Annotated in this window: 55 protein-coding genes, 1 rRNA gene and 1 pseudogene (1 of these 57 running past the window's edge); 46 read left to right on the forward strand and 11 right to left on the reverse strand. The window is 58.3% G+C overall.

All coding sequences use genetic code 11. The annotated features are described in order from the left end of the window. Positions 1-110: ribosomal RNA gene (gene rrf / locus H522_RS0113305) — 5S ribosomal RNA — on the forward strand; the annotation flags it as partial. Between the two features lie 78 nt (positions 111-188). Here the strand turns inward: rrf and bioB are convergent. Beyond that, a complete protein-coding gene (bioB, locus tag H522_RS0113310; protein WP_035453977.1) occupies positions 189-1,169 on the reverse strand; it encodes a biotin synthase BioB in 981 nt (326 codons plus the stop codon). Positions 1,170-1,331: 162 nt separating this feature from the next. Here bioB and H522_RS20655 point away from each other — a divergent pair, with 162 nt between their 5' ends. The 3 genes from H522_RS20655 to H522_RS0113325 all read left to right on the forward strand — a co-directional run bounded on the left by H522_RS20655 (position 1,332) and on the right by H522_RS0113325 (position 4,987). Further along, positions 1,332-2,330 (forward strand): hypothetical protein, encoded by a 999-nt coding sequence (locus H522_RS20655; protein WP_051344264.1) that lies wholly within the window; start codon positions 1,332-1,334, stop codon positions 2,328-2,330. 105 nt (positions 2,331-2,435) lie between these two features. Further along, positions 2,436-3,587: an o-succinylbenzoate synthase gene (menC, locus tag H522_RS19410; RefSeq protein WP_035453966.1), complete on the forward strand. Its 1,152-nt coding sequence runs from the start codon at positions 2,436-2,438 to the stop codon at positions 3,585-3,587. Between the two features lie 317 nt (positions 3,588-3,904). Then, on the forward strand, positions 3,905-4,987 hold the full coding sequence (locus H522_RS0113325) for a class II aldolase/adducin family protein (protein WP_026962706.1): 1,083 nt from the start codon (positions 3,905-3,907) through the stop codon (positions 4,985-4,987). A gap of 122 nt (positions 4,988-5,109) precedes the next feature. Here H522_RS0113325 and H522_RS19415 read toward each other — a convergent pair whose 3' ends face one another. After that, on the reverse strand, positions 5,110-5,979 hold the full coding sequence (locus H522_RS19415) for an SDR family NAD(P)-dependent oxidoreductase (RefSeq protein WP_051344265.1): 870 nt from the start codon (positions 5,977-5,979) through the stop codon (positions 5,110-5,112). A gap of 158 nt (positions 5,980-6,137) precedes the next feature. Here H522_RS19415 and H522_RS19420 point away from each other — a divergent pair, with 158 nt between their 5' ends. Then, the gene (locus H522_RS19420) at positions 6,138-6,836 is read left to right on the forward strand and encodes a lysophospholipid acyltransferase family protein (RefSeq protein ID WP_051344266.1); all 699 of its coding nucleotides are present in this window, start codon (positions 6,138-6,140) and stop codon (positions 6,834-6,836) included. A 5-nt stretch (positions 6,837-6,841) separates the two neighbouring features. Here H522_RS19420 and H522_RS0113340 read toward each other — a convergent pair whose 3' ends face one another. Both H522_RS0113340 and H522_RS0113345 read right to left on the reverse strand, forming a co-directional pair. Then, entirely contained in the window at positions 6,842-7,747 is a 906-nt protein-coding gene (locus H522_RS0113340; RefSeq protein WP_026962707.1) for a diacylglycerol/lipid kinase family protein, read from the reverse strand. Between the two features lie 58 nt (positions 7,748-7,805). Continuing rightward, positions 7,806-8,954, reverse strand: a complete 1,149-nt coding sequence (locus tag H522_RS0113345) for a glycosyltransferase family 4 protein (RefSeq protein ID WP_026962708.1) — start codon at positions 8,952-8,954, stop codon at positions 7,806-7,808. A 206-nt stretch (positions 8,955-9,160) separates the two neighbouring features. Between H522_RS0113345 and H522_RS0113350 the strand changes: the two genes are divergently transcribed. The 12 genes from H522_RS0113350 (at position 9,161) to H522_RS19435 (ending at position 20,239) form a co-directional block, all read left to right on the forward strand. After that, the gene (locus tag H522_RS0113350) at positions 9,161-9,616 is read left to right on the forward strand and encodes an NfeD family protein (RefSeq protein ID WP_162143512.1); all 456 of its coding nucleotides are present in this window, start codon (positions 9,161-9,163) and stop codon (positions 9,614-9,616) included. A 37-nt stretch (positions 9,617-9,653) separates the two neighbouring features. Further along, a complete protein-coding gene (locus tag H522_RS19425) occupies positions 9,654-10,601 on the forward strand; it encodes an SPFH domain-containing protein (RefSeq protein ID WP_035453969.1) in 948 nt (315 codons plus the stop codon). Between the two features lie 164 nt (positions 10,602-10,765). Further along, a complete protein-coding gene (locus H522_RS19430) occupies positions 10,766-11,413 on the forward strand; it encodes a sensor histidine kinase (protein WP_162143513.1) in 648 nt (215 codons plus the stop codon). A gap of 69 nt (positions 11,414-11,482) precedes the next feature. Further along, positions 11,483-12,226, forward strand: a complete 744-nt coding sequence (locus H522_RS0113365) for a LuxR C-terminal-related transcriptional regulator (RefSeq protein WP_026962710.1) — start codon at positions 11,483-11,485, stop codon at positions 12,224-12,226. Positions 12,227-12,401: 175 nt separating this feature from the next. Then, the gene (gene ftsE, locus H522_RS0113370; protein WP_026962711.1) at positions 12,402-13,088 is read left to right on the forward strand and encodes a cell division ATP-binding protein FtsE; all 687 of its coding nucleotides are present in this window, start codon (positions 12,402-12,404) and stop codon (positions 13,086-13,088) included. Further along, the gene (gene ftsX / locus H522_RS0113375; protein ID WP_026962712.1) at positions 13,078-13,974 is read left to right on the forward strand and encodes a permease-like cell division protein FtsX; all 897 of its coding nucleotides are present in this window, start codon (positions 13,078-13,080) and stop codon (positions 13,972-13,974) included. Before ftsE ends, ftsX begins: the two co-directional genes overlap by 11 nt. A gap of 143 nt (positions 13,975-14,117) precedes the next feature. Beyond that, on the forward strand, positions 14,118-15,455 hold the full coding sequence (locus tag H522_RS0113380) for a PDZ domain-containing protein (protein ID WP_026962713.1): 1,338 nt from the start codon (positions 14,118-14,120) through the stop codon (positions 15,453-15,455). Between the two features lie 103 nt (positions 15,456-15,558). Continuing rightward, positions 15,559-16,365, forward strand: a complete 807-nt coding sequence (locus H522_RS0113385) for a flagellar motor protein (protein WP_026962714.1) — start codon at positions 15,559-15,561, stop codon at positions 16,363-16,365. Then, positions 16,343-17,119, forward strand: coding sequence for a flagellar motor protein MotB (locus H522_RS0113390; RefSeq protein WP_026962715.1), 777 nt, complete (start codon positions 16,343-16,345; stop codon positions 17,117-17,119). Before H522_RS0113385 ends, H522_RS0113390 begins: the two co-directional genes overlap by 23 nt. A gap of 84 nt (positions 17,120-17,203) precedes the next feature. After that, on the forward strand, positions 17,204-17,860 hold the full coding sequence (locus H522_RS0113395; protein WP_026962716.1) for an NUDIX hydrolase: 657 nt from the start codon (positions 17,204-17,206) through the stop codon (positions 17,858-17,860). Between the two features lie 383 nt (positions 17,861-18,243). Further along, positions 18,244-19,227, forward strand: a complete 984-nt coding sequence (locus tag H522_RS0113400) for an NAD(P)H-quinone oxidoreductase (protein WP_026962717.1) — start codon at positions 18,244-18,246, stop codon at positions 19,225-19,227. A gap of 19 nt (positions 19,228-19,246) precedes the next feature. Then, entirely contained in the window at positions 19,247-20,239 is a 993-nt protein-coding gene (locus H522_RS19435) for a DMT family transporter (RefSeq protein WP_081412140.1), read from the forward strand. Positions 20,240-20,324: 85 nt separating this feature from the next. Here H522_RS19435 and H522_RS0113410 read toward each other — a convergent pair whose 3' ends face one another. After that, entirely contained in the window at positions 20,325-22,160 is a 1,836-nt protein-coding gene (locus tag H522_RS0113410) for an ATP-binding cassette domain-containing protein (RefSeq protein WP_026962718.1), read from the reverse strand. Then, on the reverse strand, positions 22,130-23,131 hold the full coding sequence (locus H522_RS19440; RefSeq protein WP_051344268.1) for an ATP-binding cassette domain-containing protein: 1,002 nt from the start codon (positions 23,129-23,131) through the stop codon (positions 22,130-22,132). The genes H522_RS0113410 and H522_RS19440 overlap by 31 nt, the downstream gene beginning before the upstream one ends. Before the next feature lie 92 nt (positions 23,132-23,223). On the opposite strand from H522_RS19440, the gene H522_RS0113420 reads away from it, so the two are divergent. The 3 genes from H522_RS0113420 to H522_RS19445 all read left to right on the forward strand — a co-directional run bounded on the left by H522_RS0113420 (position 23,224) and on the right by H522_RS19445 (position 26,020). Beyond that, the gene (locus tag H522_RS0113420) at positions 23,224-23,853 is read left to right on the forward strand and encodes a biotin transporter BioY (protein ID WP_026962719.1); all 630 of its coding nucleotides are present in this window, start codon (positions 23,224-23,226) and stop codon (positions 23,851-23,853) included. A gap of 56 nt (positions 23,854-23,909) precedes the next feature. After that, positions 23,910-24,158, forward strand: a complete 249-nt coding sequence (locus H522_RS0113425) for a YkuS family protein (protein WP_026962720.1) — start codon at positions 23,910-23,912, stop codon at positions 24,156-24,158. A gap of 242 nt (positions 24,159-24,400) precedes the next feature. Next, the gene (locus H522_RS19445; RefSeq protein ID WP_051344269.1) at positions 24,401-26,020 is read left to right on the forward strand and encodes an APC family permease; all 1,620 of its coding nucleotides are present in this window, start codon (positions 24,401-24,403) and stop codon (positions 26,018-26,020) included. Between the two features lie 285 nt (positions 26,021-26,305). Here H522_RS19445 and H522_RS0113435 read toward each other — a convergent pair whose 3' ends face one another. Continuing rightward, positions 26,306-28,009: a purine-cytosine permease family protein gene (locus tag H522_RS0113435; protein ID WP_051344270.1), complete on the reverse strand. Its 1,704-nt coding sequence runs from the start codon at positions 28,007-28,009 to the stop codon at positions 26,306-26,308. 401 nt (positions 28,010-28,410) lie between these two features. Between H522_RS0113435 and H522_RS0113440 the strand changes: the two genes are divergently transcribed. The 23 genes from H522_RS0113440 (at position 28,411) to H522_RS20660 (ending at position 51,919) form a co-directional block, all read left to right on the forward strand. Continuing rightward, on the forward strand, positions 28,411-28,713 hold the full coding sequence (locus H522_RS0113440; protein WP_026962722.1) for an urease subunit gamma: 303 nt from the start codon (positions 28,411-28,413) through the stop codon (positions 28,711-28,713). A gap of 69 nt (positions 28,714-28,782) precedes the next feature. Continuing rightward, a complete protein-coding gene (locus H522_RS0113445; protein WP_026962723.1) occupies positions 28,783-29,106 on the forward strand; it encodes an urease subunit beta in 324 nt (107 codons plus the stop codon). Next, a complete protein-coding gene (gene ureC, locus H522_RS0113450) occupies positions 29,103-30,818 on the forward strand; it encodes an urease subunit alpha (RefSeq protein WP_026962724.1) in 1,716 nt (571 codons plus the stop codon). The genes H522_RS0113445 and ureC overlap by 4 nt, the downstream gene beginning before the upstream one ends. A 54-nt stretch (positions 30,819-30,872) precedes the next feature. Then, positions 30,873-31,349 carry an urease accessory protein UreE gene (locus H522_RS0113455; RefSeq protein ID WP_026962725.1) on the forward strand — a complete coding sequence of 159 codons (477 nt, stop codon included), beginning with the start codon at positions 30,873-30,875 and terminating at the stop codon, positions 31,347-31,349. Positions 31,350-31,360: 11 nt separating this feature from the next. Beyond that, positions 31,361-32,137: an urease accessory protein UreF gene (locus H522_RS21175; RefSeq protein ID WP_211230687.1), complete on the forward strand. Its 777-nt coding sequence runs from the start codon at positions 31,361-31,363 to the stop codon at positions 32,135-32,137. After that, a complete protein-coding gene (gene ureG / locus H522_RS0113465) occupies positions 32,068-32,676 on the forward strand; it encodes an urease accessory protein UreG (protein ID WP_026962726.1) in 609 nt (202 codons plus the stop codon). Before H522_RS21175 ends, ureG begins: the two co-directional genes overlap by 70 nt. After that, entirely contained in the window at positions 32,648-33,502 is an 855-nt protein-coding gene (locus H522_RS19455) for an urease accessory protein UreD (protein ID WP_051344271.1), read from the forward strand. Before ureG ends, H522_RS19455 begins: the two co-directional genes overlap by 29 nt. Before the next feature lie 28 nt (positions 33,503-33,530). Then, positions 33,531-34,562 (forward strand): HoxN/HupN/NixA family nickel/cobalt transporter, encoded by a 1,032-nt coding sequence (locus H522_RS19460; RefSeq protein WP_051344272.1) that lies wholly within the window; start codon positions 33,531-33,533, stop codon positions 34,560-34,562. Positions 34,563-34,760: 198 nt separating this feature from the next. After that, a complete protein-coding gene (locus H522_RS0113480; protein WP_026962727.1) occupies positions 34,761-35,213 on the forward strand; it encodes a VOC family protein in 453 nt (150 codons plus the stop codon). A 505-nt stretch (positions 35,214-35,718) separates the two neighbouring features. Next, positions 35,719-37,014 (forward strand): ABC transporter substrate-binding protein, encoded by a 1,296-nt coding sequence (locus H522_RS0113485; RefSeq protein WP_026962728.1) that lies wholly within the window; start codon positions 35,719-35,721, stop codon positions 37,012-37,014. 122 nt (positions 37,015-37,136) lie between these two features. Continuing rightward, positions 37,137-38,066 carry a carbohydrate ABC transporter permease gene (locus tag H522_RS0113490; protein ID WP_026962729.1) on the forward strand — a complete coding sequence of 310 codons (930 nt, stop codon included), beginning with the start codon at positions 37,137-37,139 and terminating at the stop codon, positions 38,064-38,066. 2 nt (positions 38,067-38,068) lie between these two features. Further along, entirely contained in the window at positions 38,069-38,905 is an 837-nt protein-coding gene (locus tag H522_RS0113495) for a carbohydrate ABC transporter permease (RefSeq protein WP_026962730.1), read from the forward strand. A gap of 36 nt (positions 38,906-38,941) precedes the next feature. Beyond that, the gene (locus H522_RS0113500; protein WP_026962731.1) at positions 38,942-40,699 is read left to right on the forward strand and encodes a sensor histidine kinase; all 1,758 of its coding nucleotides are present in this window, start codon (positions 38,942-38,944) and stop codon (positions 40,697-40,699) included. After that, on the forward strand, positions 40,677-42,347 hold the full coding sequence (locus H522_RS0113505) for a response regulator transcription factor (protein ID WP_026962732.1): 1,671 nt from the start codon (positions 40,677-40,679) through the stop codon (positions 42,345-42,347). The genes H522_RS0113500 and H522_RS0113505 overlap by 23 nt, the downstream gene beginning before the upstream one ends. After that, the gene (locus tag H522_RS19465) at positions 42,268-43,443 is read left to right on the forward strand and encodes a glycoside hydrolase family 88/105 protein (RefSeq protein WP_162143514.1); all 1,176 of its coding nucleotides are present in this window, start codon (positions 42,268-42,270) and stop codon (positions 43,441-43,443) included. The genes H522_RS0113505 and H522_RS19465 overlap by 80 nt, the downstream gene beginning before the upstream one ends. Next, positions 43,412-44,701 carry a Gfo/Idh/MocA family protein gene (locus tag H522_RS0113515; protein ID WP_026962733.1) on the forward strand — a complete coding sequence of 430 codons (1,290 nt, stop codon included), beginning with the start codon at positions 43,412-43,414 and terminating at the stop codon, positions 44,699-44,701. The genes H522_RS19465 and H522_RS0113515 overlap by 32 nt, the downstream gene beginning before the upstream one ends. 77 nt (positions 44,702-44,778) lie before the next feature. Continuing rightward, the gene (kduI, locus tag H522_RS0113520; protein ID WP_026962734.1) at positions 44,779-45,609 is read left to right on the forward strand and encodes a 5-dehydro-4-deoxy-D-glucuronate isomerase; all 831 of its coding nucleotides are present in this window, start codon (positions 44,779-44,781) and stop codon (positions 45,607-45,609) included. Positions 45,610-45,626: 17 nt separating this feature from the next. Then, a complete protein-coding gene (gene kduD / locus H522_RS0113525) occupies positions 45,627-46,391 on the forward strand; it encodes a 2-dehydro-3-deoxy-D-gluconate 5-dehydrogenase KduD (RefSeq protein WP_026962735.1) in 765 nt (254 codons plus the stop codon). A gap of 72 nt (positions 46,392-46,463) precedes the next feature. Beyond that, positions 46,464-47,864 carry a pectate lyase family protein gene (locus tag H522_RS0113530; protein ID WP_245578119.1) on the forward strand — a complete coding sequence of 467 codons (1,401 nt, stop codon included), beginning with the start codon at positions 46,464-46,466 and terminating at the stop codon, positions 47,862-47,864. 107 nt (positions 47,865-47,971) lie between these two features. Further along, entirely contained in the window at positions 47,972-49,084 is a 1,113-nt protein-coding gene (locus tag H522_RS19470; RefSeq protein ID WP_051344273.1) for a pectinesterase family protein, read from the forward strand. Between the two features lie 60 nt (positions 49,085-49,144). After that, positions 49,145-50,419, forward strand: coding sequence for an ABC transporter substrate-binding protein (locus H522_RS0113540; protein ID WP_162143515.1), 1,275 nt, complete (start codon positions 49,145-49,147; stop codon positions 50,417-50,419). A 250-nt stretch (positions 50,420-50,669) separates the two neighbouring features. Next, positions 50,670-51,428 carry an alpha/beta hydrolase family protein gene (locus H522_RS0113545; protein WP_026962738.1) on the forward strand — a complete coding sequence of 253 codons (759 nt, stop codon included), beginning with the start codon at positions 50,670-50,672 and terminating at the stop codon, positions 51,426-51,428. 11 nt (positions 51,429-51,439) lie between these two features. After that, positions 51,440-51,919 (forward strand): NUDIX hydrolase, encoded by a 480-nt coding sequence (locus tag H522_RS20660; protein WP_051344274.1) that lies wholly within the window; start codon positions 51,440-51,442, stop codon positions 51,917-51,919. A gap of 3 nt (positions 51,920-51,922) precedes the next feature. Here H522_RS20660 and H522_RS0113555 read toward each other — a convergent pair whose 3' ends face one another. Genes H522_RS0113555 through H522_RS21590 form a run of 3 tightly spaced genes read right to left on the reverse strand, consistent with a single transcriptional unit; the run spans position 51,923 to position 53,100 of the window. Further along, positions 51,923-52,417: a MogA/MoaB family molybdenum cofactor biosynthesis protein gene (locus H522_RS0113555; RefSeq protein ID WP_026962739.1), complete on the reverse strand. Its 495-nt coding sequence runs from the start codon at positions 52,415-52,417 to the stop codon at positions 51,923-51,925. Further along, the gene (locus tag H522_RS0113560) at positions 52,377-52,832 is read right to left on the reverse strand and encodes an ROK family protein (RefSeq protein ID WP_155836439.1); all 456 of its coding nucleotides are present in this window, start codon (positions 52,830-52,832) and stop codon (positions 52,377-52,379) included. The genes H522_RS0113555 and H522_RS0113560 overlap by 41 nt, the downstream gene beginning before the upstream one ends. A 13-nt stretch (positions 52,833-52,845) precedes the next feature. Next, positions 52,846-53,100: a hypothetical protein gene (locus tag H522_RS21590; RefSeq protein WP_026962741.1), complete on the reverse strand. Its 255-nt coding sequence runs from the start codon at positions 53,098-53,100 to the stop codon at positions 52,846-52,848. Positions 53,101-53,130: 30 nt separating this feature from the next. Between H522_RS21590 and H522_RS19480 the strand changes: the two are divergent. Then, positions 53,131-53,450: pseudogene (locus tag H522_RS19480) on the forward strand (carbohydrate ABC transporter permease); the annotation flags it as partial. Here the strand turns inward: H522_RS19480 and H522_RS0113575 are convergent. Then, a complete protein-coding gene (locus H522_RS0113575) occupies positions 53,424-54,782 on the reverse strand; it encodes a tetratricopeptide repeat protein (protein WP_026962743.1) in 1,359 nt (452 codons plus the stop codon). The pseudogene H522_RS19480 and the gene H522_RS0113575 overlap by 27 nt on opposite strands. A 404-nt stretch (positions 54,783-55,186) precedes the next feature. Here H522_RS0113575 and H522_RS0113585 point away from each other — a divergent pair, with 404 nt between their 5' ends. Both H522_RS0113585 and H522_RS19485 read left to right on the forward strand, forming a co-directional pair. Next, positions 55,187-56,926 carry a phospho-sugar mutase gene (locus H522_RS0113585; RefSeq protein ID WP_026962744.1) on the forward strand — a complete coding sequence of 580 codons (1,740 nt, stop codon included), beginning with the start codon at positions 55,187-55,189 and terminating at the stop codon, positions 56,924-56,926. A 177-nt stretch (positions 56,927-57,103) separates the two neighbouring features. Further along, positions 57,104-57,671, forward strand: the 5' end (the start) of a protein-coding gene (locus tag H522_RS19485) for a S53 family peptidase (protein ID WP_051344276.1). It continues 1,328 nt past the right edge of the window; the window shows 568 of its 1,896 coding nt (coding positions 1-568); its start codon is at positions 57,104-57,106; its stop codon lies off the right edge, out of view.

Raw genomic sequence — 57,671 nt, forward strand, 5'->3', positions numbered from 1 at the left:
ACGATGGCGGAGGGGACCCACGCGTACCCATACCGAACACGACCGTTAAGCCCTCCAGCGCCGATGATACTTGGAGCGGGAGCTCCTGGGAAAGTAGGACGTTGCCAGGCGAGGGAAGGACACCGAAAGAAAGCACCCTGAGGTGAGCAGGACTCATCTCAGGGTGTTTTTTTGGTGATGCTGCGGGGCTATTCGGCAGGCTCAATCTCGAAGCCGAAATCCTCAATCATCCTCCAATCGGCCTCGGCCGCCTGTCCTGGTGTGGTGAGGTAATCCCCGACAAAGATGGAGTTGGCCGCGTAGAGGGCGAGCGGCTGCACGCTGCGCAGATGATGTTCACGCCCGCCCGCGACGCGAATTTCCTTTGTAGGATTGACAAACCGCATCATCGCCAAGATTTTCAGACACTCCATCGGCGTCAGGTCACAGTATCCCTCAAGTGGAGTTCCATCAATCGGATTGAGAAAGTTGCACGGAATGGAATCCACGTTAAGATCCCGTAAGGCGAAGGCAATGTCGACGCGCTCCTCCGGGCTTTCCCCCATACCAAAAATGGCACCGGAGCAGGGAGAGAGACCTGCGGCCTGAACATGCTGAAGCGTCTTCACTCTGTCCTCGTAGCCGTGCGTTGAGCAGATATTTTGGTAGTGGTTGGCGCTGGTGTTAAGATTGTGGTTGTACCGATGGACACCGGCCGCGGCCAATTTCTGGGCTTGTTCCGGGGTGACAAGGCCGAGGCAGCAGCAGATGCGCAGCGGGGTCGTGTTGCGAATTTCACGGACAGCTGCGGCCACCTCTTCCACTTCCCGATTGGACGGACGCCGGCCCGACATGACAATGCAGTATGTAGAAGCTCTACGGGCAAGTGCTTCTTGCGCGCCCTCGATGAGCTGCTGGCGTGTCAACAGCGGGTACTTCTCAATCGGGGCCTGGGATATCACCGATTGCGAGCAGTACGCACAATCCTCCGGACACAGGCCCGATTTCGCGTTTACAATCATGTTTAACTTCACGGTGTTGCCATAGTAGTGTCGGCGCAGTTGGTACGCGCCATCGAGCAGGGATAATACCTCGCTGTCCTCCAACTGCAGCATGGCAAGGGCTTCTTCCCGGGTGACCTCATCTCCTGCCAGCACTCGGTTGGCCAACTCCCGCCATGCGTTGCTCATGTCTACCACGATTTGCCCTCCTTGTCGCACAAATATGTAAACATTTATACATCGTAGAGTTTACAATACTTCTGCAGGTTTGGCGACACCGTCCTCGAAAACCACCTGGTTGACCCCGCCTTCCTGCTACAATAGGGGCGAGAGCCAGAAAGGGGGCGTACGATGCCGAACCCGAATCGGATGGATGTGACAATTGAGCGCGTGTTCGATCTCGCCGGCTGCGAGGCATGTCAGCGGATCGCTAGCAGCGTATGGGGAGCGCATGTCGCCTGTTCGACGCCACAAATGTTGGTGCACGCCAAGTACGGGGGCGTGGTCTTGCTGGCCAAGGTCCACCAGGACCCCGTGGGGTTTTTGTTCAGTTTTCCGACCGTCTACCGTGAGCGTCTTGTGCTATGGTCCCACGAAACCGCCGTGTTATCGGAATGGCGGCACGCGGGTATCGGTGCCCATTTGAAACGGACGCAGTACCAGCTGGCCCGGGAGCTGGGTTACCCGGCCATCGCCTGGACGTACGATCCGCTGGTCGCCCGCAACGCCCACTTTAACCTCAATAAGCTCGGCGCTCGCATCGAGGAATACCTTGTCAACGCCTACGGGGTCGATCCGTCCGACCGCATCAACCAAGGCCTGGAGACGGATCGATTCATCGCCGTCTGGGAAATCACCCCGGCGCCACCAACCCGTCCATTGCCAGCCTTGGAATCTCCCGCCGACCCAAGGGTACAAACACGGGAAGCCAATCCTTCCTGCCTACACGAACGTGCGGTGTCTGCGCCAACATCGTTTCGCGAGCCGATCTCCGCCCGTCTTCTTTCGACGGCGGACGAGACGGGGCAACCGGTGCTGGACGAAACACTGCTCCAAAGGCTCGCGTCTGCAGATGAGCCCACTTTCCGTGCGGATCGAGCGCAAGTGCATCGCCCGGCTGCAATTCAAACGCAGATTCCATCCGATTTCAGCCAGTGCATCGCCTCCCACCCGGAGGCAGCGAACGCGTGGCGGCACGCCTTCCGTCAAGCCGCCCAGGCACTGTTCCTTGCCGGTTACCGGCCGCAGGCGTTTCGGTCCGGCGCAAAACCCTACTACACTTGGGCCCTTGTCTGCGATACGCCAAAAGTCGCTGCTGTAATCGGCGAGGAAATCGACAGCCGCCCGTAGTCTTACCGGGATGCATCCTGGGTAGATGCGTCGTAATCTAGCCCGAATTGAGAGATGACGGGCCGAGGGTGTACAAAAAGCCAGTTTGAAAGCAGAGGGGTTCCAATGAAGGTAAAATCAATTCACCTGCGGCGCTTGCAGCTGCCGATGCAGGAGCCGTTCGAGACCTCGTTCGGCGTGGAAGAGGATAAAGACGTCATCCTCGTTCAACTGGAAACCGAGAGCGGATGCATGGGCTACGCGGAGTGCGTGGCGATGTCCGCGCCCTTGTATTCGGAGGAGACGACTGGCACCGCGTGGCATATCCTGACCGATTTCCTGGTTCCGTTTCTATTCCAAACCCCCGCGCTCACGGACCTTACCCGTGTCGAGGACCTGCTTCAGGTTCGCCACCACTTTGCTCGCTTCAAACGCAACCAAATGGCCAAGGCCGCCCTGGAGATGGCCTTGTGGGACGCGTTTGCGGCCGAGACCAACACGCCTCTCGCGGATCTCCTCGGCGGGGATAAGGTGGCGATCCCGGTCGGCATCAGCGTAGGCATTCAGTCCAGCACAACCGCCCTGCTGAAAAAGGTCGAAGGCTATCTGAAACAAGGCTTTCAACGGATTAAGGTGAAGATTAAACCGGGATATGACCTGGAGCCGCTCACCGCCTTGCGTCAGGCGTTCGGCGACATCCCGTTGATGGCGGATGCCAATAGCGCCTACACCCTGGCTGACGTCGACACGTTTCGCCGCCTGGACAGCCTCGGCCTGATGATGATTGAGCAGCCGCTGGCGCACGACGACCTGTTCGATCACGCCACCCTCCAACAGCAGTTAGCCACGCCCATTTGTCTGGATGAGAGCATTCACCACGCGGAGGACGCCCAGAAGGCCATCGAACACGGTGCCTGCCGCATCATCAATTTGAAACTGGGGCGCGTTGGCGGGTTTGGCGAAGCCTTGGCGATTCACGAGGTCTGCCAGGCCCACGGGGTTCCGCTTTGGTGCGGCGGCATGCTGGAAACCGGCATCGGCCGTTTGCACAACATTGCCATCACCGCGCTGCCCGGTTTCACCCTGCCCGGGGACACCGCGCCCAGCGCCCGCTACTTTGCCGAAGACCTTATCGATCCGCCCGTTGTCTTCACCCGCCCCGGCTTCTTGGCGGTTGAGCCGCTCTGTGGAGTTGGGGCGCGGGTGCGGGCGGATCGTTTGGAGAAATGGACCGTAGAGGAGGCGCACCTGACTCGCAAGGACGTTGTGGGACTCTGAACTCGTCCCCCGCTTTGCACATATTTCCTGTTTCCCTCGGACACACTGATCCTGTTCTATGGATAGCCGGTGTGGTGTGCCGGAAATGGGGGGATGGGCGTGAAGCGAGACCTTGTCGATGCGTTGTTGTGCTTCTTCATTGGTGACGAAATCGACATAAATCCATCGCCATCGCGCAGGTACTTTGAAGTCACCCCCAGACGTCCGGCACCCTGGGACTTGCCGTCAGAGAGACCAATTCGTCCACAGTCGCTCTGGCCGGATGACGGCGATTTCTGACGGGCTTGTCCCACGCCGGCAGTCGGAGGTGCACAGGCATGCGTTTTGCGATGATCGGGGAACGTCTCAGCCCACGCCAGCAGTGGTTGGCGGACGGGTTAGACAGAGAATTGCAGCGAAGGGGGCACGATGCCGCCGAGGCCGGGGAAGAGCAGCTGCACCTAGTGTTGAATTTTGCCGACTCGGACCACCCGCGTCCGTACCGGCGCAAGGCTCAGGCTACCTATGTGGTGACAATCGCGCAAGTGGATGAACGGCCGCTGAGCATCTTGCGGGCGGGCTATCCGATTCTGGTTCGGTCTCTGTCGAATCTGCTGATTCTGTTGGTCAACGCGAAAGATGATTTCGACACCTATTTTGTTACCTTGGAGCAAGGGTTTTACCGCGTCCCGCATACGGGGGACGATGACGACTACTTCGCCCGCGTCTATCAGCGCTTGGAACCGTTAGCCACCTCAAACCTGATTATCAACAATGACTTTCATCCGGATTTGCCGGAAGAGCTTTGGGAAGGGGACGACATTACCCGGCAGGTCAGCCGCGCCGCCAAGCAAATCGAAGCGATGGATTTGTGGCCGGCACCGTTCCCGATACAGGAAATCCTGCCGCCAGAGGATTTGCGCCATGTCAAGCGCCTCTACGGCATCGGTGGCCTATCTTATGGCAACCTGAGCGCGCGCAAGGATGGCCGCCGTTTCTGGATGAGCGCGAGTGGTGTCAACAAGGCGAACCTGAAGACGATTGGGGAAGACATCCTCTTGGTCAAGCAGTTTGATGACCGGCGCAAAGCCATGCAGCTGAGCGTGCCCCCACATGTGACGCCACGCCGGGTGTCGGTGGACGCGATTGAACACTGGATGATTTACACCGAACACCCGAATGTCGGGGCGATTGTCCACATTCATGCCTGGATTGACGGCATCCCCTCGACCCAAATCAACTATCCCTGCGGCACGGTGGAGCTGGCGCGGGCGGTCGCGGACGAGGTGCGTCGCGCAAAAGACCCATCAAGAGCCATTATTGGCCTCAAGAATCACGGGATGACCATCACCGGCCCCGATTTGGACGATATATTCGAGCGCATTGACGGGAAGGTGATTCCACAGGTACCGATGGCCTGATAGAGGGGCGCCGCGCGTGGGCCGGCGGTCGTAGGCTCGTAAAATGGAGCGGCCTCCGCGTGAGATGCGGCTTTCCTCGGCAGCCGGGCACTTTGGCCCTTGAGCATGCGTCGCGGACAGATTTAAGTTCCTATGGGGCCGGATTCGCGGGTCTCACCCGGCTCGTGCGATCGCGTAGTTTCTGCCAGGACCAGGCTATCCCACCCGCGAATCGTCAAGCGATAATACGACTCCATCAGCCGCGGGAAGGCGTATGCCAATCGCGCGGCCACGCCAAGGCGACGTGGGATGGTCGTTTCCTCACGCCGCCGCCTTATGGCGCGCACCACCTCCCGCGCCGCCGCCTCCGCACCGAGCACCGGCACCCCCGGCGGCAGGCGGTACATGCCCCCGTGAATGTACTTCTCAATCAGCGGCGTAAGCACCGGCCCTGGGGAAAGGATGCCGACGTGGATGCCCTCTGGCCGCAGCTCTTGCCGCAGGGACAAGGCAAACCCGCGTAGTGCGTGCTTGCTGGCCGCGTAGGCCGTAAAGAACGCGGGCGTGCACTGAACGGACACCGAGGATACGTAGTAGATGGACTTCCCCGTGCCGTTGCGAATCAGCGGCAGCAAGGCTTGCGTCATCCGCACCGCCCCCCAGTAGTTCACGTCCATCGCCTGCTTCGCTTCTTCAATGTCAAGGTGTTCCGCCGGAGCCAAGGCAAACACGGCGGCCCCGTAGACGAAGATGTCCACTTTGCCATAAGTCTCGCGCAGCCATTGGGCCAGTTCCTTCACATCGGCCGCGCGGGCGCAGTCTGCCGCATACACGGCCGGTTGGCGGCCTGACTGACGGCAAATCTCCGCCGCCGCCTCATCCAGTCCCGCCTTTCCTCGCGCTACCAGCACCACCTGGGCACCGGACTGGGCGAGCTGGCGGGCCGCGGCCCGGCCAATGCCTCCAGACCCCCCCACCATCACAACCACTGGTGCATCGTGATCACGGCGCATCTACCGTCTCTCCTTTATCCTCTTTGTTCCTCAGTATAGCCGAGCCGCACGCCTGTAAATCACCAGCTCGCGGGTTTCCATGACAACCCGGAATGAGCCTCAGAGCCCTAGGACACGCTAGCGGATGGTGACCGTGAAAGGAGAAGGAGATATATCGCATGAATCAGTGGCTTATCCCTCGGATTGCCGCATTGGTTCGTCTGTATTACCAGGTCTTTTACCGCGTACGGGTGATGGGTCATCCCTTTCCCGACTTGTCGCAGGGTCCTGTTATCGTTGCGGGGAATCACGTCTCGATGAACGATCCGGTCCTCTTAAGCGCCTTTCTCAGTCCCTCTATCCGCTTTATGGCGAAAGAGGAGCTATTCCGGGTACCGGGGCTGTGCTGGTTGATACGCAAAATGGGCGCATTCCCGGTGGTCCGGCGGGGCATTGGTATCGGCGCTATCCGCAAGGGGCTCGCGATTCTTCGCGCGGGTGGTATGGTCGGCATCTTCCCAGAGGGCACCCGTAACCACGGCGGCCCGCTGTTGCCCGCCAAACCGGGCGTGGGGTTTCTCGCGGTTCGCACCGGCGCGGTGATTGTACCGGTGGCTATCACACTCCGGCCACGTCGCATCTTTCGCCGCAACGAAATTCGCGTTGGTCAACCGATTGTCGTGACGTCCCAATGGAAATCCGATTACCGGGCCTTGGCCCGACACGTTCTGGCCACGGTTGATGAGATGCTGCAGGTGCCGTATTCCACGACGGCCGGCAGCCGCCAGGGGGAAACGTCCGCCGAGTCCCCGTCGCCCTCCGATGCAGCCGTTTCGGTCAATTCCGGGCCTGTGTCGCCGGAAGCCGAGTTGGAGTGAGTCGCCTAGTGGGTGATGGACGCTGGAGCGGTCAGGGGCGTGATAAAGCGGATGGGGCGGTCAGCCAGGCGGATCGACAAGCTTTGCGTCGCCAGCGGTTCTCCGTCCACGTGGGCGAACGTAGCGGCCGGAAATTCCACATCAATCGCATGGCCGCGCAGCGCGGTTACTACGTCCGTGCGGCGAATGTGATTACCGCTGTAGACGAGTGGAAACAAACGCAGAAACTTCATCTTGTTCAATTTGGAGACGACACAGACGTTGAGTACACCGTCGTTGAACTTCGCGTTGGGAAAGAGCTTCATTCCGCCGGCGTAATAGGGGCAGTTACCGACGGCCAGCATCCAGACGTCTGAAAGGTGCAAGTGTTCCCCGTCAATGTGCAAATTGACCTCCATCGGGGCAAATGTGGCAAGAATGCGGAAGGCGCTGTACGCGTAGCCGACGGGGCCGAGGTGCTTGAGGCCGCTGTGGCGGTTGATATAATCGGCGACAATCGCATCAAAGCCCATGCCGGCCGCGATAAGGAAGCGCCGATTGTTCAAGATTGCCACGTCGACTTCCACTTCGCTGGGGTGGTTCAGCATTTGTACAACGCGCCGAGTGGTTTTTGGCAAGCCGAGGGCACGGGCCAGGTCATTGCCGGTTCCGCAGGGAATGATACCAATTCGAACGTCGTTGGTAATTCCATTGATAACCTCATTGACCGTGCCGTCCCCACCCACTACGACAATGCGTTCGTACTCCTGGCTGGCTTCGCGGGCGCAGGCCTCCGACTGGCCGGATGCTTGGGTAAAGACAACGTCAAACGGAAACTGTGCCCGTTCGCGTAATATGTGGGCCATCACGCGCCAGTGCCGAGCGCCGCGGCCGCGCCCAGCCGCAGGATTGACTAGGAACAATGTCTTCATCGCACATCCTCTTTGTCTGACGTTTGCTTGTGATGCGGATGGCATTCCAATTCGCCTTTCAGCCGACCGGATCCTGCATATGAAACAGCCGATAGTAGTGATCGATGAGCTGCTGTGTGGGACCGCTCCAGTCCAGTCGGGAGACGAGTTCCTGTGCCCGCTGTCGCACCGCCTGTCGGCGGTGTTCGTTGGCAAACAAATCGGTGAGCGCGGACAGAATGGAGTTCGTATCGAGCGGATTGAACAGCCACCCAGCCCGCCCGTGTTCCAGGACTTCGCGGGTTGCCGGACTCTCGGCCGCCATGACCGGGAGCCCGCTAGCCATCGCCTCGTACAGGACGAGCCCCAACGTCTCGGTGGTGGATGGGAAAATGAACCCATCCGCCGAGGCGTACGCTTGGGCGAGTTCGTCCCCGAACAGGTAGCCGGTAAAGGTGGTGTTCGTCCCGGCGAATACCTCTTCCAACGCCTTTCTGTGCGGGCCATCCCCGACCACCGCCAGGTGGATGTCAGGCATCTTGTCGAGACACGGACGCAGCCGCTCGACGCCTTTCTCCAAAGCCAAACGCCCCACGTAAAGCAGAATGCGGGCGTTGGCCAGCGTCTGTTCATCCGCATCGGGTTGACCGAGCAGGCGCCGGCGCATCTCGACAGACCGGTGGTTCGGTGAGAAACGGTGTAAGTCAACACCCCGGTTCCACAGGGCGAGGTTGCGAAACCCGCGGGCCCGCAGTTCCGCCATGGTCGCCTCGGACGGACAGAGGTTAATCGCTGCCCGGTTATGAATGGTCCGGAAACACCACCACAGCGCTGGTTCCAGCCAGTTCAACCGGTAGTAGCGAGCATAGGCCGGGATATGCGTATGGTACGACGCAATCAACGGTACGCGCAGGCGGCGCGAATAATAGATGGCAGCGAAGCTGAGGAAGCCCGGGTTGACCGCGTGAATCAAGTCGGGTTGAAAGTCGCGCAAGACGCGGCCCACCCGGGGGAAGGGGCGGGCAAACCGTTTCTCGGGATAGAGATAGAAGCGAAACGAAGGGACGCCTACGATGCGCGCTGAGGCGTACTGCGGCGGCGCCCCTTCCGGCGCGAACAACAGGATCTCGTGGTCTTGGTGGGCCAGCTGGTCGAGCGTCGCGCACAAGCGCGTGACGACTCCGTCCGTACCCGGTAAAAACGTTTCCGAAAAGACTGCGATCCGCATGCAAATTCCCCCACCCATCACCGTTCAAATGGATATTCTCCCCGATTGGGAAAACGCCTATACCCATGCAGACTGTGCCTGGTGCAGAGCCTGCTGAAGACCTTGTCGGCGGACGGATCCTAGGTGGCTGGAAAAAATATAGTGCATACGCGCCAGAGGTCTGGTATAGATGAGGATAAGGCGAATCAGGAAAGTGGGTGAGGGTGTTGGCCTGGTGGATTTGGCTCATCGTCGCGTTTGGCATTGGCATAATTGAGTTGGCGACGGTGACGTTTGTCCTGTTGTGGATGGCGATTGCGGCCTTGGTCACGGCGGTCCTGAGCCTGGCGATAACCGGGGTGTGGGCGCAGTTTTTCATTTTCGCCATCATCAGTGTTGGGTTGTATTTTGCCACGCGGCCCCTGGCCCAGCGGTGGCGGAACAAGCGGCGTTATCCGGCATCGCGCATGGAAGGCATGGTCGGGGAGCGGGCCCTGGTGGTGAAAGGCGCCCAACCAGGGAGGCTGGCGACCGTCCGGGTGAACGGCGAACTCTGGAGCGCCCAAAGTACGGTTTCTCTCGAGCCTGGACACTGGGTGGTGATTGTCCGGGCGGAATCCAGTGTCCTGTTTGTCCAGCCCATGGACGCGCCGGATATGTCCCGGACGTCAGGCACTCCCTGAAGGTGGCGCTACTCGACATCGAAAGGAAGTGGAGCTCATGGTAGGTACCATTGTCGTATTAGTCCTCGTGGTCCTCGTCATCCTCTTGATTTTACGCGGGATTCGCATTATCCCCCAGCAGCGCTTGGCGATTGTCGAACGGCTCGGGAAGTATCACGCCACTTTGCAACCCGGCGTGAACCTGATTATCCCGTTCATTGATCGGGTTGTGCGAGTGATTGACCTGCGCACGCAGCAGGTGGTCGTACCGCCGCAAATGGTCATCACGAAAGACAATGTACAGATTCAGATTGATACGGTTTTCTTTTACACCATCATCGACGCGCGTACGGCCACCTACAACATCGCCAACGTGGTGCAGGCCATCCAAAACATCACCGCAGCGAACATCCGCCAGGTAGTCGGTCACATGGAATTGGACGAGACCCTCGCCGGGCGTGACAAGATCAGCATGGCGCTTCGCTCAGCGCTGGACGAAGTCACTGAGTCGTGGGGTGTGCGCATTGATCGGGTAGAGGTGGTGGACATCAAACCGCCCGCCGAGATTCAGGACGCCATGGAGAAACAGATGAAGGCGGAGCGAGAAAAGCGAGCAAACATTCTCCAGGCGGAAGGGGAACGTCAGGCCGCCATTCTCAAGGCCGAAGGCGAAAAGCAAAGCGCCATTCTGCGTGCCGAGGGGCTCCGCGAGTCGCGAATTCGCGAGGCGGAAGGTGTGCGTGAAGCGCAGCGCTTGGAGGCGGAAGGTAGGGCCCAGGCGATTCGCCTCGTGGCGGAGGCGGAGCGCAACCGCATCGAGATGCTACGGCAAGCGCAGTTGGATGCGAACGTGCTCACCTATCAATCGTTCGAAGCCCTGCAGGGAATCGCGAACGGATCGGCCACCACGTTGTTTATTCCCTCTGAGGCGGTGGGCGTGTTAGGGGCGCTTGGTGCCCTCAAGACGACGGCCACGAAAGGGGACGCCGCCAAGAACGCCGAGTAAAAATGCGTGTCCGATAGGATGTCCTTGTGGGGGGGGTTAGCTATCAATCCGAAGATTTGTCAAGTTGGTTGAGAGATTTTTTAGCGATTGTTTTTCAGTTATGATAGGAGAGACGGAATGACCGAATGGGAACCATTCAATCGACCAGGGTCAGGGGTGTGCCAGTGGAGAACTTCGGTTCCGAACGAATGATAGAACTGCTTGAGGAAGAGCGCAAGCGGATGGCCCGAGACATCCACGACGGACCGGCTCAGAGCTTGACCAACGTGACCATGCGCCTCGAGGTCACCAAGCGGATGATTGAAAGCGGGCGCGTGTCCGATTCGGTCCAGGAGATTGAACGCTTGCAGACCATTCTCCGTACCGCCATCAACGATGTGCGGCGACTCATCTTTGACCTGCGTCCGACCTTTTTGGAGCACGGGGTATCGGATGCGATTCGGCTCTATGCGGAGCGTTTCACGCAAATGTGCGGGTTGCCGGTCACGGTGGTCAATCAATGGGGAGAACCGGAATTTACGCGTGGCGCCGCGGTCGCCATGTTTCGGGTTGTCCAGGAGGCGTTGAACAACATCCATAAGCACGCCAAGGCCGACCAGGTGGAAATCCGTCTCCTTCACCAGGACGGCCTGTATCGCGCATTGGTCCAAGATAACGGCAGGGGTTTTGCCACCGATGTCAACTCGCCTACCTCCTATGGGCTGCAGGGCATGCGCGAGCGCATGGAATTGGTCGGCGGTCGGGTGACCGTCCAGTCTGAACCTGGCAAAGGGACGCTCGTCGTCTGTGAGGTGCCAGCCCATCATGCCTAACCTCTGGCAGACGGGACTGGCTGCCCAGTGACTATTTTGACGTCTCGCGATGGCCCTAAGGAGGCTGCTATGAACCACCTGTTCTACGACCTGACGCTATCACACGCGCGTTCAGGGCCATCTCAACCTTCTTCGCCCGCGCAGAACCTCCGGGCTCGGCTGCATACCCTCATGGTGCACCCGCTGTTCGAGGTGGCCGTGCGGGCCTTATTTCAAGACCGGTGCGATATCGAATTTGGATTGTCTCTGTCACGTTGGGAGGACCTCGCGGAGGCGTTTGCGAAGCCGGGTGACGACTTGATGGACGTCCTAATCACCGACATTGCCCTGGACGCCCGCTTGGGCCCGCGCTGTTTCGACGAACTCCGAGAGTTACGACCACAGCTGGCGGTGATTCACCTGCTCCCGGAGACCGAAGACGCTTCCGTCATTGTCCAGGCATTCCGTTTGGGGGCGAACGCCTATCTATTTCAGACTACTTCGACCGATTTGCTGGAGCGGGCGGTCAACACGGTCTTGGAGGGCCGGTCCTACATTCAGAACCACTTGATTCCCTTAGTCTTGGCAGAAATTCGGAGGCCGAAGCACGCGGTGTACAGCGTCGAGGTGGACGTCCATGTGACGGATCGTGAACAGATGCTGCTGCAATTGGCCACCGACGGACTGAATAACCGCGCTATCGCCGAAGTCTTTGGTGTCACCGAAAAGACGGTCCGGGGTATGTGGTCAACGCTGATCCGCAAATTGGGTGTCCATGACCGCACACAGGCGGTGCTCTGGGCGATTCGCTCGGGATTTACCCGTCTCCATTAATCTCTTTTACAACAATTCCTGACAGGATTTTGCCGCACGGTGTCGAATTGATTAAGGCGCGACGGGTAAACCCAGAGCCGTTTTGGGGGAGTGCGTCGAAGTCAGTCGCAGACCGGCGGCCAAACCACGAATCGTGTCAGATGATTGGACCCTTCTCTGAGGAGCGATGCCTCAAATGATTGAAATGCAAGACGTATGGAAGCAATATCCGAATGGGACGATGGCGCTCAGCGGGATCACCATAAATATCAAGAAGGGCGAGTTTGTCTATGTGGTCGGCCCCAGCGGGGCCGGCAAGTCGACGTTTGTCAAACTGATGTATCGGGAAGAGCGCCCGACGAAGGGGCAAATCTTTGTCAACGGGTTTAACATCGAGCGGCTGCGCAACCGCAAGATTCCGCTTTTGCGGCGTCATATCGGCGTGGTGTTTCAGGACTTCAAGCTATTGCCGAAACTGACCGTTTACGAGAACGTCGCCTTTGCGCTTGAAGTGATTGGGGCGCCGCAACGGCACATCCGGCGGCGGGTGCCGGAAGCCTTGGAGTGGGTCGGCTTGGGCGACAAAGCGGATATGCTGCCGGATCAACTGTCTGGCGGTGAACAGCAACGTGTTGCGGTTGCGCGGGCGCTCGTCAACAACCCCAGTGTCATCATCGCGGATGAGCCTACGGGCAATCTCGATCCGGACACTTCCTGGGGGATTATGAAGCTGTTCCAGCGCATCAACGACCGTGGTACGACTGTGGTCATGGCGACGCACAACCGGGATATCGTCAACACCATGCGCAAACGCGTCATTGCCATTGAGGGCGGGCGCATTGCCAGAGACGAGCAAAAGGGACTGTACGAATATGGGGATTAGTACGATTGGGCGGCATATCCGTGAGGGAAGCAAGAGTCTCATCCGCAACGGCTGGATGTCGTTTGCATCCATCAGCGCAGTCGCGGTGACATTGTTAATCCTGGGTGCGACCTTGGGTTTGGCTATGAACGCGCAGCAGATGTCGAACTACGTGACCGGGCAACTGGAGATTTCGGTGTTCTTGAAACCGCAGGTTTCAGATAGTCAAGGAGTGGTCACGGCTAATCAGGTTAAGGACATCCACGGTGTGGAATCGGTGCAGGTGGTCACCCACGAAGAGGGATTCAAACAGCTGCAGGACTCCTTGGGCCAGCAGTACAAAGATGTGCTGAACGGACTGCCGAAGAACCAGACGATTCCGGTGAAGTTGGTTGTCAAGGCTCAGGATCCCCGGCAAACCGTTGCCATCAGCAACAAGATTCAGGACTTGCCGAATGTAGATACGGTCGTGGACGGGAAGTCCTACGTGGACAAGTTTTACCGCTTCATGGATACGGTGCGCAACATTGGCTTAATCTTTGTGGTCGCGCTCATCCTGATGGCGATGTTCCTCATCTCCAACACGATTAAAATTGCGATTTTCAACCGTCGGCGCGAGATTGAGATTATGAAACTCGTGGGCGCCACCAATTGGTTCATCCGCTGGCCGTTCCTCATCGAGGGAATGCTGATTGGCGCAGTGGGGGCTGTAATTCCGTTCGCGGTCATTTGGGTGGTCTACCGTTCCATGTTTGAACGCATGAATGGAAGCTTTATCGCCCTGACCTTCCCGCTCTTGCCGCCCGGTCAAATGCTCGGCAAGCTGGCGGTCGTGATGTTTGGCATCGGACTCCTGATTGGCCTGTGGGGTGGCATCATGTCCATCCGTAAATTCCTGCGCGTCTAGAGGTGGTTCGGATACAGATGTGGATAAGGTTCACGGGCTAACCTTTTGGGCACTTCGGCAGGAGCGATGGGCCTTCGGAGCGAATGAAGATATATAGTTCCCAAAGGGAATCAACCTCCTAGGATAAAAAGGGAGTCATTGCATTGGGCGCCTACGATTGGTGGCAAATTGGCACTGCACTTTGGCATGGGGGGCGTATGCTGCTCGTCAATCCCATGCTCTATGTGGGTACGGCTTTGATGTTTGCCGAGTCTTACCGAATCAGTCGCCAGGAGCGCGGATTTTTTGGCTTTCGTTTAACGCGCGCCTGGCGTTCTGTCGTCTCGCGCTGGGGATGGGCCTTGCTTTTCGGCCTCATCGCCAGCGTAGTAAGTGTCGCGGCCGGTGTGACGTTGGATGTCTGGGGCATCGGCTGTGTGGCAATTCTCAGTCTCATCTTGACAGCCATCCGGCTTCGCTTTGCAGCGACGGTCTACGCCATCGCTATCCTGCTGGCTCTGCAACGCATTTTCGCAGCCTTTCCAGTGCCGGGAAGTGACAGCTGGCTGGGGCAGCTTTGGCTGCATCTCAAGGCGCAGTCGGTGGCAGGATGGCTGGCGGCCGCGGCCTTATGCTGTCTCTTGGAGGCCGCTTTATTGTTCGTGAACCGGTACAGCCACGCCTCGCCAGTCTATGTGCAGAGCAAACGGGGTCGGGCTATTGGCGCCTGGATGAGCCGGTTGGGATTTGTCGTACCTGTGCTCTGGGTTGAGCCAGGTACTCTGCACCTTCCGCAGCTGACCTGGCCTTGGCCCATCTTAGGGGGCCTTGCGGCGGCTGGCATGACGCTCACGGGTATCACGTTGGCGGGCATGCCGTTGGTTGTCGGCCACAGCGGGATTTACGCCGGTCTGTTGCCGCAGCGGGCTGCCGGCATTCGCGCGCTGTATCAGGCTGGCGCCGGGGTCCTGTTGGCCGTCCTGGCTTTTGCAGCGGGCCATCTGCACCCCGGCTGGGCGTGGGCGGGTGTCGTCGTCATCATACTGGCACAAGAGGTGTCGCTGTGGCACATGCACTGGTTGGAGCTCGCCGCCGATCCGCTTTACGCCCCCGTCCCAAACGGCGTGAAGGTGCTCGCGGTCGTTCCCGGGTCTGTGGCAGATGCCATGGGTTTGCGCCCCGGCGAGGTGATTACTCACATCAACCAGGTGCCGGTGGAGACCAGTTACGACCTGCACTTCGCGCTCGACCAAAACCCGGCCTACGCGAAACTGCAGGTCTATGACGCGCGTGGGGAAATGCGCTTGGTAGGCAAGCCGGTGTTCAGTGGGGAAAGGGCCAAGCTGGGATTGATCCTGGCTCCGGATGTTCCGGGATTGCCAACGTACCGGCAGCGGCGCAGCGGATTGTTTCAGATGCTGTACCTGAAGGTTCGGACCTCGGACAATCCGTACGAAGAAGTGTTCTTCGACGTGGACCCAGCGCCGCCGCATACTCCGTAATGAGCACTGTATCGCAGAGAAATACAATCGAGAACGTCCACTGCGGACAAAAAGTGGATGCGGGCGCGCAAAGCCAACCGGGTATACATGGGGGGTATGGGTGATGGATATTGCAACGCTGATAGGCCTTGTACTCGCCATCGGCAGCCTGATTCTGGCGTTTGTCACCGATGGAGGTGCCCTATCTGCACTGGCGCAGGCACCGGCGGCATTGATTGTGTTTGGCGGCACCATCGGCGCCACTTTAACGTCCGTGTCGCTGCGTGAATTTCTCAGCGTGGGCAAGCAACTGAAGATTGCCTTCTTCCAGCGTCGGCAAGACCCACTCCAGGTCATTGAGGACCTCGCGGAGTTGGCCACCCTGGCGCGCCGTGAGGGGATTCTGGCATTGGAAGAGCGGCTGGAAGACTATGATGACGAGTTTCTCAAGCGCGGTCTGCAGCTGGTGGTCGATGGGGTCGATCCGGAACTGGTCAAGTCGATGCTGGAGACGGAACTGGCCTACCTGGAGGAGCGGCACGCGGCGGGGGCCGGAATCTTTGAAACCGCAGGCGGTTACGCCCCGACGATGGGCATTATCGGTACGGTAATGGGCTTGGTTCACGTCCTGAGCGGCTTGCAGGACGTGGACAAACTGGGGCCCCAAATCGCCACGGCGTTCACTGCGACCCTGTACGGCGTGGCGAGCGCCAATATCCTCTGGTTGCCGATAGCCAGTAAGTTAAAGCGGCGCAGCGCTGAGGAGGTCCTGCTCCGGGAACTGATTTTGGAAGGAATTCTGTCCATTCAGGCGGGTGAGAATCCGAATATCTTGCGCCAGAAGCTAAAGGCGTTCCTCGCGCCCAAAGACCGGACCGGACGGAAAGAAGACAAGGCGGGTGAGGTCGATGCAGAGACCGTCGAGGCGTAGCGTACGGCACCGCAAGGAAGCCGGTCCGTCCAACGAGCGCTGGCTCATCACCTATTCGGATTTAATCACACTGCTGATGATCTTTTTTGTCATCATGTACTCCATGTCAAAAGTGGATCAGGTCAAGCTCTATATGCTTGAACAGTCGTTGACCCAAGCCTTGCATAAGAGCCACGATGTATTGGACGGATCGGGCAAAAGTTCGCTGATTCAGGCGGCCAATCCAACCGACGTCGGCCATCACCTGGACGCCCCGGCCAAGCAGCCGACACAGAAGCAGGCCGCGTCGGCCCAGGCTCAAGAACTGGACAAGCTCTACCAGCAGATCCGGCAATACATTCAGTCCCACCATCTGCAGGGGACCGTGTCCGTCGTCAACACGATGCGCGGGGTGCAGGTCACATTCCCGGATGCTGCCTTGTTCCCAACGGGCAAGGCGACATTGACGCACAGCGCCCAGACAACCTTGAAGGCATTGATTCCGTTCCTCAAGCAGGTAAACAACAACATCGTCGTGGAAGGCTATACCGATAATCGCCCTATCCACACCGCCCAGTTCCCAAGTAACTGGGAACTGTCTGCAGCGCGCGCGATTGGCGTGGTGCACTTCTTGGCGGACCACGGCATCCAGCCGCAGCGTTTGTCTGGCACTGGCTACGGCCCCTATCACCCGGTAGCCCCGAACACGTCCGACGCCAATCGACAAAAGAACCGGCGCGTGAACATCGTCATCCTCAAACATGTGTCTGGATGATTGGAAGGACCATTCACCGGAAGGACCATTCAATCGTAGCGTCCCCCATTGACGTATGCGCGGCGGTGGCGTAGCGTTAGAGCCATGAAGACTCCATCCGGTGAATCATGGATTCAGCAAATTGAATCGCGCTTGGCCCCGCGTCGTCCAGGAATCATCACCCAGTGCGCTGATTCGCGTGTGTCGGCCGTGCTCGTTCCTCTGGTGCAAGCGGAGGAAGGAGAGTGGGGCTTGTTGTTTGAACGACGGGCGGCGTCCCTGCGTCGTCACTCGGGAGAGGTGGCATTTCCCGGCGGTCACTTCGAGTCGGCGGACGGTGACCTGCGCACCACGGCCCTACGGGAGACCTGTGAGGAACTGCAAACCCCCGTGACGAACTTGCAAATCCTTGCTGATCTCGACGTCCTTGCCACATGGTCAGGCCTGTTGGTCCACCCGTTTCTCGGGCGAATTCACGACCTAGAGCAAGTCACACCCAGCCCCTCCGAAGTTGCCGAGGTGTTTTGGGTCTCTCTCCAGCGCCTGTTCACCCTCGACCCAAAAGTCTACGATTTACAGCTCACTCCGGTTCCGTCCGATGATTTTCCGTTCCACTGGATTTCTGGGGGTCGGCAGCACCGGTGGCGGAAGATGGTGGCTAGGCAGCTCTTTTACGAAGTGGACGGTCAGATCATCTGGGGGATGACCGCCCGCATCTTGGAGCACACGCTCCAGCTCCTGAAGGCGTTTCCCCAGTCCTAACGGCACTGCCGCTCCGGACGAAATCCGACCCTTTCGAGGCTCACCGGGCGGCTCTTGGGAACCGTGATTGAACCCCGGTGAAACTTCGTACGCTCATGACAATGTGCGACAATCCGTTCTCTACCCTGCGCACCATTCAAGCACTATTTCTCAGGAAATGTCGAATACCCAACACCGCCTCAAGTCGTGGAATCGTGTTCTCGACATAACTTCTTACCTACAGTTCGGGATTGGAAGGCTAAAATTAAGGGAACCTGATTCGCTCCGTCTTGGTCGGCGGGGAATGATATGATAAAGGCGGTTGTAACCTCGGTCTGAGCGGCCGGGGATTCCGTACGAATCCGTTTCGGATGCAGTCTTCATTGGCGAAAGGGTGAATCCAGTTGAAAGCGGTGCTCATGACCCATTTTGGCGATCCGGACGTCTTATACCTTGGGGAAGCGCCGACGCCGCGTCCGGCTCGGGGGGAACTCTTGGTGCGTGTGCGGGCTACGGCGCTGAACCGAGCCGACTTGCTGCAGCGGCGGGGGAAGTACCCACCGCCGCCCGGCGCGTCGGAGATCCTCGGTTTAGAGATGGCGGGCGAGGTGGCCGAAGTCGGAGAGGGGGTCGACGGGTGGCGCGTGGGCGACCGGGTGTGCGCCCTGTTGCCGGGCGGCGGCTACGCGGAGTACGCGGTTATCCCGGCCGGTATGGCCATGCGTATCCCGCCCAGCTTGAGCTTTGAACAGGCGGCTGCCATCCCAGAAGTGTTCTTGACCGCCTTCCTGAACCTGTTTTGGCTCGCACGTTTTGCCCCCGGTGAGCGCGTGCTGATTCACGCCGGCGCCAGCGGCGTGGGCACAGCCGCGATTCAGTTGGTGCGCGAAGGCGGAGGAAAGTCGTGGGTGACGGCCGGATCGGCCGAAAAGATTGCTCGCTGTTTGGAATTGGGCGCCGAGGCGGGCTGGAACTATCATGAAGGGTCGTTTGCGTCGTTTGTGGCCGAGCAGACGTCAGGGCGGGGTGTGGATATCATCCTGGATTTCATCGGCGCGCCCTACTTTTCCGATAACATCCGCTCCCTGGCGGTGGATGGGCGATTGGTGGTCATCGGGACGATGGGCGGGACGCGCGTCGATGGGGTTGATCTCGGGGTTCTCCTCGGACGGCGCTTACAGGTTATCGGAACCGCGCTTCGATCGCGATCGGTCTCTGAAAAGATTCGCCTCACGCAGGCCTTCTGGGCGTTTGCGGAACCGCGGTTTGCCACCGCGCGAATGGTCCCGGTGGTCGATTCGGTGTTTCCCTGGACCGACGTGGCGGCGGCACATCAGTACATGGAGGAGAACCGGAACACAGGCAAGATTGTGCTGCGCATCGAATGAATGAAAGGCGGGACCCAGATTGACAACTCCATCCCAAGCCGCTGACCCAGTGCCAACCCGGCGCAACAAGTCGGCCATACTCGCCGTTACGGTAACCTTGATTTTCTGGTCATCCGCCTTTGCCGGCATTCGCCAGGCGTTGTTTCTTGGGTTCACGCCTGGACACGTCGTTTTGCTGCGGTTTCTCAGCGCATCCGCAGTGTTTGTGATTTACGCGTTGATTCGCGGCGTTCGCCTGCCCAAGGGACGCGATTGGGTGGCTGTTGCTGTCTTAGGTTGGACCGGGATTTCCGTCTACCACATTGCCTTGACGTTCGGGGAACAGACCGTGGATGCCGGTACCGCCAGTCTGTTGATTGCAGCGGCCCCGGCCTTCACGGCCTTGATTGCGACGTTTGTGTTGAACGAGCGGCTGCGCCCGTTGGGGTGGATGGGGGTTGTCATCGGATTCATCGGGATTATCCTCATCACGATGGGGTCAGGTTCGTCTCATCGTGTTACGATGGGGGCCTTCTACATCTTGCTCTCGGCCGCGGCCACTTCCGTCTTTTTTGTTGGTCAAAAGCCGTTGTTTGCCCGTTATAACGCGATTGACCTGACTGCGTGGTTTACGTGGTTCGGCACCCTGCCGATGTTGTGGTTTCTCCCAGGCCTTACGCACGACATAACACACTCGCCCGCAGCAGCGACCTGGTCCTGTGTCTACATCGGGGTGTTCCCCGCAGCGATTGCCTACGTGGCCTGGGCGATGGCCCTCAAGGCGGCTCCCGCAGGACTCGTGGCCAGTTCTCTCTACCTTAACCCCATTCTGGCGATTATCATTGCGTGGATTTGGTTGGGAGAATTGCCGGGCTGGCTGAGCATCCTCGGCGGCGCCATTGCGGTATGCGGTGTCTTGTTGGTGAATTTCGGCGGCACCGTCAAGCGTAAGGAGGCGACGCCGAGTCCCTCTGTTGCCGACGAGGCGGTCGAAAACTCTCCGACGGTCGAAAATCCTCCGGTGCAGGGGTAAGCCCGCCGGATGCGAGGGTACCGCCGTTTGTGGGTACGGCCTGTGAATGCAGGGTGGCTGCGGATTGGCTCGAGCTACCGCTTCATTACAACCCCAGCACGCGTATCCCCATCATAAGCGTCCCTGCGGCCATGGCGGCCACGACACAGACCGTATCAGTGCGCCGCCACCTGGCCTGCACACTCTCCGTCCGTTGTTTCCCCAGCCGGTATCCACGAATCTCTAGCGCCTCGGAGAATTCGTCGCCCAGACGCAGGACGGATAACAGCAAGGGAATTCCCACCGCCGGCAGGTCGCGCAGGCGCAGGCCAGCACGCCGTGGATTGGCGCGGGCGCGCGCCCGGGCGATGCGAGCGAAACGGTTGAACTCGGCCAGGAGAACCGGAATAAAGCGGAGGATTAACGACGCGGACAACGCAATCGCTTCACTGGGCAGGCCGATGCGGCGCAGCGGGCGAAGCATCTCTTTGATGCCTCGCTGCATCTGCAGAGGCTCCGTGGTCGTCGGCAAAAGGACGCCGAGGGCAACGACAAGAAAGAAGCGATAGCTCTGCCAGAGGGTATTCCACGCCTGTAAAGGCATAAAGCCTACCCAACTCCAATGCCACGCCCCGTGTGGCCACGCGTCTGGACTGCGGACGGCGATTCCCGACAACATGCCCGATAGGACCATCAGCATCAGCAGCGGTTTCACCAATCGCCACCACGGTCGATACGAGATGCCGGATGTCCACAGAGCCGCGGTGACGACCAAGGTGCCGAGCGCATACCCCAACCCACTGTGCTGCAGCAACAGGCCGGCCGAGAGCACCAGGCAGGCGGCCCATTTCGCCCGCGGATCGAGGTCTCTGGCCGCCTGCCGCCATGGTGTGCCGCCACCGACAGTGTCCGATTCAGTCGGGGCCATGTCAACAGAAGCCGGGGTAGCTGCATCAGCGCCGTGGTCGCAAGCAAAGCTCTCCTTGTCGGCACCCGACCGTGTCTCGCGGGCGCGCATGCCCGCTGCCTCATGCACACCCGCGTCGAGCGGCGCGGGCTGTGGCGAGATGAGTGGCTTTACCGGCGCTTCATCGCGCATGTGCATCCACTCGATGAACGAAGCGGCCAGCTGTTCTGGTGTTAAATCGGTTCCCAGCGGAATTCCCAAACTGACGGCCGCTTGCCCGATGGCTAGGACTTGGGATTCGCACAGACCGGCGGCAGCAAGAATGTGTGGCTGATGGAGCAGGGACGCCGCACAGCCCTGGTGCAGGACTCGGCCTTCACCCAGCACCACCACGTAATCCGCCACGGGCAACAGGGCGTCCAAGTCATGCGTGGCGATGATCATGCCACCCCTTTCGGCCTCATCCCGCCAAGCCGTCAGCCAGCGCGTAAGTGCCGTGGTGGCGGACGGATCGAGACCGGCCGTAGGTTCATCGAGCAAGAGCCAGTCCGGTTTCACGGCCAGTGCAGTGGCCAGCGCGACGCGGCGCTTTTGCCCGCCGGACAAAGTGAGCGGCGAGGTCATCAGAAAGTCTGGACCGAGACCGACATCCGCCAGCGCCTTGACCGTCCGTTGTTCCACCTCCGCGCGCGGGAGCCGAAGCGGCCGCAGGGAGTACCGAAACTCCTGCGCGACGGTCGAGGCGAACAGGTAGGATTCGGGTGACTGGAACACCACACCCAGGCGCTGTTGTACGGTGGCATTCAAACGCCCGCGTTCCCAAAGGGGCGCACCGTCCAAGACGATGGAGCCGGCGTCGGGCTTTACCAGACCGGACAGCGCGTCGAGCAGGGTGGACTTGCCGGCGCCCGTGCTGCCGACCACCAGCGTGATGGCTTTATCCGGGAGGTCTAGGTTCACGTTCTGCAAGCGGGGGCGCGTGTTGCCCGCGTCCCGCTCTGGGTTTACGCAAAGCCCGCGTATGACAACCGGCACTGTACCACCTCCTGCACAAGCGCATCCGGGGTCATCGGCCGCCCCACCGGAATTCCGGCCGCCCGCATCTGTTCCGCCACCACAACCGCGGGAGGCGGGGAGAACCCCATCCCACGGCACGGGGACAGACTCTCCCCTTTTGCCGATCCGCCCGCATGTTCGTCCCTATATCCGTCTGCATAAAAGAAGTCCTCTGGCCTGCCGAGAAACTCGACGCGTCCGCCGGCCAAGGCCAACACCCTGTCGACCCAGGCCAACTCATCCATCCACTGGGTGACCCAAACCACGGTCGTCCCGGACGCCTTCACCTCTCGTGCCACCTCGAGAATCCGGCGTCGGGAACTGGGGTCGAGCATGGAGGTGGCTTCATCGAAGACGACGATTTGGGGGCGGACTGCAAGTGCGCCGGCAATCGCGGTTAGCTGCTTTTGACCACCAGACAGGCTGGCGACGGCATAATGGGCCAGGTCCGAAATCCCCACCCGCTGCAGCGCTTCCTTCACTCGAACGGCGATTTCACGCGGTGCCACCGCCATGTTTTCCAATCCGAAGGCCACGTCTTCCCAGACGGTTGCGCCCACCAGCTGTGCATCCGGGTTTTGACCGACCAGTTGCACGCGCAGCGAAGTGGGTGGCTGTGGACCGTCGGCAGGCGCACCAAAGCGCGATGGTTTTCGCGCCGGTTCTTGCCCGCCAGGTTTCGTCCGCCGTGATTTGGCCGTATTCGCTCTGGTCAGCGGCCAGCGTCTGGACTCGAAGATGGCTTCGGCTTGCCCGCTGGAGAGGGGCAGGAGTCCTGCTAAGACGCGTGCTAGAGTACTCTTACCGCTGCCGTTGGGGCCGACGACGGCCAGCCATTCGCCGGCGCGCACGGACAAGGTCAACGGGTGTAAGACCGTCTTTGGTCCGTGTGGGGTTTGAAAAACTACCTTGACCTGGTCCAGCTGGATGCCTGCCTCCAGTTTGCCCACGCTTTGCATCCTCCCGTTTCCGTGCTAGAATTCGATTGTAAACATGATATCATTCCGTGGTTAACAAACCAAGAGAAGTCGGAGGGATACGTATGCACTTTCGCCTGACGGTGCGCGGGGTGGTGTTTTCCGCTCTGTTCGCTGCGCTGCTGGTGGTGATGAGCTACGCCAGCATTCATATTCCAGGATCTCCGGTGCCCATCACCCTGGAAAACATGGCGGTCATGCTGGCGGGAGCGATTTTGGGGCCTTGGTATGGGTTCTTCAGCATGCTGCTCGTGTTGGTGCTGACCGCGTTGGGGCTACCGCTCTTACATAATTCTGGCGGCATGGGCGTGATTTTGGGGCCAAGCGGCGGCTACATCTGGATGTGGCCCATCTGCGCGCTGGTGGTCGGTCTCTTTACGCACGCCATCGCCACTCGGACGGGCGGTTCTCGCCCACCTCACCGTATCGTAGCCTTGCTTGGGCTGTTTGCCGTCGTGGAGGTGTGCGGATCGTGGCTGGATTATATCCTGGCCATTCCCTGGCTGATGCACACGCTCCACTTGACGTTGGCCAAAGCGATGGTTGTCGGGTGTTATCCGTACCTGCCTGGCGACACCTTGAAAGCGGCCGCGACAGCCGTCATCGCGCGGGCGGTGTACAGCGTGTATCCGCCACAGCGTCTGATTCATGGTGCTGCGGCTCAAGTGGCCGTGCTCGATACGCCCGATGCATAAGCGGGACGCCGTTCGGAAACCTTGAACCTGTAGCCATTTGGCGAGGGGGGACAAGGATGAAGACGGTGGCCGTGGAACAGGGCCTCGGCAACGTGAAGCAATACTTGGAGGCGCAAGGGTGTAAAGTCGTGGATTTTGAACATGCCGCAGCCAACGCGCCAGCCGGCGCGTCTGTGATGGTCGTCACGGGGGGCGACAACAACCTGATGGGGATGCAGGACATCGAGGCGGATGTGCCGATTGTCTCGGCAGAAGGACTGTCTCCGCAACAGGTGTATCAGCGGGTGAAGGACTACTTGCAATAACGGACTCTGAACGAACATGGGGCGGCCAGCAGCCGCTCTTTTTCGTATTATCATTTATATATGTCAATTTCAAAAAATTACCCAACCAATAATTCCTTGTCAAACAACCTTTTAATTTGGTTATGGTTTTGTGTATAGTAGGGGTATAGACACTTCTTCTGGCCTTATTGATTGAAAGCGTTTCATAAAACAAGTAGGAGGGGAAAGGACTCTAAAAACAATAGGAGGGGTGAAAGAACTCTATGGGATATAAGCGCAACGTAGGCGCTTTCGCTCTGATGATGACAGGGCTGGGCTCCATCATTGGATCCGGATGGCTGTTTGGCGCCTGGAAGGCTGCAAACGTTGCCGGTCCGGCATCCATGTTCGCCTGGATTATCGGAGCGATTGTCATCATGCTGATTGGCTTGACGTTCGTTGAGCTGGGCTCGATGTTCCCAGAGGCTGGCGGAATGGTACGGTACGCCCAATATTCGCACGGATCGCTCGTCGGATACATCGCCGGTTGGGCAAACTGGATTGCCATTGTCTCTACCATTCCGATTGAAGCGGAGGCATCTGTGCAGTATATGAGTTCGTGGCCTTGGGCCTGGGCGCAAGCCCTGTACAACGGTCACACCCTGCAGCCGTTAGGTATTTTTTTCGCTGCGGTTCTCGTGTTCATTTACTTTTTGCTCAACTACTGGACGGTCAAGCTGTTTGCACGCGCAAACGCCTTTATCACCGTTTTTAAGTTCATCGTTCCGACGCTGACGTTCGTCGGTCTGATTGTCGCCGGTTTCCACGGTGGGAACTTTCATCAGCACGGCGGATTCGCGCCGTTCGGCTGGTCGGCGGTATTGACAGCGGTCGCCACTTCTGGCGTGGTCTTCGCGTTCAACGGTTTCCAAAGCCCGATTAACCTGGCGGGCGAGGCGAAAAACCCGGCAAAATCGGTTCCCATTGCGGTCATCGGTTCGATTTTGATTGCCGCCTTGATTTATGTCGGACTGGAGGTCGCCTACATCGGTGCGGTGCCAGGACACGACCTGGTCCAGGGCTGGAATCACGTGGTGCTAAACTCGCCGTTTGCCGACTTGGCGCTCGCGATTAACCTGAACTGGCTGGCCATCATCCTGTTTGCCGATGCCTTCATATCTCCGTCTGGTACAGGTATCACGTACACCGCGTCGACGGCGCGCATGATTTATGGCATGGAGAGGAACGGCTACTTTCCGAAGGTGTTTGGTCGCATCCACGCGCGTTTCGGTGTGCCGCGTCCGGCCATGTGGTTGAACCTCGGCGTTGCGTATCTGTTCTTGGTGCTGTTCCGTGGTTGGGGATCTCTGTCGGACGTGATTTCGGTCGCGACCATCATCTCGTATGTGACCGGTCCGATTACGGTGATGGTCCTGCGCCGCACGGCTCCGCACCTGCATCGTCCGTCGCGCATCAAAGGGCTGTCGGTGATTGCTCCGGTGGCCTTTATGCTGGCGTCGCTCATCCTGTACTGGGCGCGTTGGCCATTGACCGGCAAGGTGATTATCATCATGCTCGTCGGTCTGCCCATCTACTTCTACTATCAGTCGAAGGATGGCTTCCGCGGCTTTGCTCGCCACCTCAAGGCCGGTATCTGGCTCCTGGTCTACCTCGGCTGGATGGCGCTGTTGTCGGCGCTCGGCAGCTCGAAGTTTGGCGGACATGATATCATTCCGTACGGTTGGGATATGCTGGTCGTTGCCGTTTCTTCGCTCATCTTCTACTTCTGGGGTGTGAAGAGCGGCTGGGCCAACGAGTACCTGCAGGACGCAGAACTGCTCAACCGGGCTGGAGCGGGCAATCCGTCCGCCACAGAATCGGTCTCGCAGAGCGCGGGGGCCTAAGGCGGAACGCAACCTGGCCCTATTCGGGCCAGGCGAGCTCTCATACAAAAACAGAGTGCCATCGTATTCGCATCATACCGTCGTCTGGGCATCCAGGCGGCGGGTTTGTTTTTACTGCAACCCGTCAGGCAGGTCGAAATTCCGAAACCCGGAGGCGGCGTGCGGGGACTCGGAATCCCCACCGCGGTACTGCGAGTATGCGAACCCGCACATACGGCGCTGTGAGAGGACGGGGGCCAGGCGCCCCCTCCCACCCAATTCCGGGCGACTGCCGAGTGGTCTCGACTATGCGCGCAGTACGGTCGGTTGGGTGACTGTCAGCGGAGTTTTCTTACATTGATCATGACACGTTTTTTCGAGGCTGCAGCACAAGGAGCAAATTGGAGCGGCGTGGAAGGGGCAAAGCAGGATGTCTTCCATTTCATACGAATACCCGCAGCACGAACAGGTGATTTCAGCCTGACTATGGCGATGTGCAGTCTCCCCATCTGGAGCAACCGGGACGTCATAGTCTGGACGGCTCTCGCGCGCAATATAGTATTTTCCCTTCGTCGCCAAAGCGATGATGGGGGCCAGTATGAACGCCAGTGCGAGGGACGAGAGCGCCGAGAACGCCTGCAGGGTAGATCCGAATGCACCAAAGAAGGCCGCGATGGATACGGCTGAGGCGATGATCATAGAGCCAAATCCGACCGGATTGAAGTTGTACAGGTGTCCGCGTTTGAACTCGATGAATTTCGGGCTGATGCCGAGAATCATTTTGTTGATTACGATATCTGACACCATGGCGCCTATCCAGGCCACGGCAACATTTGAATAGAATCCGAGCACGGTGTTGAGAAAGCCAAAGATTCCCCACTCCATCAAGGCGAGTGCAATGGCCACGTTCAAGAACAGCCAAACCACTCGGCCAGGATGGAAATGGAAAATGCGGGAGAAGAAATTGGACCAGGATAGCGATCCCGAATAGGCATTCGTGACATTGATTTTGATCTGAGACAGCAGGACGAAGAAGGTAGCCACCGCCAATGCGGCGAACATGCTCGGGATGACGGTGTGGAAGGCGTAGGTGTACATGTGAATCGGTTCATCCGCCTGCACCTTGCCGACCAGCGGATCGATGTAAGAAGCCATAAAGGAGCCGGCCATCTGTTTGAGGGCGCCAAGAATCACCCAGCCAGGGCCTGCAAGGAGCACTGCGACCCACCATTTGGAGCGGTTAGCTGGGGTCAGGTTGGGCATAAAGCGCAGATAATCCACCTGCTCTCCAATCTGGGCAATGAGGGAGAGCGTTACGCCGCAGGCCAAGCCAAATTCAATCGGGCTGAACGCTGCCCCTGATGCAGAGGCTCCGGCAAAGTGGGTCCAGGCCGCGAATGCGCTCGGGTCTTTGATGGCTATTGCGGCCAATGGACCAAGCATCAGAATCAGCCAGACCGGCTGAGTAAGGACCTGCAGCTTGGAAAGAGCGGTCATCCCGTACATGACCAGTGGGATGACAATCAGGGAGCAGATGAGGTATGCGACCGCCAGCGGAATGTGAAAGAAAAGGTTTAATGCCTGCGCCATGACGGAACCTTCGGTGGAGAAATAGATGAACGTGAACGACGCATAGACCAGGGAGGTCAGGGTGGATCCATAATACCCGAATCCGGCTCCGCGGGTAAGTAGGTCCATGTCGATGTTGTATCTGGCGGAATAGTAGGCAATTGGAATTCCGGTGGCGAAGATGATCGCCGCGACAACGAGAATGGCCCAGAGCGAGTTTGCGAATCCGAAACTTAACGCGATGGAACCACCAATGGCGAAATCGGCCATGTAGGCGATACCGCCTAATGCGGAGTTGGCCACCGTAAATTCGCTCCATCGGCGGAACGAACGCGGCGCATAGCGCAGGGCATAGTCTTCCATCACCGGGTTGTTGACCCATCGATTGAAGGCCCTCCTCGGGCGGCCTTTTCGGCTCTGTTCGATATCCAGTGCTGACATCCGCTCCACTCCTCTCCTCTCTTATACGCCAATTTCAAAATTGGGGCGGTTTTGTGCTGATTTGGCGTAAGTAAGTACACCTTAGCACGTGAAACAAGCCCACCACAATATTTAGTGTAATGTAAAGTGACATAAATAGGACGGAAGAGAGTATATTTCAGGTGTTTCTTGTCTAAGTGAAGGCCAAAAACTCGAAATACATGTCATATGATGTGACATTAAACATTGTGCTTTATTTTTTACGTGCTAGAATGGTCCCAGCAGACGTCGATAATGGAATATTCAGTGCGAAAACCGTCTGTACTTTTCTAAGGGGGGACATCTTCCATGCCTGAGGCAGGGGCTAACGGGCATTCCTCAGCCCGCGACCGTGTTCGAAAAGGAAGCAGTGGAGACCTGCCATGAGACTGACAGATAGGGAGACGGAAAAACTGTTGCTGGTCGTGGCTGGGGATTTGGCGCGGCGACGAAGAGAGCGGGGGTTGAAGCTGAATCACCCTGAGGCCGTGGCGCTCATCACTTGCGAGATCTTGGAAGGCGCCCGGGACGGCAAGTCGGTGGAGGAACTGATGGTGTTGGGCCGACAGGTGCTCTCACGTGATGATGTCATGGAGGGGATACCCGAGATGATTCCTGAAATTCAGGTGGAGGCGACGTTTCCGGACGGTACCAAATTGATCACGGTACACAACCCCATCTCGTAGAGCCGGACAGAAGGTACACCGGTATTGGCAGAGCGAAATCCCACATTTTTAACCAAAGGTGGAGTGGCTTTGATACCTGGGGAATATCTACTTTTGGAAGATCCGATAGCATGCAACGTGGGCCGGCCGGTGGTCACGGTGACCGTGGTCAATCGCGGCGACCGGCCCGTCCAGGTCGGCTCTCACTATCATTTCTACGAAGTCAACGAGGCGCTGGCCTTTGACCGTGCGCAGGCATGGGGTACACGACTGAACATTCCGTCTGGGACAGCGGCGAGGTTCGAACCGGGGGATGCCCGTACGGTGGAACTGGTGCCGTTTGTCGGGGAGCGCCGCGTGCATGGGTTTAACTCGCGTGCGGAAGGCCCGCTGGAGGGGAAAACCGAGCCATGACACTCTGGATGTCGCGCAGACAGTACGCGGACATGTTTGGTCCCACGACCGGGGACGCCGTGCGATTGGCCGACACGGAACTGTTTATCGAGATCGAAAAAGACCTCACTGTATACGGGGACGAGGTGAAATTTGGCGGGGGAAAAGTGATCCGGGACGGAATGGGCCAGCATCCTCACGCCACGCGAGATGACGCCGTGATGGATTTGGTGATCACGAACGCGGTAATTTTGGACGCTTCCGGAATCTACAAGGCGGATGTCGGGATACGCGATGGTCGCATTGCGGCCATCGGCAAGGCGGGCAACCCGTGGGTAATGGACGGGGTCAACGTGTTGATTGGCGCGGGCACCGAGGTGATTGCGGGCGAGGGGAAAATCCTCACGGCGGGGGGCGTGGATGCGCACATTCACTTCATCTGTCCGCAGCAGGTGCCAACGGCGTTGGCATCCGGAATCACCACCATGCTCGGCGGGGGCACCGGCCCGGCGGAGGGTACGAACGCGACGACGTGCACACCCGGCGTATGGAACCTGCACCGGATGCTGCGGGCGGCCGACGGGTTGCCCGTGAACGTGGGCTTTCTCGGCAAGGGCAACGCATCGCATGCGGATCCGCTGCTGGAGCAAGTGGAGGCTGGGGCGATTGGGTTGAAGCTCCACGAGGATTGGGGCTGCACGCCCGCGGCCATTGATACGGCCCTGCGGGTAGCGGACGAGATGGATGTGCAGGTGGCTATTCATACCGACACGTTGAACGAGAGCGGATTCGTCGAGCGGACGCTGGAGGCCATCGCGGGACGCGTGATTCATACCTATCACACGGAGGGCGCCGGGGGTGGGCATGCTCCAGACATCATGAAAGTGGCTTCCTATCCCCATATCCTGCCGTCCTCGACCAACCCGACCCGCCCGTTCACCGTGAACACAGTGGCTGAACACCTCGACATGCTGATGGTCTGCCACCACCTAGATCCGAACGTGCCGGAGGACGTCGCCTTTGCCGATTCACGGATTCGCCCGGAGACCATTGCGGCGGAGGACATCCTCCATGACATGGGAGCCATCAGCATGATGAGTTCTGACTCGCAGGCGATGGGGCGGGTCGGCGAGGTGATTATCCGCACCTGGCAAACGGCGGACAAAATGAAGCGCCAGCGCGGGAAGCTGCCGGAAGATGCCGGGCGCGTGGGGGACAATGTGCGGGTGAAGCGGTATATCGCAAAGTACACCATCAACCCGGCCGTCACCCATGGCATCAGCGCCTACGTAGGTTCGGTGGAAGAAGGAAAGCTGGCAGACCTCGTCCTGTGGGATCCCGCCTTCTTTGGAATCAAGCCCGACCTGGTGCTGAAAGGGGGCATGATTGTGCTCTCGGCGATGGGGGATGCCAATGCCTCCATCCCGACTCCGCAGCCTGTCTTGTATCGTCCCATGTTTGGGACGCTGGGCGGCGCGCGGTTTGACACCAGCGTGACCTTCGTCTCCCAAGTGGCGCAGGAGAGAAAGATTGGCCAGAGGCTGGGCTTGCAAAAACCCACGTTGCCTGTGTCGGGGACGAGGCGCTTGCAGAAGTCGGACATGCTGCACAACGACCTGACTCCTCAGATTGAGATCGATCCGCAGACGTATGAGGTGCGGGTGGATGGGGAGCCGGTTCACTGTGAACCTGCGGATAGGTTGCCGATGGCGCAGAGGTACTTTCTGTTTTGAGGCTTGCCTCATCCGTCGCCGACCCATGACTACAAGAGAAACGGGGGTTTTTTCGTGATTTGTACCAAGGTGGTGGGCCATGTACACGAGGGCGTCGCGGCTTCCCGCCGGTTGGACCGCGTATGGCTGCACTCGGAGGCATTGCTGAAACGGATACAGCGGCTTCGCACCGAATCCGGGCGGGAGCTTGGGCTGCGGCTGCCGGCGGACAGCGCAGCTTTGCGCGATGGGGATATCTTGTGGATGGACGACGAGGCGGCTGTCGTGGTCTCCGTGTTGCCGGAGTCGGTGCTGGTCGTTTCCCCCAAATCGCTGCGCGAGATGGGTGAGGTGGCGCACCGACTGGGGAATCGCCATGTGCCGGCCCAGTTTGAGGGGGATACCCTGATTGTCGCCGACGATCCGCTGCTGGAGCAGTTATTTGTCAGCCTCGAGGTGCCCTTTGTCCGTGAAGAGCGGGTGCTGCGGGAGCCGTTTCGTTACATCGCAGAGCACGGTCATGGTCACAGCCCCGGGCATGGACATGCTTGAGGATCGACATGATGGACGCGCTGTTAACCCTTCTTCAATTATATGATTCCAATTTTCCATCCGGCGCTTACGCTCACTCGTTGGGGCTGGAGACGTATATCCAAGACGGCCGCGTGCGTGACGCGAAAACCTTTCGCGAGTACCTGGAGGCGCATCTACGAGGGCCGCTGGTGTACACGGATGGCTTCGCTTTCCGGATTGTTCACGAGGCGGCCCAGGAACACGATTTCGATCGGATCGCCAGCGTGGACGAGCGTCTATATGTGAATAACGTTCCGCAGGAGACCCGCACTGCGGCGTGCCGGATGGGCACGCGCTTGGTGATGATGGCCCGCACATTGTTTCCAGACGACGCGCTGCTCATGGAGTACGCACAAGGCGTTCGGAAAGGTCATGTTCATGGACATCCTGCTGTGGTGTATGGATTGGCGGCCTACGCCGCTGGAGTCGAGATGTCACTTGGGTTGGCTGGCTATTTGTACAGCAGCTTGGCTGTCCAAGTGCAAAACGGGGTGCGCGCCATCCCGCTGGGGCAGACCGATGGCCAGTTATTGCTGCTTGCACTGCGTGCCCAGATTCCCGACTCCGTGAGCCGGGTGTTGCAACTGCAGGATTGCGACTTTGGCGCGGTATCCCCGGGACTGGAGATGGCCCAGCTGCGGCACAACCAGCTTCACGTGCGAATTTTTATGTCCAAGTCGTCAGGAGGGATGGCGGGTTGGACACGGTGCGTATTGGTATTGGGGGGCCGGTTGGCGCCGGCAAGACCATGTTGGTGGATAAATTGACGCGCCGGCTGTATCCGCAGCTCAGCGTCGCGGTTATTACCAATGATATCTATACAAAGGAAGACGCGAATTACCTCATCCGCGCAGGGGTGCTACCCGAGGATCGCATCATCGGGGTCGAGACGGGTGGGTGTCCGCACACCGCCATTCGCGAGGATGCTTCTATGAATTTTGCTGCAATGGACGAACTACTGCAGCGTCACGGACACCTGGATATGATTTTTGTCGAGAGCGGTGGCGACAACCTGTCGGCAACCTTCAGCCCGGAGCTCGTCGATCTCTCCATTTACGTGATTGACGTGGCCCAGGGGGAGAAGATTCCGCGCAAGAACGGGCAAGGGATGATTAAATCGGACTTACTCATCATTAACAAGATTGACCTGGCCCCCTACGTTGGAGCCCGCCTGGAAGTCATGGAGCAAGATGCGCTGCGGGCAAGGGATGGGCGCCCACTGTTCATGACTAATCTCCGGGATGACGTTGGTCTTGCCGAAGTGGTGGGGTGGTTACATGAGCACGCCTTCTTGGCCGGGCTGTGAGTCCCGTTGTCCGACGTTGACCGGGCGGTTGCGGATGGAGTTGGCGGAACGGCGGGGCCGGACCGAGATTGAGTCCCTGGTCGAAGAAGGCGCGTTTCGTCTGTCCCGCCCGGTGTACGGAGTGGGGCCCGATCCGCAACTATACCTGATTCACGTGGGCGGCGGGTGTGTGGAAGGGGACGCGTACGAACTGACCGTCATTGGTGGGAGCGGATCGCGGGCGGTATTAACCACCCAGTCCGCGACCAAGGTCTACAAGAGTCCGGTGCGGCCTGTCACCCAGTCCGTCACCATAGACTTGGCTCCTGGTAGCTGCTTGGACTTTCGCCCGGATGTCATCATCCCTTACGAGAACGCGCGCTATCATCAGCGCACACACGTGCGCATGAACGCCTCGTCTCGACTCTTTTATTCGGAGATTCTTACCCCGGGTTGGTCCGCCGACGGTGGGTGGTTCCGCTACAACGAGTTTCGCTCGTGGTTGACGGTTTGGGTGGATGACCGGCCGGTTTTGTACGACCATCAGTGGCTTTGCCCCGATAACACGTTCCTGGGCCTCGGCCAGATGGAAGGATACACCCATTACGGGACGTTGCTGGTGATGGGCTATGAGCTCTCCGATCCGGCGCAACACGTACTGGCCGAGTCCGTGCAAGGATTGGGTATACAAGGGTGCGTCGGGTTGTCGCCGCTGCCGGGGCCGGGGTTTATGGTGCGCGTGTTCGGATTGTCCACCGACGAAGTGGAGAAGGTCTTTCATGTTGTTCGGGCGCGCATCTGGCGCGAATGGTTCGGCGCGACTCCGCAGTTGCTGCGCAAGTATTAAGGCTGTTGTCTGACAGGAGGGAGAGTATTTGAGCGGACAAGGCGCACCTTCTCTCCACACGACGGAGATCGTGATGGGCATTCTGCAATGCCTCGGATGGGGTGTATGGTGGTTCGGGGTGCATCATTTGTCGAGCCTATGGGCACTTGGACCCATGGCGTATCTGTTTGGGTTGCGCCACGCGGTCGATGCGGATCACATTGTCGCCATCGACACCACCACCCGAAAACTGTTGCACGAGGGATCCCGCGCGCGGGCGGTGGGACTGTACTTCTCACTGGGGCATTCTACCGTGGTGTTTACGTTGGTTGCCGTGCTGGCGGTCTGCACCTACCACTGGGCGGCCACCGCCGCCCCAGCCGCGTTGACGTTCACCGGATCTTTGGTTTCGGCGACCTTCCTCTACGTGGTGGCCATGTGGAACGCGGCGGTGCTGTGGACTCTACTGCGCAACAGACGGCTGCACGCGGGCCCGGAGTACAGGCAGGCGCCAGCAGGCAAGGGGCTACTCTGCACCGTGTACGCCGCCAGTCTGCGCTGGGTGAACCGGGACTGGCACATGTACTTTGTGGGGTTGTTGTTTGGTCTGGGCTTCGACACGGCCACTGAGATTGCCCTATTGGCTTTTGGTACGACGACCATCGGGGGTGTACATACAAACGCCTGGACCCTTCCCGAAACCCTCAGTGTCCTGGTGCTGCCCCTGTTGTTCTCGGGGGGCATGAGTCTCTTGGATGGGTTAGACGGGCTGTGCATGGCCCGAGCGTACGGCTGGGCGAGCGAAGACCCTGTACGACGTTGGCGTTACAACGTGGCCATCACAGCCCTGTCGACAGGCGCGGCCTGGATGGTCGGCACCTTTGAGTGGACACAGATTTTGGCCGAAGGTCTCGTGGGTACAATGTGGCAGTTCATCAACCCGGCTAATTGGTGTCACGAGGACATGTGGGGTTTGTGGATGACGGGGATTCTCTTGTGCTTGTGGGGAGTGGCTTGGCTGCGCAACCTTCGTATGCCCCACACGCGCGCCGACGCTGGGGCTCGACGCCTGCCCGGTTAAGGGGTGCCGCCCGATTTAGCACAGAGGATGACTATATTTGCACGGAATGTCAATTATTTTGGTTTGTTGAAGCATTACAATCGATTCAGAAATGTGTCGGCGCGCGTTTGTTGGACGATGACTGGTGATCACCGAAGAGCGCCGTGAATCCATACGGAAGCCGGCGTCCGTCCCTTCCGCGGAAACGGAGGAATTTGCATGGCTAATGGTATATTGGGAACCAATGTTGTGGCGCAGATTGGCATCATTTTACGTGATATTGAGAAGACAGCGCAGAAGTTCGCGGAATTCTTCGGTGTGGAAACCCCGTCTTGGCAATTGACGGATGGACAGGAGAGGGCCCATACTGAGTACCGGGGGGAAGCGACGGATGCCCGTGCAAAACTGGCGTTTCTTCACATGGGATCGGTCGACATTGAACTCATTGAGCCGGTCGGAGGCCCGAGCATCTGGCAGGAGTTCCTCGACACGCACGGGGAAGGCGTCCATCATATCGCGTTTGTCGTCAAGGATATGCAGGGGAAACTGAAGGCATTGGATGCCATGGGCATCCCGTTAGTTCAACGTGGGGATTACAAAGGCGGTCGATACGCCTATGTGGATGCCAGCGAGTCCCTGAAGGTGATTGTGGAGCTTCTGGAAAACGATTGACTGGTGAGAGGGGTATAGCACCTATACGACATCTGCTTGTTTGTTTCTATTAGTTGTTTGTTATAGAACAGAGCCTGTATGGACGATAGAAACACTATACATCGGAATTCCATATCAGACTGTAACTTAAGTTTGACAGTTAAGGATACCTGACTGAGCATCGAGACCGCGCTACGGCGCGGTTTTTTCATCGTTTCGAAAGATGAGCGGTCCGCAATGGGGGCGCGAGACGTCGGTTACACCTCTATCATAGGCTCATGTCAAGAACCCGGATCACGCACTGTGCGGAATCGGTGCCCTTCTTAGTCGTGGTGCATAGTTCTTCTGAATTTTGGAGGAACGGTTCGGATATTTGGATGTGAACTGGGCCCGTGAGAAACTACAATGAAATTCAACCAGGAAATTGAATCAACTCACACTTCCCGAAAACGCTTCCAATCGGTATCGCGTCATGGGTCATCGTGGGGTCAAACGAGAATCTCGAGGAATTAAGGAGGGGCGACCTATGAACCGGACGGTTACGTTACTCGCTTCGGCTGCGGTCACCGCTACGTTGGTCGTGGGATGCGGAAGTACGAACACAAGCAGCAACGGATCGTCTACCGGATCGAACAGTGGGAAAACCATGACCCTGCGCGTGTCCTGGTGGGGAGATCAGACCCGAGACAACATCACACAGAAGGTCATCAACCTATACGAGAAATTACATCCCGACATCAAGATTCAACCGGAGTTTACCGGGTACAGCGGCTACACGCAAAAGCTGAGCACCGAGGCGGCCGGCAACAACCTTCCCGATGTGATGCAGATGAATTACGGCCCCATGATTGCGCAGTTTGCGTCGAAGGGCTTGCTTGAAAACCTAAAGCCGTACATGGATGACAAGGAGATTGACACGAGTCGCGTCGACTCGCAAATTCTCCAGACCGGTGTCGTGAATGGCCAGCAGCTGGGCGTTCCTCTCGGCATCAATGCGCTGGCTGTATTGTACAACCCGAGTCTACTGAAAAAGGCGGGCCTTTCAGACCCTAACCCGAATTGGACGTGGAATGATTTCATCCAGATGTCCGAGAAGGTGCATCAAAAACTGGGCACCTACGGTGCGCGCACCCTTGACCCGGGGCTTGCGCCAGAACTGTATATCCGTGAGCACGGCCAGCACCTGTTCAACAAAACTCAAACCGGACTCGGCTACAGCGACTCGGTACTCGCAGATTACTGGCAGATCAATCTCACACTGATACACGATGGGGCCGCGCCCAACATGACCGCGGTGCAACAAATTCAGGGTCTGGAAGACGAACCGTTGGCGCAGCAGAAAGCCGCGTTTGACCTGCGCTGGTCGAACCAGTTGACAGCGATGTCGAACAACGGGCAATTGAACCTCAAGCTGGCGCCGCCGCCTGGTCCGAATACGGACAAGGGACTGTACCTGAAGCCGGCGATGTTCTTCTCTATCAGTAAAAATTCGAAGTACAAAAAGCAGGCGGCCGATTTCATCAACTTCTTCATCAATAATCTGAACGCTGCCAAGATTCTCGGAAGCGATAGAGGCGTACCGGTATCCTCCGTGATTCGAGACCAACTGAAACCGAGCCTCTCGAAGCTGGATCAGGAGACGTATGACTATGTCGACTACGTAGCCAAGCACAGCAGCCCTATCGACCCGGACGATCCCGCCAATTACTCGGAAATCAGCCAGGACCTGACCGACGTTGACCAGAAGGTCCTGTACGGAAAAGAGACGCCTGCACAGGGGGCTAAGGAGTTTCGTGAGGAGGCCACACCGCTCTTGAAGTGAGTCTAGGCGTTGTGGACGGGCCCTGCTTAGTGAGTGTTGGTGGGGCTCGTCAGTTCTCACGGAATCGGTCCCCGGTCTCCATGGAAGAGGAGGGAAAGTCATTGTTGGGCGGACGGCTAGTCGTGGCAGGAAAGGGCCATGTGGCAGTCAGACGTCTCAAGTTTCGCACGGGCAACCGAAACTTGGCTGGATATCTATTCATCTCGCCGTTTCTGATTGGTTTCATCACCTTGACCGCCCTGCCGATGGTGGCTTCGCTCTATCTGTCGTTTACCGATTACAGCATGTTGGGAGCACCGAACTGGCTCGGCATGGCCAACTATCAGAAGATGTTTTGGGGGGACGACACGTATTGGCAATCGGTGCGTGTCACGCTGGTTTACGTCCTGACCTCCGTGCCGATGCGGCTTATCTGCGCGCTTTTGATTGCTGTTCTGTTGGACCGTGTCACGGCCGGCGCGGGCCTGTTTCGCACCGTGCTCTACATCCCTTCGTTGATTGGTGGCAGCGTAGCCGTCTCGGTAATGTGGAAGCAGCTGTTTAGCGACAACGGGGCTGTCAACGCCCTCCTCGCCTTGGTAGGGATACATCCCATATCCTGGCTGGGCAATCCGCATACCGCACTCTGGACTCTGGTCCTGTTGGCGGGTTGGCAATTCGGGTCTCCGATGCTGATCTTTCTGGCTGGGCTGAAAAACATTCCAAAAGAGCTTTACGAGGCGGCAAACGTCGACGGCGCAGGCGGACTGCAGAATTTCTTTCGCATCACGTTGCCCATGTTAACACCGGTAATCTTGTTCAACGTGGTCATGCAGGTCATCCAATCCTTTTTGGCGTTCACGCCAAGTTACATCATCTCCAATGGCCAGGGCGATCCGCTCGGCGGCACGCTCCTCTACGTGCTATACGTGTTCCGTAACGCGTTCGTGTTCTTTAAGATGGGCTACGCTTCCGCCATGGCTTGGGTGTTGCTTGCGGCAATTGCCATTTGCACGGCCATCATCTTCCGCAGTTCATCTTACTGGGTCCATTATGAATCGGAGAGTGAGTGAGTATGGCAGCCCGCAAGTACGCATTTGTCAACTATACGCTGTTGTGTTTGATCACGCTGGTCATGATTTATCCGGTCCTGTGGATGCTCAGCAGCTCACTGAAGAACGGCCCGGAGGTGTTCTCAACCGCATCCTCCTTGATTCCGAAAAACCCGCACTTTGAAAACTACATCCAGGGGTGGAAGGGATTCGCTGGGGTTTCCTTCACAACTTTCTTCAAAAACTCGCTGGTCGTCGTCATCTGGAGCACCATCGGTAGCGTCACTTCGTCGACCTTAATTGCCTATGGTTTCGCCCGCATCCGTTTTGTTGGGCGTAAGTTTTGGTTTGTGTGCATGATGTTGACGATGATGCTGCCGCCCGAGATTGTCATGATTCCCCAGTATATCCTGTTCAACAAACTCGGCTGGCTAAACACGTTCTTGCCGTTAATCTTACCGACGTTTTTCGGCACGCCGTTCTTCGTTTTTCTCATCATGCAATTCATACGCAGCATTCCACGGGACTTGGAAGAAGCGGCGGTGATTGACGGATGCACGCGTTGGACTGCGTTTCTGCGCATTGTGTTCCCGATGGTGGTGCCAGCTGTTGTAACATGCGCCATCTTCAGTTTCTACTGGCGTTGGGAGGAGTTTATCGGTCCGCTCGTCTACCTCAGCAACCCCAAGTTGTACACCGTATCGTTGGCGCTCAAGATGTTTTCCGATCCGGACGCAGTTACGGATTGGGGGGCTCTGTTCGCGATGTCTGTCGCCAGTCTCGTCCCGATTCTGATTGTGTTCTTTATCTTTCAACGTTACGTCATGGAGGGGATTGCGACCAGTGGCTTGAAAGGATAGGGTGTACGCCATCTTTAAACGGTGAGGACAGATTCGATGGGTATGCTCAGGTTCAAGATGGATGCCAAGTTAGGAACCATAAAGATCCGTCACAAGCTGTTCCTGGTATTTGCCACCCTGTTCGTACTTTACAACCTGGTGATTCTCGGACTGCTGGAAGTCGTGATCCGCCATTATGACGCGAACCTTTATGCCGAAGCCAAGGGGCAGTTGAATGTTGGATCGTCCATCATCAATCGGGAATTGGAACGGATTGGCGACCTGTCGTTTGAAATTATGACGGACGACAGTGTCCAGGAAACCTTACAGCAGATGTTGGACAATCCGTCGAGCTACGCCACGTATGTCAGCAAGGGCAACTTGTACAAACGCATCACGTCCTATTTTCAGGACAGTCACTTTCTCGACTATATCGATTTGGTCAGTCGGGACGGGGTGCATTTCACGGCCGGGAACAACGGGCAGATTCAATCCTTGAGTACGGTCGAACAAGCCCAGGCCAGAAAGGCGCGTGGGGCTCACGTGTGGGAGACGACGGGAGGCTCCCAGCCGACCCTGCTGTCGGTGCGGGACGTTCGCAGCGAGGCCAGTCTGGGCCAAGAGGAGCTCGGCATGCTGCAGATGAAGGTCAACCTTGATGGACTGGTCCGCACATACCTAGACTTGTCGGCTGGTCAGGGACTGCTCATGTACAAGGACGGGAAGTTGGTGTACGCCTCTGACCCGGACCTGCAGGCGATTGCGGTGAATCTGCCAAGCCGCATCCGCACTTACGGCATCCTGCGCGTGGCTGGCCATCGCGACTTCGTCGCCCGGATGCGGGATGGGGAGTTCGACTATTTCAGTTTCATTCCGTACAACGCCTTGTTCGACGACATCTGGAAGCTGCGGCTGGGGTGTTTCGCCGCCGACGTAGCCCTGGCTCTTGGTACCTTGCTTATCATTTGCCGTCTGTCTGGGCGCGTCAGTCGGCCATTGGAGCAATTGACAGAGCGGATGAAGGAAGTTCAGGCGGGCAACATGTCGCCCCAACACGTGACGCCCGACGGGGTGGCTAGCGACGAAATCGGCGAGCTGTACACCAACTTTGACCTGATGATGCAGCGCATCAACGACCTGATTGAGGAGAACTACGTAAAAGAGTTACTGGTCAAGGAGGCGGAGTTCCAGGCCCTGCAGGCGCAGATCAATCCTCACTTCTTGTACAACACGTTAAACTCCATCAATTGGTTGGCGCGGATGAACCACCAGGACACCATTTCGCGGATGGTGGAGGCATTGGCAAGCCTGCTGCGGCAAATGACGGACCGTCACGATACGTTGGTCTCACTGGCGGACGAGTTGACAATTGTCGGCAATTACCTGACCATCCAGAAGGTGCGCTTTGGAGATCGCCTACATTGTGAAATCGCGATCGACGACGCCCTAAAGGCCTGTCAGATTCCCAAACTGACGATTCAGCCTTTGGTTGAAAACGCCATCAAACACGGCCTGGAGAAGGTTGAAGGGCAGTTGTCGATACGGATTCGAGCCGTCGAATGCGATTCAGACCTGCTTGTGATGGTCGTCGACGATGGGCCGGGGGCGGACGAAACCGTGTTCGCCCAGTCCCTGTCCGGTGTTGGCGAAGCAACGTCGAACAAAATCGGCCTTCGGAACATTGACCGTCGAATTCAGGCAGTGTTTGGTGAAGACTATGGCCTGTCTGTGGAGAGTGTCCGAGGCCAAGGGACAACCGTGATTCTACGCATGGCCAAGGTGGGGGGAGAGTATGTACAAGGTTTTGCTTTGTGATGATGAACCGATTGTACGGACAGCCATCTCGCAGTTGGTACCTTGGCAGGATCACGGAACCTCTCTCGTAGGGTTGGCGGACAACGGTACGGCTGCACTGCAGCAGATCCGTGTGCATCATCCAGACATCGTCATCTGCGACATCAAGATGCCAGGGATGGACGGACTGGAGTTGATTGAGCGGGTACGGGAAGAAGACCCTGACGTGGTCTTCGTGGTCCTGTCCGGCTACGCAGAGTTTCAGTTTGCCCGGCGCGCGATGGCGATGGGGGTGCAGTACTATCTGCTCAAGCCGTGCAATGAGCATGAGATTACGAAAGTCCTCGATGACGTTGTAGAGCAGTTGGATCAACGCCGCGAAAACCGTCAACATGTCTTGCGTATGGAGCGGGAGTTGGAGGGGCTGCAACTTCAGATGGAGGAGCAGGTGCTGCGCGAACTGATTACGCTCGCTGGGGTCGTCACTGATTCGCTCGGGCAGCAGATGACGCGCTTGGGGTGGCTGGGACGGCGCATCCGACTCCTGGTGTTCACCGCGGATGGCCGTGATGCGCGAGAGGCGTTACCCCAGTTCGTGAAGGAGATGACCGCCCATGTCATGTGGCGGCAAGGGCTTGGTTTACGCCGCGTGGCCGACGCATGGCTTGGAGATCACTGGTTGTTTGTGGTGGAGGAGGCGGACACGGGGCGTCTCCGGTCCGAACTACAGAAGCTGCTCAAGGAGATATCCCCCTGGGAGCGCGTGAGCATCGCCGTGAGCGAGGAAGCGGATATGGTGCAGCTCTCAAGTCTCTATCGAGAGGCCTGTGCGTGTCTGGAACAGCGCTTTTATTTGGGGTCTGGGAGGATTCTCACGCCGGAGGACGGTTGGGAACCCGCGTCATCTTTGCCACCGCTCAAGCACAGCTTGGATGCCATCGTCCATGCGGTCATTGCCGGCAATACCGCGGGCGTGCAACAATCGCTTTCTAAGTTCTTCGACGGATTGCGATCCGCCCGCGCTCCCGTCGCTGAGGCAAGGGCCGCCTGCTTGGAACTGGTCGTCGCCCTGGGCCGGCACGTACGGAAGGAGACGATGCTGGCTTCTTTGCGGCGGATTGGCACGCGCATCGCCGACGTCTGGCTAGACGAGATTGAACAGGACATTCAGGCAGCGGCGCTGCAGGTTACAAGTGAGTACGCGGTGTTCTCCAAACCACATGAAAACCAGTTGGTGAAGCGGGTTGTCGAGCATGTACGAGAACAGTACAGCGATGCGGAGCTAAACCTTTCCCGACTCGCGCGCGAGCACTTCTATCTTAACCCCGACTACCTGGGGCGGGTTTTTCGCGAGGTGACGGGCGTTCGTTTTACTGACTTTCTCACAACGGTCCGTGTCCAACGTGCACAGGACCTCTTGCGAGGACAACCGAGATTGACGATAGCGGATGTGGCGGAACAGGTCGGTTTCGGGCCCAATGCACCCTATTTCAGTCAGGTATTCAAGCGTTGCACAGGGTATACCCCTTCTGAGTACCGCAAGGTGTCGGCCGGTCGGAGCAACCCCATTGGCGAGGAGGGAAACTGCGATGACACCGGAATCACGCATGTTCTGGTCGGAGCGTCTGGTCGAGGCGTGGATAGAGCATCAGTTTACGTGGAGCGATGACCTACACCAGACGTGGAACTACGAGAGCGGGTGCGTGTTGCGCGCCGTTGAGGCGGTATGGCGACGGACCGGGAAGGCCCTGTACTTCGAACGCATCCGAGCCATTCTGGACAGCCTCGTTGACATGAACGGATTGATCCGTACGTACGTCTTGGAAGACTACAATCTCGACCAAATCCAGGAGGGCAAGTTGTTGTTCACCCTATATGAGCAAACCCGTGAGGAACGGTACCGGCGCGCCATCGAGCGGTTGCTCTGTCAACTGCGCGGACAACCGCGCACAGAGACGGGCGGATTCTGGCACAAGAAGATCTACCCGTATCAGATGTGGTTGGACGGCGTGTATATGACGGCGCCTTTCCTGGCCCAGTATGCGCAAACCTTTCAGCAGCCCGCATGGTTTGACGTGGCGGTGGAGCACGCATTGACCATGGAGCGGCAAACCCGCGACCGAGTGACGGGTCTACTGTATCACGGATGGGATGAGAGCCGGGAGCAGCGGTGGGCTGATCCCAAGACCGGTTGTTCGTCGGTGTTTTGGGGTCGTGCCATGGGGTGGTACGCCATGGCCATCGTCGACATTTTGGATTTCCTGCCGGTCGATCATTCTCGGCGTGGGCAACTGGTCGGCATCTTCCACCGTCTGATGCGTGCGGTCGTCGCAGTCCAAGATGGCGTGAGCGGCCTTTGGTATCAGGTGTTGGACCAATCTGAGCGGCAAGGGAATTACTTGGAGTCCTCCTGCTCTGCGATGTTTGTGTATGCCCTTGCCAAAGGCGTTCGTCTCCACTATCTACAGGACTCGTTCCTCCCGGCTGCGGAACGGGCGTACCACGGACTACTTACGCACGCTCTACACGTGGACGAAGCCGGACGTCCGCAGCTTGAATTCTGTAATGCGGTCGCGGGACTCGGCGGAGACCCATACCGGGACGGCAGCTTTGATTACTACGTGCACGAACGGATCGTCGTGAACGATCCGAAAGCGATTGCGGCGTTCATCCTGGCCAGCGTGGAGATGGAGCGATGGGACATGGATGGCGCGGAGGACAGGAGGGACGGCTATGCAAACGTATGCCATATGCGGGGTCAGTGACCGCGCCATGAACATGTTCATTGGTCCCATCGTAGAGACGTTTTCGGACTCTGCGGCTGTCGTTGCGCTGCTCGACGTGGACTCCCGCAGGCACCAGGTGTGCAAGCTGCGCTATCCGAGCTTGGGCTCGGTTCCTGAGTATTTGCCCTATCAGTTTGATGCGATGATTACCGAGACCAAGCCCGATGCGGTCATCGTCGCCAGTCGGGACGACACGCACGCCGAGTACATCGTAAGGGCGCTAGAGAAGGGTCTCGATGTCATCAGCGAAAAACCGATGGCGACCAACACCGAGGACTGCCGCCGCATCCTCGCCGCCGAAGCGCAGAGCCGTGGGAAAGTGACGGTCACGTTCAACTATCGCTATAACCCCGTGCACAGGAAGATTAAGGAACTGATCTTGGAAGGGCGTCTGGGACGAGTTACGTCCGTAGACTTGAACTGGTACATCGACACCTATCACGGGTCGAGCTACTTTCAGCGTTGGAATCGCAGGCGTGAACACTCCGGAGGATTGTCTATTCATAAGAGTTCTCATCACTTCGACCTCGTTCAGTGGTGGATCAATCAGCGCCCGGTCGAGGTCTTTGCGTACGGAGCCCGCAACTACTACGGACCGGATTCAGAGTACAATCCAGACCGCAGCGATGGCCGCTACTGCGGCACCTGCGATGTGCGAGACGAGTGCGCCTACTATCGGCGTTGGAGCACGCGGAGCGGACGTGGCGCTGTCTTGGACGACCATCTGGGAACGGTTCGGGTGGTCCCGTCCGATGAGGCGTATACCGACTATCGCAGGGATGCGTGCATGTTCGACTCGGAGATTGATATCGAGGATACGTACGTGGTCACTGCTCGTTACAACCAGGGAGCGATGCTGTCCTATTCAGTCAATTTTTCCTTGCCGTATGAAGGCTATCGCTTAGCCATTAACGGCACGCGGGGGCGCATCGAGACCAAGGAATACCACGAGCCCTCGCGCGTCCCGTTTCCGACGCCCGTGCAGACCGTCGATTTCTTTCCGCTGTTTGGGAGCAAGGAGACCATTCACGTTGTGCACCGGGCAGGGGGCCACGGTGGGGGAGACCCGGTCCTTCAGGAGGACCTCTTCCTTGGGCTCGACTCGACCCGCACCTATCCAATCCTGTCGGGCAGTTTGGACGGCGCGTACGCCGTCGCAGCTGGGGAGGCAGTTTGGCGTTCAGTCCAGGAGGGTCGGCCTATCGCGATTCCAGACTGGCAAGTCGAAAGCTTGTAAAGTTGTCCGGATGCGTACTTGTAGGGTTGTCGGGGCATGCATTGGAGATTAAATCCTGGAAGGAGTTGTGCATGAAAATGGAAATTCGTCATCCGAGTCATCCTGCAGACGCGTTGCAGTACTCGACGGAACGACTGCGCCAAGAGTTCCTGGTCGAGGGACTGTTCGAGGCGGGGGAAATCCACCTGGTCTACACGCACCACGACCGCATGCTCCTCGGCGGCGCGGCGCCGTTGGCGAAGTCCATCGTGATTGAAAACATCCCTGAGCTGAGGACGAACTACTTCCTCGAGCGCAGGGAAGTGGGCATCATCAACATCGGCCGCGAAGGCGCGGTCCACGTCGATGACGAGACGCACAACCTGGGTCCTCGGGAATGCCTCTACGTGGGTCTGGGACGGCGTAGACTCGCGTTTTCGAGTACGGACCCTGAGCATCCGGCGCGGTTCTATCTGGTTTCTGCACCTGCCCACCGCGCCCTGCCCACACGCAAGGCTACGCTCGCCGAAGCGGAGCCGGAGCACGTGGGTGCCGATGCTCAGTCCAATCGACGGATCATCTATCGCTTCATCCACGAAGGCGGTATCAAGAGCTGTCAACTGATGATGGGCATGACGGTTTTGGCACCGAACAACTTGTGGAACACGATGCCGGCCCACCTGCACGACCGCCGCTCCGAGGTCTATCTCTACTTCGACTTGGACGAAGGTGCCCGGGTCTTCCACTTGATGGGCAGTCCGAATGCGACGCGCCACCTGGTTGTCGCCAATGAGCAAGTGGTCATCTCTCCCAGCTGGTCGATTCATGCGGGCGTGGGCACGAGCCATTACACGTTTATCTGGGCGATGGCCGGCGAGAACTACACATTCCAAGACATGGATCCGGTCTCGCTGAATGAGCTGCGTTGAGAAAGGTTGGGGAGAAGATGTCTTATCTCGATTCCCTATTCTCTTTGCGCGGGCAGATCGCGTTGGTGACCGGTGCGCGGACGGGGATAGGTCAAGCCATCGCGGTGGGGCTTGCGTCGTCCGGAGCGGACGTCATCCTGCTCGGCCACCAAAGTGACATGGTGGAGACGGAGTCACGCGTAGCCGCCGTCGGGCGGAGTTTTCGCACCGTCACGCTTGACTTGGCAAACCCGGATGAGGTGCGGGACAGCCTCGGGGGGTTGCTGTCGGAATGTACCATCGACATCCTCGTCAACAATGCCGGCATCATCCGCCGCGCTCCCGCGGCCGAGTACTCGGTGGAGGCGTGGAACGAGGTCCTCAACGTCAATCTGAACTCGTTGTTCTGGGTGACGCAGGCGGTGGCGGCTCCGATGTTGAAACGCGGAAGGGGCAAGGTCATCCACATCGCTTCCTTGTTGTCTTTCCAAGGGGGGATTCTAGTTCCGGCTTACACCGCCAGTAAGCATGCGGTAGCGGGCCTGACGAAGGCTCTGGCGAACGAGTGGGCCGCGTCTGGCGTGCAGGTGAATGCCATCGCGCCGGGCTACATCGAGACGAAAAACACGGAGGCGCTGCGCAAGGACGCGAACAGAGAGGCCTCCATTCGCGCACGGATTCCGGCTGGGCGCTGGGGTCAGCCGGATGACCTCGTGGGAGCCGCAATCTTTTTGGCTTCGCGGGCATCCGATTACGTGAATGGCCACGTTTTGGTCGTGGACGGCGGCTGGTTGGCGCGATGAGGATATGGATCCGTGGCACGGATATGGCTTGCCCGGGGATATCTCAGACAAACCGCAAGGAGGAGATGAACCGTGATCAAATCGTGTATGGCTGCGTTGGCCGTTGGCAGTTCCTTGTTCTGGACAGGAGCGGGCTTGCCGAGTGTGGGGGCAGTGTCAAAACTTACGGCGTCCGCGCCGAACCGTTCCGTGCACCCGTACAAGGCAGTGGACCTCGGTCACAAGGTGCTGCCGCCAAATGACGGTTGGGCCGCAGCAACCACGGGCACCACAGGCGGAGCCGCTGCGACACGCGATCACGTGTACGTGGTACATAATCGCTCGCAGCTGGTTCAGGCGTTAGAAGGGGGGAGTGGCACACCAAAGATCATCTACGTGGTCGGCACCATCCACATGAATGTGGATAATGCCAATCGCCCGCTGCCGGATCCGGAAGCTTATTACGCGCAAGGGACTGGGTACACGCTGGAGGGGTATCTCCAGGCCTACAACCCGGACACCTGGGGACGCCAAAAGAGACCGTCCGGACCCCTTGAGAATGCACGAACAAAAGCCGAGAACAACGAGCGGGATCGGATTATGGTCAACGTTGGTTCCAACACCACCATTGTCGGGGTGGGCCGCGATGCGCGCATCGTCGGCGGCAACCTGTACCTTGGACCCGGCGTGGACAATGTCATCATCCGCAACATTGAGTTTGAGGACGCATACGACTACTTCCCGCAGTGGGATCCCACCGATGGGGCCACTGGCAATTGGAACTCCGAATTTGACAGCATCACCATCAAAGGAGCCAGCCACGTTTGGATTGACCACGATACGTTCAGTGATGGTGCACACCCGGACGACCAGGATCCGACCTACTTCGGGCGACCGTATCAGCACCATGATGGAGAAGTAGACATCACCAATGGCGCGGATTATGTCACCGTCTCATACAGCGTATTTCGCGATCACGATAAGACCAATCTCATTGGCAGCACGGACAGTGACACGTATCACGATAGTCAGCACCTGCACATCACCTTCCACCACAACCTGTATGAGGATACCACCGAACGAATGCCGCGGGTCCGCTACGGCGAAGTGCATGTATACAACAACTACTACGTGGTCACAAAAGATGCCGATTACCCGTTCCTATACGCGTGGGGCGTCGGCAAAGAGTCCAAGATCTACGCACAAAACAACTTCTTCTCTGCACCTGCTGGGTTTGACCCGGCCAGCATCATCGGGGCTTACGGAGGCACCACGATTTACGCCAGTGGGACCTGGGTGAAAAGTGGTGAGCAGGCGCGCCCGGTCGATGTCGTGGCCGCGTACAACCAGGAGCACCCAGATGCGGCTCTGAGCACGGATGTCGGATGGCAGCCAAAGTATTTCACGCACATCGATCCGACGCCTTCCGTCCCCGCACAGGTCCTGGCAAAGGCGGGTGCCGGAAAACTGAACAGCCGCCTGCCAAGGAAGTGACGATGGTCGTTCATTGTCGCCGGTAGTGCCCAGAGTGCAGAATGGAGCACTTCGAGCCCGCATCCGACACAGTTCCGCCTTCCTAGGGGATGCGAAGGAGGATGGACATGGACGTTCGGAATTGGTCTTGTTGGAGCGTGGTCGCAGGCCTGACTGTGCTTATGGCGACTAGCGCGATGCCCGTATACGCCAAAGCGGATAGTGAACAGGCGACAAATCCAGCTTTCTGCCGCGGGGGTGTTCCCCAGACTCATCCCAAGCACGGTCCAGTACTGGTCGTCGCAGCGGACGGCAGCGGTGAGTTTACAACGATACAAGACGCGGTGAACGCGGTTCCGGACAACAGCGATGTTCGATATACCATCTTGGTGAAAAAAGGGACCTACTGGGGGACGGTTCATATCCCTTCTTCGAAACTTAAGGTCTCCTTGATTGGAGCTACTGGCAACCCAAAGGATGTCGTCCTTGTCGACGATCACGCCAATGGAATGCTGGGCCCGGATGGGAAATCATACGGCACATCCGGCAGCGCCACGGTGACAGTGGACGCGTCGAATTTTACCGCTCGCAATGTAACCTTTGAAAACGCGTTCGATCCGAACGCCCATCCGGAGATCAAGAACCAGCAAGCGGTCGCCGTCAAAACCACGGGGGACAAGGTAGTCTACGTGAATGACCGGTTTATTGGCCGTCAGGACACCCTGTACGCGGCGGCCTCGTCCGGCAAATTGGCCCGTCAGGTATACGAGCGCGACTACATCGAAGGCACTGTCGACTTCATCTTCGGATCGGCCACCGCGGTCTTTGACCACGATGTTATCCACGCGTTAGCACATTTAGGGGGAACGGTTACCGCTGCCAGCACACCCGCGGATCAGAACTATGGCTTCCTTATCGTCAACAGTCGTATCACCAGCGATAGGGCACTTGCCCCGGAAAGTTATTACCTAGGCCGCCCATGGCCGCAATATGGGACGACGGGTTCTAGAGCGCAGGTCACCGTTCGGAATACATGGATCTCGAAGGCCATCAACACAGAGCACTGGTGCGATTGGACCAGTCCGCCGTTTGCGTGGCGGGATGCGAGGTTCTATGAATACCACAATCGCGGACCAGGTGCGCGCCAAGTGGCGGACGACGTCCCGCAGTTGACGTCAGGCCAGGCGCAGCAGTTTACAATAGCGCACTATCTTGCCGGATGGGACCCTAAGGTCCAATGAAAAGCGGCCAGACTGCGGATCGACGCGCAAGGGGGCGGTAGTATGCAACGAGGGGCTAGAGTGGCATCGCTTGTTTCCCTATCGGCAGTTCTTCTCGCTGGGTGCGGGGGAACTGCCGCGGGAAGCAGCGGATCGCGGGCCAATAGTAGCAGTAAGACGATTGTTTTGAGGATGTCCTGGTGGGGCGATCAAACCATCGACAACGACATGCAGAAGGTCATTCAACTGTATGAAAAAACGCATCCCAACGTGAAGGTACAGACGGAATTCACCGGATACAGCGGGTACACGCAAAGACTCAGTACCGAGGCCGCGGGGAATAATCTACCGGATGTGATGTTGCAAAACTATGGGCCCATGATGACTCAGTTTTCGTCCAAGGGCGCGCTGGCCAATCTCCAACCCTACATGCAGGACAGTCAGATTGACGTCCATGGTATCAACCCACAGCTCCTCAAGCAGGGCGTTATGAACGGTCAACAGGTCGGTATCCCGATTGCGACGAACGCGCTTGCGATTCTTTACAACCCGAGTCTGCTAAAAAAGGCGGGATTGTCGGATCCAAAGCCCAACTGGACGTGGAACGACTTTATCCAAATGTCCGAGATAGTGCATCAAAAGCTCGGGATTTATGGGGCACGGACGTTGGATCGATCGTTTGCACCGGAACTGTACATTCGCGAGCACGGGCAGCATCTGTTCAACAAAAACCAGACCGGTTTAGGCTTTAGTGACTCTTTGTTGTCGGACTATTGGGATATCAATCTCGAATTAATCAAATCGGGCGCGGCCCCGAATATGGATGCCATTCAACAAATCCAAGGAACGGAAATGGAACCCCTGGCGCAACAGAAGGCCGCCTTCGACCTGCGTTGGTCCAACCAGCTGGTTCAATTCTCCGTGTTCAACCATCTCAATCTCAGGTTGGCTCCGCCACCAGGGCCCAACGCAGAGAAAGGACTTTATCTGAAGTCCTCGGCGTTCTTGTCCATCAGCAAGAATTCGAAACATCCGAAGCAAGCCGCCGACCTGATCAATTTCTTCATCAACAACCTGGGAGCGGCCAAAGTCTTAAAAACGGAGTGGGGCGTTCCAGTATCTGCGAAAATTCGTGATCAGCTAAGGCCGCATCTGTCGAAGATCAACACGGAGACGTACGACTACATCGATTATGTCTCCAAGCACAGTAGCCCCATCGATCCCGACAATCCAACGAATTATGCAGAAATCTTCCAGGACCTGACGGATATCGACCAGGTGGTGCTTTACGAAAAGGAGACACCAGAGCAAGGGGCAAAGGAGTTTCGACAGAAGGCCGAACCGCTGTTGAAGTGAGGTTTCTGTTCGAAGGAAACAAGTTTGCATCCGGCTGTGGTCATTGTTGTTTCATCTAGTGTCAATATCCCTTATATAGTGAGAAGGGGATATCTATCAACTGACATTCGTCAAGTCAATTCGAATACGGTATCCCCATTTGTCCTGCGCCCTTTGGCATGTCGTCCAAAATCCGGCATAATGATGAGAAAAGATGCGTAACACTCGGCCTTTCTGTATCCGACGACCTTGCCAAGAAGGGGACGATTCCATGCAGCGAGCTGTCGAACTCGTAAGTCACGGTGCCACATTGCGGGGAATGGAACACATTCCGGACACCCCGGACGAGCGATACCCTGCCGTCATCCTATTTCATGGGTTTACCGGCAACCGCCTGGAACCCCACCGCATGTTTCTTAAAATCTCCCGAATGTTGGAAGGCATCGGTTACGCCAGCTTTCGCTTCGATTTTATGGGCAGCGGGGAGAGCGACGGCAACTTCGAGGACATGACGTTGTCGACCGAGATCGCCGACGCGCATGTGATTCTCGACCGGGTCAAACAACACCCGCGCGTCGACGCGAATCGTATCGTGCTCTTGGGACTGAGCATGGGTGGGTTGGTAGCAAGCCTGGTGGCGGGGGACAGACCCGAGGACGTCTGGCGGTTGATTTTGCTCGCACCGGCTGGGAACATGCCGGGGATTGTCCGTTACATGGAGGCCAATGAGCCGATTGATCCGGACGCAAAGGTGTATGATCACGCCGGAAATCTGGTCGGGCGTGCGTTTGCGGACGACTTGCGGGGTCTCAACGCCTACCCAAGAGCAGCGCGCTATCAGGGGCCGGTCCTCTTGATTCATGGCCAAAACGACGAAACGGTGCCCTATCAGGTCTCGGAACAGTACCGGGATGAGGCGTACGGAGTACGGGCCACCATCCATATCGTCGAAGGGGCCAATCACACGTTTGACGGACACGCGTGGGAAACGGAGGTCCTTGACACCATCCGGGGTTTTCTCACTCGATAAGGGGGCGTGTCATGGGCCGTTCGTCGTTTTGGCAGCGGGCTGTGGTGCAGACTTATGCCCACATGCCGCGTTGGCTAACAAGTCCAGTGGTGCGCATGGTCAAGCGTCAATACCCGATAGGCGTGGCGGTGGTCGTCTTTGATGACGCAAATCGGCTCTTGGTGCTCCGCCACACTTACGGAGACCCGCCCTGGCGGCTCCCGGGCGGCCTGATGGAACGGGGCGAGTCGGTCTATGAAACGGCTGCCCGCGAGGTGCGCGAGGAGGCCTGCTGCGAGGTTCGACCGGAATGGATTGTCGAAGCCGAACCGGCGGTCTACACGTTTGATGTGGTGCTGCTCGCCACGTCGATTGCGCAGTTGCCCTTCACGGCCAGCGCGGAAATTGCCGAACGGCGCTGGATGCAGGTCGAGGAATTCTATCAATTGAATGACGATCAGCGGCCGTACGTGGAACGGGCTCACTGGCTCCGTCAGCGTCTCGGCTGCTGAAGGTCAGCCTCGATGCTCCGTATCGCCGCAGACTAAATCGACCAGATGGCGAAGAACCGGCCGAATCACGGCGAAACACTCGCGAACCGCCTTTTCGCTGCCTGGGAGATTGATGATGATGGTGTCACCGGCAATCCCCGCCACTTGTCGGGACGTCATCGCAAACGGGGTGTGGCGCAGGCTTTCCATCCGCATGGCCTCCGCAACCCCCGGCAGCTCTTTCGTGATAATCGATTTTGTTGCCTCAGGGGTCACGTCGCGCGGCCCGGCTCCCGTTCCACCCGTGGTCAACACCAGGTGAATGTGGGAATCGTTCACCCATTGCCTGAGCGTATCGGTCAAGGTGACCAGGTCATCGGGAGTCGCTGCTCTGGCGCTGACCGTAAACCCGCTCTCTTCAAGCAGCCGTTGCAGCGCATCCCCGCTTTTATCCTGCCGTACTCCTGCCGTCACGCCGTCACTGGCGGTCAATACTGCCGCTTGATATCGGTTCTCCAAGTTTACCGTCTCCTTTTTCATTGGTGGTCTCCAGCCTCTCTGTGGGCCAGCGTGCGGTATCCGCAAATACCGTCTGCCATAACGGTAGCCCCGCCGCGCCATCGGCGACGGCGTCGGCTGCGACAAAGTCAATCGGAGTGCTGCGGTTTCCAGCCAATGCACGCCGAGCCAACACGCGTTCTAGTCTCGGCCCCAGCTCGTCGGCCAGTTTGGCCATCTGTCCGCCAATTAGAACAACCCCGGGGTTGAGTGCGTTCACAATGTTCGCGATCCCGATGCCGAGGTACATGGCCAACGTTTCCAGGGCTTGATGAACTCGGCATAGATCAGAGGGTGGCGGAGACCACGCTTCGGGCGTGCCGAATGCGCACCGGCAGAGGCCTCCTACAGTTCTTGCAATACTACTTCTGCACATTATAGAAACGAAGTCAAGCGAAACGCCGACCGTGTGTCAGAACAAAAGGGGGCGACGTCATGCGGATGCGCCGAATGCTCGCTGCTTCGTCCGTGGCACTGGTGGCGCTTTTTCTCACCGCTTGCGGCAGCGCGTCAAACAACAACTCAAGTTCGACAGGCAATTCCGGCAATACCAGTGAAAAGACCAGCGGAAGCGGCACCAAACAGGTGTAGATCTTCAGCTGGTGGACCGGTGCCGGCGAGTCGGATGGGCTAAAGGCGCTCATCAATATGTGGGCATTCCGAATGACCTGGTAGAGGCTGCGCGCATCGACGGGAACAGGTACTGGGGGATTTTCCGGAACATCATCCTGCCGCTGTCCATCCCTGGGTTTGTCGTCATTGGAATCTGGGAGTTCACGCAGGTTTGGAACGAATTTTTGTTTGCGGCGACCTTGACCACGCCGCCGCACCAGCCGGTATGGTGGCTCTGCAAAACCTGTCCGGCAGCCAGATTGTCCAGTGGAACGTGCAGATGGCCGGCGCCATCATGGCGGCGCTGCCGACGCTCATCGTGTACATTTTCCTCGGCAAGTACTTTGTCCGCGGATTACTGGCCGGATCGGTCAAAGGATGAGTCAGGGGGTTCGGGTGCGCTAGGCACGTGGTGAATTCCAGGGTACTCGTAGGCTACGCGGCGGATGTAGGCCCGGTAGTGAGACAGCGCCAGTTTACGATGGCGGTTGACCTCGCAGGCGATATCCTGAACTGTTGGTCCTGCGCTCGTTTCGAGCAGGTCAGCCACCATTTCAGCGGCGATCCCGATGAGTACGTGGTCTTGGGTGGGCAAGGCGGCATCTAAGGCCGTCTTGGCGTCTGCGAGTCGCTGCTCACCGTCGGTTCCGCGTTCAGCGCGCAGGAGCAAGAGTTCTGCGGCGGTTTTGGGCAGGTTGTGCGCCTCTGCCGTGGCCAGCGCGCGGTTGAGGGTGGCTTCGCTTTGTTCTATATCGCCGGTGTACTCGTGGGCCAACGCCAGATTGCGCAACGCGATGCAGACGCAGAGGGGGTCCTTGGCGGATTGACCCATTGCCAAGGCGCGCTCCGACCAGGTCTTGGCCTCCGTAATCTGACCTCGTTCCAGGCAGGCGGCGGCCAGACTGCAGGCGATGCGTCCCTTATCGGCAGAGAGACCTTTCCAGCGCTGCAGAATATCATAGGCCAGAAGCAACGATTTCTGACCGTCGTCCGGCCGCTTGGCCCGCACCTGAATGACCCCGAGCAGTGCGAGCGCTTTCGCATAACTGGGAAGGTCTTGCAGCGCTTGAAACGCTTCTGCCGCGCGGAGCGCGTACCACAACGCCATCACTGGGTTGTTCCGTTCCGTATACGTGTACCCCAGATTATACAAAAGCCGGGCGTATATCGGGTTGTCGTGTTCTGTCAAATGCTCCTCCGCCAGCACCAGCCAGTGTTCCGCTTGTTCCTCGTCATGCTGGTAGAGACAGCTGCTGCCGTAGTAGAAGCATGCCTTGGCATAGGCCGGGGTATCGTGGGTGTGATCGAAAATCATCCGGCAGATTTGCTGTACTGTCGCGAAATCCTTCGTCGTATAGTAGTGTTGACAGAGTTCCATCGCAATGCGCTCGTGTACGTCTTGCCAGTGCCCGCGCAGAGACGCAAGGGCTTCTAAGAGCAGTTGATGGTTGGTCGTAATGGTACTGGTAAACGAGAGATCGTTGGCCTCGAGCGCCGCGGCGTAGGCCGCCAGGGTGTCGTCCTGAAGCCGTTGTGCAATCATCTGCAGCATATCGGGCAAGGGCAGCTGACGCCCGCTTTCGCACAGGCTGATGAGGGATTGGCTGGCGATGCCGTGAGCCAGGTCCGCTTGCGACAGGCGCCGCCGTTGCCGCAGACTGCGAATACGGTGGCCAATGACGAACGCAAGTAGTTCGCGATCGGTATCTGTCATCTTGCATTCCCCCTTGTCTATTGCGTATGTTCATCAAGTTGGAAGGGGTGACACACATGCGCAAGCTGGCTTGCCTCGTGGCTGCATTGGCGACGTTTGCCGCCGTGGTAGCCGTTTTACCCAACGATGGATTGATTCCACCGACGCCGTTTTCACACACATCGACACTGTGACGGTCAAAGCCTATGACGGTCAAAGCGCGGGGGCCGCAAGCGGATGGCTTGTGGTTCTTTTTTGTGGACTGCTTCCATTTAAACATAGAAATCCGTTGAAAACATCGGACTTTTGTCCCTTACGCATTGGCATGCGCCTTGCCATGCGCCCGGCAATCCGGCATGATCGAGTTGTACTTGTACGGGTATCCTAAACGTGCAGGCATCATTGAACGAGGTGAGAAATGCGACGTGGACGTAAAAACCAGGTATGAACAGTGGCTCAACTATCCAGGACATCCGCCGGAGCTGCGGATGGAATTGGAAGCCCTTGCTGGGCAGCCTGATGTGCTTGAGGATGCGTTCTATCGAGACCTCGAGTTTGGCACTGGGGGCCTGCGCGGGGTGCTGGGCCCGGGCACCAACCGAATGAACGTGTACACCGTCCGCAGGGCCACGCTCGGGCTGGCTCGCTGGGTGGTCAAGCAGGGGGAGAAGGCGAAAGAGCGCGGGGTCGCGATTGGGTACGACTGTCGCCGCATGTCCCGCGAGTTTGCGCTGGAGGCCGCCTGTGTCCTGGCCGCAGCTGGGGTGCGGGCCTATGTCTTCGAACACCTCTGTCCTACGCCAGAACTCTCCTTCGCCGTGCGGAGGCTGGGCGCTGTCGCCGGTATCATGATTACCGCCAGTCACAATCCGCCCGAATACAACGGCTATAAAGTCTACAACGAGGACGGAGGGCAAATCCTGCCCGATGACGCCGAGAAGGTCATGGCGGAAATCGCGGCGATTGAGGACCTGTTCGCGATTCCACGGATGGATGAAGAAGCGGCGAAGGCGGCGAAACTCCTGACCTGGATTGGCGAAGACGTGGACAAGGCCTATGTGTCCGCCGTCGTCGAAGCGGTCCGGGAACCGGCGGTGGCCGCTCAGGCTCGTGAGCACCTGCAGATTGTCTACACACCCTTACATGGCACCGGCAACCACCCTGTGCGGGATGCGTTGGCTGAGGCTGGGTACAAGAACGTGCATGTGGTCGCCAGCCAGGAGGCCCCGGATGGCGAATTTTCCACCGTCCGTTCCCCCAACCCGGAAGAGCCTGAGGCGCTGGCCATCGCCATCGAAGAGGCCAAGCAGCGGGGGGCGGACCTAGTCATGGGGACCGATCCGGACGCGGATCGCGTGGGCATCGCGGTGCGCGGGAGTGATGGCGAGTATCACCTCCTGACCGGCAACCAGGTGGGCGGTCTGTTGGTCGACTTTGTCCTCTCCCAGCGGCGCACCCGCGGCCAGCTGCCGGAAAACGGGGTGGTCTTCAAGACCATCGTCACCTCAGGCCTCGGAGCGGCGGCGGCGCGCACGTACGGCATCGGGACCGAGGACACCTTGACCGGTTTCAAGTACATCGGCGACCGCATTCGGCACTACGAAGCGAGCGGTGAAAAGACGTTTTTGTTCGGGTACGAGGAGAGCTACGGCTACCTCGCGGCTCCCATTGTCCGCGACAAAGACGCGGTCCAGACCTGCCTGTTGATTGCCGAGATGGCGGCGTATCACCAAATGCAGGGCCACACCTTGCTCGACGCTCTAACGGAACTATACGGCCGGGTCGGCTGGTTCAAGGAGCGGCTGGTCAGCGTTACCCTGCCAGGCGTGGATGGACTCGCGCGCATCCAGGCGGTGATGCAGCGCCTGCGTGCGAAGGGGCTACCCAAAACGGAAGGGTTGGTCTTGGAGGTCATCGAGGACTATCAGGTGCGTGAACGCCGCCGGGCCGACGGGGCGGGGGTCGCCGAGCCGTTGACCCTGCCGCAGGCCGACGTCCTGCGCTATCAGTTTGCCGGCGGCTCCTGGTTGGCGGTTCGGCCGTCCGGTACCGAGCCGAAACTGAAACTCTACCTGGGCGCGCAGGCCCCGAATGCAGCCGGCTGCGAGACGCAGCTCGATTCGCTCCAGCGATTGGCGGACGCCATCGTCGCCTTGGCGGATTGACACCGCATCCAGCTGGCAAGACCCACGGAATTCCACGAGAAACAGGGCGCCTGGAAAAACAGGCGCCTACCTTGCCTTAATTCGATATTTTTCGACTTTATACATAGATATAATAAACTTGCAACGCTCGGCAAAAGGGAATGTGATACAGAATACCGAATATGGGGGTGCTTTGCCGTGAAGAAGGGATGGGCTCTGTTGGTCGCACCAGCGGCGCTGACATTGGCCACGACGGTTTTCCCGGTGGGAGGAAGCGTAACCGCATGGGCGGCAGACAACACCGGTACGAGTGCATCATCTTACAACCAGCCGGCGCCAGCGGATGCGAAGGACCTCGGTCCGACCAGCGGGCAGCAGGTTATCACAGCCACAATCGTCCTCAAAGTAAGGAATGCAGACGCTCTGACTCGCTACGCCGAGGCAGTTTCTACAGCCGGAAATCCGCAGTATCGGCATTTCCTCTCCGTGCGCGAGTTCCAGCGTCGGTTTGCCCCCTCGAACCAGGAGATCCATGTCGTTATCCGCTACCTGGAAGCCAACGGGCTACATGTCCAGCAAGTCTATGCAAACAACCTGTTGTTGAAGGTTGAGGGCACAGCTCGGCAGTTCAACACAGTCTTCGATACTTCGCTGCACGATTACACGCAGGACGGCAAGCGATTCCATAGGCCGCAGCGGCGCCCGCAGATTCCACGTGCACTGACCGACAGTGTCCTGGCGATTTTGGGTCTGGATACGCAGGCCC

Source organism: Alicyclobacillus herbarius DSM 13609, from assembly GCF_000430585.1.
Classification (GTDB): Bacteria; Bacillota; Bacilli; order Alicyclobacillales; family Alicyclobacillaceae; genus Alicyclobacillus_G; species Alicyclobacillus_G herbarius.

Coding starts and splice junctions, on each gene's coding strand:
- bioB (WP_035453977.1), bottom strand. CDS start 1,169: ATGAGCAACGCATGGCGGGAGTTGGCCAACCGAGTGCTGGCAGGAGAT.
- H522_RS20655 (WP_051344264.1), top strand. CDS start 1,332: ATGCCGAACCCGAATCGGATGGATGTGACAATTGAGCGCGTGTTCGAT.
- menC (WP_035453966.1), top strand. CDS start 2,436: ATGAAGGTAAAATCAATTCACCTGCGGCGCTTGCAGCTGCCGATGCAG.
- H522_RS0113325 (WP_026962706.1), top strand. CDS start 3,905: ATGCGTTTTGCGATGATCGGGGAACGTCTCAGCCCACGCCAGCAGTGG.
- H522_RS19415 (WP_051344265.1), bottom strand. CDS start 5,979: ATGCGCCGTGATCACGATGCACCAGTGGTTGTGATGGTGGGGGGGTCT.
- H522_RS19420 (WP_051344266.1), top strand. CDS start 6,138: ATGAATCAGTGGCTTATCCCTCGGATTGCCGCATTGGTTCGTCTGTAT.
- H522_RS0113340 (WP_026962707.1), bottom strand. CDS start 7,747: ATGAAGACATTGTTCCTAGTCAATCCTGCGGCTGGGCGCGGCCGCGGC.
- H522_RS0113345 (WP_026962708.1), bottom strand. CDS start 8,954: ATGCGGATCGCAGTCTTTTCGGAAACGTTTTTACCGGGTACGGACGGA.
- H522_RS19425 (WP_035453969.1), top strand. CDS start 9,654: ATGGTAGGTACCATTGTCGTATTAGTCCTCGTGGTCCTCGTCATCCTC.
- H522_RS0113365 (WP_026962710.1), top strand. CDS start 11,483: ATGAACCACCTGTTCTACGACCTGACGCTATCACACGCGCGTTCAGGG.
- ftsE (WP_026962711.1), top strand. CDS start 12,402: ATGATTGAAATGCAAGACGTATGGAAGCAATATCCGAATGGGACGATG.
- ftsX (WP_026962712.1), top strand. CDS start 13,078: ATGGGGATTAGTACGATTGGGCGGCATATCCGTGAGGGAAGCAAGAGT.
- H522_RS0113385 (WP_026962714.1), top strand. CDS start 15,559: ATGGATATTGCAACGCTGATAGGCCTTGTACTCGCCATCGGCAGCCTG.
- H522_RS0113390 (WP_026962715.1), top strand. CDS start 16,343: ATGCAGAGACCGTCGAGGCGTAGCGTACGGCACCGCAAGGAAGCCGGT.
- H522_RS0113395 (WP_026962716.1), top strand. CDS start 17,204: ATGAAGACTCCATCCGGTGAATCATGGATTCAGCAAATTGAATCGCGC.
- H522_RS0113420 (WP_026962719.1), top strand. CDS start 23,224: ATGCACTTTCGCCTGACGGTGCGCGGGGTGGTGTTTTCCGCTCTGTTC.
- H522_RS0113425 (WP_026962720.1), top strand. CDS start 23,910: ATGAAGACGGTGGCCGTGGAACAGGGCCTCGGCAACGTGAAGCAATAC.
- H522_RS19445 (WP_051344269.1), top strand. CDS start 24,401: ATGGGATATAAGCGCAACGTAGGCGCTTTCGCTCTGATGATGACAGGG.
- H522_RS0113435 (WP_051344270.1), bottom strand. CDS start 28,009: ATGTCAGCACTGGATATCGAACAGAGCCGAAAAGGCCGCCCGAGGAGG.
- H522_RS0113440 (WP_026962722.1), top strand. CDS start 28,411: ATGAGACTGACAGATAGGGAGACGGAAAAACTGTTGCTGGTCGTGGCT.
- ureC (WP_026962724.1), top strand. CDS start 29,103: ATGACACTCTGGATGTCGCGCAGACAGTACGCGGACATGTTTGGTCCC.
- H522_RS21175 (WP_211230687.1), top strand. CDS start 31,361: ATGGACGCGCTGTTAACCCTTCTTCAATTATATGATTCCAATTTTCCA.
- H522_RS19455 (WP_051344271.1), top strand. CDS start 32,648: ATGAGCACGCCTTCTTGGCCGGGCTGTGAGTCCCGTTGTCCGACGTTG.
- H522_RS0113480 (WP_026962727.1), top strand. CDS start 34,761: ATGGCTAATGGTATATTGGGAACCAATGTTGTGGCGCAGATTGGCATC.
- H522_RS0113485 (WP_026962728.1), top strand. CDS start 35,719: ATGAACCGGACGGTTACGTTACTCGCTTCGGCTGCGGTCACCGCTACG.
- H522_RS0113495 (WP_026962730.1), top strand. CDS start 38,069: ATGGCAGCCCGCAAGTACGCATTTGTCAACTATACGCTGTTGTGTTTG.
- H522_RS0113500 (WP_026962731.1), top strand. CDS start 38,942: ATGGGTATGCTCAGGTTCAAGATGGATGCCAAGTTAGGAACCATAAAG.
- H522_RS0113505 (WP_026962732.1), top strand. CDS start 40,677: ATGTACAAGGTTTTGCTTTGTGATGATGAACCGATTGTACGGACAGCC.
- H522_RS19465 (WP_162143514.1), top strand. CDS start 42,268: ATGACACCGGAATCACGCATGTTCTGGTCGGAGCGTCTGGTCGAGGCG.
- H522_RS0113515 (WP_026962733.1), top strand. CDS start 43,412: ATGCAAACGTATGCCATATGCGGGGTCAGTGACCGCGCCATGAACATG.
- kduI (WP_026962734.1), top strand. CDS start 44,779: ATGGAAATTCGTCATCCGAGTCATCCTGCAGACGCGTTGCAGTACTCG.
- kduD (WP_026962735.1), top strand. CDS start 45,627: ATGTCTTATCTCGATTCCCTATTCTCTTTGCGCGGGCAGATCGCGTTG.
- H522_RS19470 (WP_051344273.1), top strand. CDS start 47,972: ATGGACGTTCGGAATTGGTCTTGTTGGAGCGTGGTCGCAGGCCTGACT.
- H522_RS0113545 (WP_026962738.1), top strand. CDS start 50,670: ATGCAGCGAGCTGTCGAACTCGTAAGTCACGGTGCCACATTGCGGGGA.
- H522_RS20660 (WP_051344274.1), top strand. CDS start 51,440: ATGGGCCGTTCGTCGTTTTGGCAGCGGGCTGTGGTGCAGACTTATGCC.
- H522_RS0113560 (WP_155836439.1), bottom strand. CDS start 52,832: ATGTGCAGAAGTAGTATTGCAAGAACTGTAGGAGGCCTCTGCCGGTGC.
- H522_RS21590 (WP_026962741.1), bottom strand. CDS start 53,100: ATGAGCGCCTTTAGCCCATCCGACTCGCCGGCACCGGTCCACCAGCTG.
- H522_RS0113575 (WP_026962743.1), bottom strand. CDS start 54,782: ATGACAGATACCGATCGCGAACTACTTGCGTTCGTCATTGGCCACCGT.